The following is a 54,884-nucleotide window of genomic DNA, read 5'->3' on the forward strand; positions in this document are numbered from 1 at the left end:
GCGATGAATGCCGCGATGTTCGGCATGATCATGCCGCTGAGGAAGGTTCCGAAGCGCTGGACGGCGACTCGGGCTCCCCCGGGTCGCTTCGCCTCAGCTGACGTCGTCGTCATGATGCCTCCAGTGCTGGGTCACGGCACGGTCGTGCCGGTGGGGGTGGGTGCGGACTCGGCGGCCTGTTTCGCCGCCTGCTTCGCCTCGACCGCTCCCTCCGCGGCCAGGGCTGCCCGGGCGATGCGCTCGGCATCCTCCCGGGTGTACCGCGCGAGGGAGGCGCGGACGTCTGCGAGTGCCGACGGTGACATCGACAGGGTGGTGGCGCCGAGACCCACGAGCACCACGGCGAGGAGCGGGTCGGCCGCGGCCTCGCCGCAGATGCCCACCGGCTTGCCGAGGCGGCCGCCTGCGGCGCCGACCTCGGCGACCAGCCGCAGCACGGCCGGCGCCCACGGGTCCTGCAGGTTCGCGACCGTGCCGAGGAGCCGATCGGCGGCCATGGTGTACTGCGTCAGGTCGTTGGTGCCGATCGACGCGAAGTCGGCGACGCCGAGCACGCGATCGGCGATGAGCGCCGCGGACGGCGTCTCGACCATGACCCCGGCCGTCTTCAGGCCGAGTTCGCGGCAGAGGTCGGTGAAGTAGCGGGTCTCGTCGACGGTCGCGATCATCGGCGCCATGACCCAGAGGTCGGCGTCGGTCGCCGCATCCGCCGCGGCGAGGGCGGTCAGCTGCTCGCGCAGGATCACCTCGGCGTGCCGCAGGGCGCGGATGCCGCGGAGCCCGAGTGCCGGGTTCTCCTCCTCGGCGTCGTTGAGGAACGACAGCGGCTTGTCGGCTCCCGCGTCGAGCACGCGCACGACGACCTTCTTCCCGGGGAACGCCGACAGCATTCGCGTGTACTGGTCCTGCTGCTCGCGGACGCTCGGCGCGCGATCGGCGTCGAGGAAGAGGAACTCGGTGCGGAAGAGGCCCACGCCCTCGGCGCCGAGCTCGACCGCGTTCGCGGCGCCGTCGGCCGAGCCGAGGTTCGCCAGCAGTGGCACGGCCGTGCCGTCGGCGAGCGCGCCCGGCGTGATCGGCGCGGCGGCGCGCGCCGCGCGCTCGGCGATCCGCTCCTTGGCCGCCGCGACGGCGTCGGCGTCGGGCGACTGCACGACGACGTCGTTCTCGGCGTCGACGATCACGGTGTCGCCGTCGGCGAGGGCCGTGGCATCCGCCGTGCCGACCACCGCGACGATGGACTTCTCGCGGGCCAGGATCGCGGTGTGCGAGGTCGGGCCGCCGTCGATCGTGACGAGGCCGAGCACCTGCGTGAGGTCGAGCAGCGCCGTGTCGGCCGGCGCGAGGTCGCGGGCGACGAGCACGAACGGGTGTCCCGGGTTCGGCACGCCCGGCGCGGGCACCTTCAGCAGGTGCGCCACCACGCGCTGCGACACGTCGTCGAGGTCGGCGGCGCGTTCGCCCATGTAGCCGCCCATCGACGACAGCAGGTCGCGGAACGCGGCGAACGCCTCGAACACCGCGCGCTCGGCGGTCTTGCCGTCGGCGAGCCGCTTCACGACGTCGTCCATGAGGGTCGGGTCCTCGGCCATCATGGCCTGCGCCTCGAGCACGTCCTGCGCGGCGCCGCCGGCCTGGGCGCCCTTGCGCTGCAGGTCGTCCGCGACGACCGAGACCGACGCGCGGGCTCGCTCCTCCTCGCGGGCCGGGTCCAGGTGGCTCGGTCGATCCACCGGTTCCGGCAGTCGCTCGGACATCCGTACGACCGGTCCGACGGCCACGCCCTGGCCGATGCCGGTGCCTCTGAACTCCATCATTCGCCCTCCCGATTCGGTTCGATCGAGGACGGACGCTGCAGGCTACTCGTCGTGATCGGTGCTGAGCAGCTCGACGAGCTCGTCGAGCACGCGCTGCTCGTCGCCGCCGTCGACGGCCACGGTGACCTCGTCGCCGTGGTCGATGCCCTGCGCGATGACGGCGAGGATGCTCGCCGCATTGACCGGAGCGCCGCCCGCCTTCGCGATGGTGACACTCGATCCCGACCCTGCAGCGGCCTGCGTGAAGAGCTTGGCCGGCCTGGCGTGCAGTCCGTGGCTCGATCCGACTCGAACAGTGCGCTCCACCATGTCTCCGGCCTCCGTCGCTGGTGTCCGTTCCCGTCATCACCATAGACCCGTGCGGTCGCGCAGGGAACGGGGTTGCGCGGCGTGGGCGTGTTCATGCTCGGGCTCCGATGATCGCGATCGCGAGATCGAGGGCGGCGTCCCCGTCGAGCGCCCGGGTCTCGTCGGGCAGCACCGCGACCGGCACGGATGCCGCGATCGCGAGCTGCTCGAGCGAACCGAGTCGCGGCACGAGGTGCACGCCCACGAGCAGCGCGTCCGCGCCCTCGAGCGCGTCGGGGAGCGTCTGCTCGCCCGCCGCGCGGACGTCGGCCGCGATGCCCCGCGCCTCTGCCGCACGGCGGATGCGCAGCGCGGCGAACGTACTCGACGCTCCCGCTCCGCACACCACGACGATCCGCATCGTCGGCCTCCTCGCCGAGCCTGGCCCGGTCCTCTTCGATCGGTCACGGCGGATGCCGCGAACACCCCGAGTCTGCTCGCGCAGCGGCCCGGGCCGCCAACAGATCCGCTTCCGCACCCCCGGAAGATGCGTCGCAACCGCTCCCCCGTCCATCCGGCAGGTGGTTGACTGGGCTGCACCCGCCCGACGGACGTGCGCGTCGCGGTGGCGAGGATCGGAGCTGCCTGAGGTGTCGGAGAACTGGGAGCGTCTCGTCGAGGCCCTCGCGGACGACGACGCCGCGGTGACGGCCTCGCGCCTCGCCGACCGCCTCGGGGTCTCCGACCGGACGGTCCGCTCGTACGCCGCTCAGGCGAACCGCACGGGCGAGGTGGTGGTCGAGTCCGGCCCCGACGGCTACCGACTCGACCGGGCCGCGTGGGCGCGCGTGCTGCACGCGCGCTCCGTGGTCGCGGACGACGCCACTCCCGACGGACGGCGCGCCCGCCTCATCCGCGACCTCGTCGACGCCCGCGACGGGCTCGACGTGCACGAGGTGGCCTCGGGGGCGCACGTGAGCGAGTCCACGGTCGAGGCGGACCTCGGGCGGGTCCGCGCCCGCCTCCAGGGCACCGGCCTGGCACTCGAGCGGGAGGGCACCCTGGTGCGGCTCGTCGGCCCTGAGACCGCCATGCGTCGGCTCCTCGGGTCGCTCGTCCGCGAGGAGGGACGACGCGGCATCCGGGACCTGTCGTCGCTCCGCGCCGGCTTCCCGCCGATGGACGGCTTCCGCTCGTCGCTCGTCGCGGCGCTCCGGACGGCCGGGTACGCGCTCAACGAGTACGCGCTCGACGACGTGCTGCTGCACGTCGCGATCGCGCTCGATCGGGTGGGGCGCGATCGCGTGCTCGCCGCGACGGACGAGGCCGACCCATCCGCTCGGCCGTCCGGGCCCCCCTCCACCCCGTCGGTCGGAACGGCCGACGGACGGGGCGGCGATGCCACGCTCTCCGAGCTCGTCGACCGGCTCGTGCGCGCCGAGTTCGACGTGCACCTGCCGGACGCCGAACTCGACCACCTCGCGCGCCTCATCGGCACTCGCGTCGCGACGTCGCAGCACGGCCCGGCCCGCGAGGCCGTGGTGCGGGACATCGTGGGTCGCATCTCCCGGGAGTGGCTCGTCGAGCTCGGGGACGACCGCTTCATCGAGCGCCTGGCCCTGCACGTCGAGAACCTCGCTGCGCGTGCCGCCGAGCAGAGCTACTCGCGCAACCCCCTCACCTCCTCCATCAAGTCCTCGTATCCACTGATCTACGACCTCGCGGTCCACCTCGCGAGCGAACTCGCGCGCCTCGAGGGCATCTCGGCCAACGACGACGAGATCGCCTACCTCGCGATGCACATCGGCGCGCAGCTCGAGCGCACGCGGTCGCGGGGCGACGTGGTGCGCATCGTGGTCGACGTCCCCGAGTACCACGACGCCCGCACGCTGCTCGTCGACCGGTTGCGGGGCGCACTCGGCGACGAGGCGGATCTCGTCGAGGGCGACCCGGAGGAAGCGGACCTCGTGGTCGCCGTGCTCCCGCCCGAGTCTCCGCTGCCGGCGGTCGTCACGGTCGCACCGTTCCCCACCGCCGAGGACGTCGACCGCGTCCGTGCGGAGGTCGCCCGGCTGCGCCGGGGGCGCCGTCGTGCGCGGCTCGCGTCGACGCTGTCGCACTCGATCGGACCCGACCTGTTCGTGCGCGGCGTGGGCGGCCGGGATCGCGAATCGGTGATCCGGCTGCTCGGCGAGCGGCTCATCGAGGCAGGGGTCATCGACGACGCGTACGTCGAGGGCGCGCTCGAGCGCGAGCGCATGTCCTCGACGGCGTTCACCGACCTGCTCGCGGTACCGCACGCCATGACCATGACCGCGTCGCGCAGCGCGATCGCCATCGCGATCGACGAACGGGCGATCGAGTGGGGCGACGCCAACGTGCACGTCGTCGCGCTCATCGCGTTCGCCGAGGACGGCCGCGCCGAGTTCCAGTCCGTGTTCGACCAGTTCGTCGAGGCCTTCTCCGAGCCCGAGAACGTGCGCCGCCTCGTCCGCGGCGCGACGGACTACCCGGGCCTGCTCGCCGAGCTCTCGGGCCTCATGTCCTCGTGACGGGTGCCGTGCCGCGGGTGACGGATGCCGCGCCGCGCCGCATCACGCGATCGGCACGGGTCGCACGCCGAACGGTGCGAGTGACTCCGCACCGCCGTCCGGCGCGGTGAGGACCCAGATCCCGTCGGCGTGCACGGCCACGCTGTGCTCCACGTGGGCGCCGTCGCCACCGTCGGCGGTCGCGACGGTCCACCCGTCGTCGCGGACGAACGTCGCCGGGCCCCCCGAGGTGATCATCGGCTCGATCGCGACCACGAGGCCCGGACGCACGCGCGGGCCGCGGCCGCGCACCGAGTGGTTGTAGACCGACGGGTCCTCGTGCATCGACAAGCCGATGCCGTGGCCGCCGTAGCCCTCGAGGATCCCGAAGTCGCCCGACGCCTCGATCGAGGCCTCGATCGCCTCGCCCACCTCGTTCAGGTGCCGGGCCGAGGCGAGCGCGGCGATGCCCGCCCAGAGCGACCGGTCGGCCGCGGCGGCGAGCTGCTCGCGGGCGAGCACCAGGTCGGGGCGGGTGGGATCGGGAAGGACGACGGTGAACGCGGCGTCGCCGTTCCATCCGTCGATCTCGGCGCCGCCGTCGACCGACACGATATCGCCGGGACGGAACGGCCGGTCGCCCGGGATGCCGTGCACCACGTCGTCATCGACCGACACGCAGAGCGCGTGCCGGTAGCCGGGGACGAGGCGGAAGTTCGAGCGGCCGCCGTGCGCGAGGATGACCGCGTCGGCGGCGGCATCGAGGTCGAGCGGGGTCGCCCCGACCACGAGCCGCTCGCGGGCCGCAGCGAGCAGGGCCGCGGTCGCCTCGCCGGCGGGCACCATCGCGCGGAGCTCGGCCGGCGTCTTGAGCTTCAGTCGGCCGAACACCTCGCGGCCCGGCTACGCGACGCCGGCGCTGTGACGGGCCGCGCCGTCGCCGTCGGCCTGCAGGCCGCGCTCGGCGAGCGCCGCGAAGATCCGCGCCGTGACCTCGTCGAGCGTGCCGACGCCGTCGATGTGGACGACGAGGTCGTGCTCGCGGTACACGTCGAGGATCGGCGCCGTCTCGCGCTCGTAGATCGCGAGGCGGTTCGCGATGACCTCTTCGGTGTCATCCGTGCGCCCCTGGTCGATCGCACGCTGGCGGAGCCGGGTGATCGACTCCTCGCGCGGGACCACGAGTTCGATGACCGCGTCGAGCGACTCGCCGCGACCCGACAGGAACGCCTCGAGGTCGTCGACCTGGCCGCGGTTGCGCGGGTACCCGTCGAGGAGGAAGCCGCTCGCGGCATCCGGCTGCTCGAGGCGGTCGCGGACCAGTTCGCTCGTCAGCTCGTCGGGCACGAGGTCGCCGGCCTCGATGATGGCCTGGACGCGCTTGCCGAGCTCGGTGCCGCCCTTCACGTTCTCGCGGAAGATGTCGCCCGTGGCGACCTGCGGGACACCGAACGCCTCGGCGACGAGCACGCCCTGCGTGCCCTTGCCGGAGCCCTGCGGGCCGACGATGAGGAATCGGGCGGAGGCGGTCTGCGTCATCGGAGGAGTCCTTCGTAGTGGCGCTGCTGGAGCTGGGCGTCGATCTGCTTCACGGTCTCGAGGCCGACGCCGACGATGATGAGGATCGACGCGCCGCCGAACGGGAAGTTCTGGTTCGCACCGAACCATGAGAACGCGACGAGCGGCAGCAGAGCGATGAGGCCGAGGTAGATCGAGCCCGGGAGCGTGATGCGCGTGAGCACGTAGTCGAGGTACTCGGCGGTCGGGCGACCCGCGCGGATGCCGGGGATGAAGCCGCCGTACTTCTTCATGTTCTCCGCGACCTCGTCGGGGTTGAACGTGATCGCGACGTAGAAGTACGTGAACCCGACGATGAGCAGGAAGTACAGGAGCATGTAGAGCGGGTGGTCGCCCTGCGTCAGGTAGTTCGTGATCCACACGACCCACGCCTGCGGCTCCTCGCCGGCGGCAGGCTGGTTGAACTGCGCGATGAGCGCGGGGAGGTACAGCAGCGACGACGCGAAGATGACGGGCACGACGCCGGCCATGTTCACCTTGATCGGGATGTACGTGTTGTTGCCGCCGTAGGTGCGGCGTCCGACCATCCGCTTGGCGTACTGCACCGGCACGCGCCGCTGCGACTGCTCGACGAAGACGACCGCCACGACGACGAGGAGGCCGATTCCGAGCACGAGTGCGAACACGTCCCAGCCGCGCGCGACGCCGATCGCCCAGAGCGACGTCGGGAAGGTCGCGGCGATCGAGGTGAAGATGAGCAGCGACATGCCGTTGCCGACGCCGCGCTCGGTGACGAGCTCGCCCATCCACATGATGAGGCCGGTGCCGGCGGTCATCGTGACGACCATGAGCAGGATCGCGTACCAGGCGTCGTTCGTGATGAGCTGCGAGCACGCGGGGTCGGAGTTCGCCGGGAAGAGCGCGCCCGAGCGGGCGACCGTGATGAGCGTGGTCGACTGGAGGACGCCGAGCGCGATCGTGAGGTAGCGCGTGTACTGCGTGAGGCGGGCCTGGCCGGACTGCCCTTCCTTGTACAGGGTCTCGAAGTGGGGGATGACCACGCGCAGCAGCTGGACGATGATCGACGCCGTGATGTAGGGCATGATGCCCAGCGCGAAGATCGACAGCTGGAGGAGCGCGCCGCCGGAGAAGAGGTTGACGAGCTCGTAGAGGCCGGAGGCACCCTGGTTCGCCGCCAGGCACTGCTGGACGTTGCCGAAGTCCACGAACGGCGCCGGGATGAACGAGCCGAGGCGGAACAGGGCGATGATGCCCAGCGTGAAACCGATCTTCCGGCGAAGGTCGGGGGTGCGGAAGATCCGCCCGATGGCGTTGAACACTCGTCCTCCTGTTACTGACGCCGCAGTCAGTATGAATGCGGCTCGAGCCTGTCGAGACCCCCGTGAATCATACGCGAGGTCCCGACAGGCTCGAATTCCGTGTGTGGTGCAGCGGCCTTACTTGACCGAACCGCCGGCGGCGACGATCTTCTGCTCGGCGGAGCCGGAGACCTTGTCGACCTCGACGTTGAGCTTCACCTGGATGTCGCCGTTGCCGAGCACCTTGACGCGCTCGTTCTTGCGGACGGCACCCTTCGCCACCAGGTCGGCGACGGTGACGTCGCCGCCCTTCGGGTAGAGCTCGGCGAGCTTCTCGAGGTTGACCACCTGGTACTCGACGCGGAACGGGTTCTTGAAGCCGCGGAGCTTCGGCGCACGCATGTGGTACGGAAGCTGGCCGCCCTCGAAGCCGGGGCGCACGGTGTTGCGGGCCTTGGTGCCCTTCGTGCCGCGACCGGCGGTCTTGCCCTTCGAACCCTCACCGCGTCCGACGCGGGTCTTGTCCTTCTTGGCACCCGGAGCCGGGCGCAGGTGGTGCACCTTGAGGACCGGCTCGCGCACGACGTCCTCGGACTCCTTCTTGGCCGGGGCCTTCTTCGCCGGAGCCTTCTTCGCGGGAGCCTTCTCGGCCTTCGCGTCGTCCGACTTGGCGGCGGCGGCCTTGGCCGGGGCCTTCTTCTCGGCAGCCGGCTTGGCGGCGGCCTTCTTCGCGGGAGCCTTCTTCGGGGTCTCCTCGGCGGCGACGTCCTTCTTCTCGTCAGCCATTAGTCGATCTCCTCAACCTTCACGAGGTGAGCGACCGTGTTCACGTAGCCGCGCACCTGGGGGGTGTCCTCGCGAACGACGCTCTGGCCGATCTTCTTGAGACCGAGGCTGCGCAGCGTGTCGCGCTGGTTCTGCTTCTCGCTCACCTTGGACTTGATCTGGGTCACCTTGAGCTGCTTGGCCATCAGGCACCTGCCTTCGCTGCTGCGGCGGCCTCGGCCGCCTGGGCCTCGGCACGCAGCAGGCGGGCCGGCACGACCTCGTCGTAGTCGAGGCCACGACGTGCGGCGACGGCGCGCGGCTCCTCGAGCTGCTTCAGCGCCTCGACCGTGGCGTGCACGATGTTGATGGTGTTCGACGAGCCGAGCGACTTGCTCAGGACGTCGTGGATGCCGGCGCACTCGAGCACGGCGCGGACCGGACCACCGGCGATGACACCGGTACCGGGGCCGGCCGGGCGCAGGAGCACGACACCGGCGGCCGCCTCGCCCTGGACGGGGTGCGGGATCGACGAGCCGACGCGGGGGACGCGGAAGAAGTTCTTCTTCGCCTCCTCGACGCCCTTCGAGATCGCGGTCGGCACCTCGCGCGCCTTGCCGTAGCCGACGCCGACGAGACCGTTGCCGTCACCCACGACGACGAGCGCCGTGAAGCTGAAGCGACGGCCGCCCTTGACGACCTTCGACACGCGGTTGATGGTGACGACGCGCTCGAGGAACTGGCTCTTCTCGGCGTCGCGCTCGCGACGGTCGCGGCCCTGGCCGCGGTCGCGGCCGCCACGGCGGCCCTCGCGCTCGTTGCGCGGCGGCTCCGAGGAAGCTGCCGTCTCGACGGGTGCCTCTGCGGCCACGTCGGTCTCCTTCACAGTGTTCTCGCTCACAGGCTCAGTCCTGCCTCTCGCGCTCCGTCGGCGATCGCGGCGACGCGACCGGCGTACTTGTTGCCGCCGCGGTCGAACACAACCGCGTCGACGCCGGCCTGCTTCGCGCGCTCGGCGACGAGCTCGCCGACCTTCTTCGCCTTGGCGGTCTTGTCACCCTCGAACGCACGGAGGTCGGCCTCCATGGTCGAGGCGGATGCCACGGTGTGGCCCTTGCTGTCGTCGACGACCTGCACGAAGACGTGGCGGGCCGAACGCGTCACCACGAGACGGGGACGCAGCTCGGTGCCGACGATCTTCTTGCGAAGCCGGGTGTGGCGGCGCGAACGCGCAGCCGACTTGCTCTTGACGGCCATGATTACTTACCAGCCTTTCCGGCCTTGCGACGCACGACCTCGCCGGCGTAGCGGATGCCCTTGCCCTTGTAGGGCTCGGGCTTCTTGATCTTGCGGATGTTGGCGGCGGTCTCACCGACGGCCTGCTTCGAGATGCCCGAGACGGTGATCTTGTTGTTGCCCTCGACCGTCAGCGTGATGCCGGCGGGCGGCTCGACGGTCACCGGGTGCGAGAAGCCGAGCGCGAACTCGACCGAGCTGCCCTTCTGCGCGACGCGGTACCCGGTGCCGACGATCTCGAGGCCCTTGGAGTAGCCCTGGGTGACGCCGATGATGTCGTTGGCGATGAGGCTGCGGGTGAGGCCGTGCAGCGAGCGCGACTCGCGCTCGTCGTCGGGGCGGGTGACGAGGACCTGGTTGTCCTCGACCTTGACCTCGATGGGCTGAGCGACGGTGAGTGCGAGCTCGCCCTTCGGGCCCTTCACGGTGACGGCGCGGCCGTCGACCTTGACGTCGACACCGGCGGGGATGTCGATGGGAAGTCGTCCGATTCGTGACATGGAACTACCACACGTAGGCGAGGACTTCCCCACCCACGCCCTTCTTCTCGGCCTGGCGGTCCGTCAGCAGACCGCTGGAAGTGGACAGGATCGCGACGCCGAGGCCGCCGAGCACCTTGGGGATCTCGGTCGACTTCGCGTAGACGCGGAGGCCGGGCTTGGACACCCGCTTGATGCCCGCGATCGAACGCTCGCGGTTGGGGCCGAACTTGAGCTGCAGCGTGAGCGTCTTGCCCACGCGCGCGTCGGCGACCTCGAAGCCCGAGATGTAGCCCTCGGACTTGAGGATCTCGGCGATGTGCCCCTTGAGCTTGGAGTGCGGCATCGACACGGTGTCGTGGTGCGCGGAGTTGGCGTTGCGCAGGCGCGTCAGCATGTCAGCGACCGGGTCGGTCATCGTCATGACAATGGTTCCTTACGTTCACCAGGTTTCAGGACCCGTTACACGGGGACTGACCTGTGGTGGTGGCGGATCGCGGTTGCGAACCGCCGCATGCCGGTGCCGGCGGGGCCTCGGATGGCTCCGAGACCCGCCGGCGCTGGCACAAACTCGTAGAGTCTACTACGAACTACTGGGCGGACTCGTTCGACTTGAACGGGAAGCCGAGCGCCTTGAGCAGCGCGCGACCCTCGTCGTCGGTCTTGGCGGTGGTCACCACGGTGATGTCCATGCCGCGGACGCGGTCGATCTTGTCCTGGTCGATCTCGTGGAACACCGACTGCTCCGTGAGGCCGAACGTGTAGTTGCCGGTGCCGTCGAACTGCTGGTCCGAGAGGCCGCGGAAGTCGCGGATTCGGGGCAGTGCGAGCGAGAGCAGGCGGTCGAGGAACTCCCACATGCGGTCGCCGCGCAGCGTGACGTGCGCGCCGATCGGCTGGCCCTCGCGGAGCTTGAACTGCGCGATGGACTTGCGGGCCTTGGTGACCTGCGGCTTCTGGCCGGTGATCTTGGTGAGGTCGGCGATGGCGCCGTCGATGACCTTGCCATCGCGCGCGGCCTCGCCGACACCCATGTTGACGACGATCTTCGTCAGGCCCGGGACCTGGTGCGGGTTGGTGTACCCGTTCGCCTCGGTCAGGGCCGCGGTGATGTCGGCCTTGTACTTCTGCTTGAGGCGCGGCTGGATCTTGCCAGCCGGCGCGGCAGTCGCGGTGTCAGTCATTACAGGTCCTTACCTGACTTCTTGGCGTAGCGGACGCGGACCGTCTTCTCGACGCCGTCCTTGGTGACCGTCTCGGTGCGGAAGCCGACGCGGGTCGGCTTCTTGCTCTCCGGGTCGACGATCGCGACGTTCGACACGTGGATCGGGGCCTCGTGGGTCTCGATGCCGCCGGTCTTGGAGCCGCGCTGGGTCTGGCCGACGCGCACGTGCTTGGTGACGTAGTTCACGCCCTCGACCACGACGCGGTTCTGGTCGACCAGGACCTCGATGACGCGACCCTGCTTGCCGCGGTCGCCGCCGCGGGCCTGGCTGCGGCCCGAGATGACCTCGACGAGGTCGCCCTTCTTGATCTTGGCCATGGTTACAGCACCTCCGGCGCCAGCGAGATGATCTTCATGAAGCGCTTGTCGCGCAGCTCCCGGCCGACCGGCCCGAAGATGCGGGTGCCACGGGGGTCACCGTCGTTCTTGAGGATCACCGCGGCGTTCTCGTCGAACTTGATGTAGGAGCCGTCGGGACGACGGGTCTCCTTCACGGTGCGGACGACGACGGCCTTGACCACGTCGCCCTTCTTCACGTTGCCGCCCGGGATCGCGTCCTTGACGGTGGCGACGATGATGTCGCCCAGGCCCGCGTAGCGGCGGCTGGAACCGCCGAGCACGCGGATGGTGAGCAGCTCCTTGGCGCCCGTGTTGTCGGCGACCTTGAGCCGGGATTCCTGCTGAATCACTTCGTACTCCTTCTGGGAAGCAAGCCCGGGGGCTTACTTGGCCTTCTCGACGATCTCGACCAGGCGCCAGCGCTTGGTGGCGCTGAGCGGGCGGGTCTCGGAGATCACGACGAGGTCGCCGATGCCGGCGGTGTTCTGCTCGTCGTGCGCCTTGACCTTCGACGTACGGCGCATGACCTTGCCGTACAGCGGGTGCTTCACGCGGTCCTCGACCTCGACGACGATGGTCTTGTCCATCTTGTCGCTGACGACGTAGCCGCGACGGACCTTGCGGTAACCGCGGACGAGCTCGGCCGTCTCGGCGACCTCGGCCGCAGCCTTCTTGGTCTCAGCCATGATCAGGCCTCCTTCGTCTCGGCCTCGGCGTCGGCGGATGCCTCGGCCTTGGCCTTCTTCGTCTTCTTCGCGGGCGCTGCGGGCGCCTCGACCGGCGCGGGCGTGGCACGGATGCCGAGCTCGCGCTCACGGATGACCGTGTAGATGCGGGCGATGTCGCGCTTGACGGCCTTCAGGCGGCCGTGGCTCTCGAGCTGGCCGGTGGCCGACTGGAAGCGGAGGTTGAACAGCTCCTCCTTGGCCTTCTTCAGCTCGTCGACGAGACGCTCGTCCTCGAAGGTGTCGAGCTCGGTCACAGCGAGCTCCTTGGAACCGACGGCCATTATGCGTCGCCCTCCTCGCGCTTGATGATGCGTGCCTTGAGGGGCAGCTTGTGGATTGCACGGGTCATGGCCTCGCGAGCGAGTTCCTCGGAGACGCCCGAGACCTCGAAGAGGACTCGACCCGGCTTGACGTTGGCGACCCACCACTCGGGCGAACCCTTACCGGAACCCATGCGGGTCTCGGCGGGCTTCTTCGTGAGCGGACGGTCGGGGTAGATGTTGATCCACACCTTGCCGCCGCGCTTGATGTGACGCGTCATGGCGATACGAGCGGACTCGATCTGACGGTTCGTCACGTACGCGGGGCTCAGGGCCTGGATGCCGTACTCGCCGAAGGAGACCTTCGTGCCGCCGGTGGCCTGGCCCGAACGGCCGGGGTGGTGCTGCTTGCGGTACTTGACTCGACGGGGAATCAACATGGTTATGCCTCAACTCCTGCTGCGGCCGTCTCCTGGGCGCGGGGCGCGCGGCGACGGTCGTTACGGTCACGCGACGGCTTCTGGGCGGCCTGCTCGCGAGCGAGCTCCTTGTTGGTGATGTCGCCCTTGTAGATCCAGACCTTGACGCCGATGCGGCCGAACGTGGTCTTGGCCTCGTAGAAGCCGTAGTCGATGTTCGCGCGGAGCGTGTGCAGCGGCACCCGACCCTCGCGGTAGAACTCCGAGCGGCTCATCTCGGCGCCGCCGAGGCGGCCCGAGACCTGGATGCGGACGCCCTTGGCGCCGGCGCGCTGCGCGCCCTGCAGGCCCTTGCGCATCGCGCGGCGGAAGGCCACGCGGGCGGAGAGCTGCTCGGCGATGCCCTGCGCGACGAGCTGGGCGTCGGCCTCGGGGTTCTTCACCTCGAGGATGTTGAGCTGGATCTGCTTGCCGGTGAGCTTCTCGAGGTCGGCGCGGATGCGCTCGGCCTCGGCGCCGCGGCGGCCGATCACGATACCCGGGCGGGCGGTGTGGATGTCCACACGGACCCGGTCGCGGGTGCGCTCGATCTCGATGCGGCTCACGCCGGCACGGTCGAGCGACGTCTGGAGCAGGCGACGGATCTTGACGTCCTCGGCGAGGTAGTCGGCGTAGCGCTGTCCGGGCTTCGTCGAGTCGGAGAACCACCGCGACACGTGGTCGGTGGTGATGCCCAGACGGAAGCCGTACGGGTTGACCTTCTGACCCATTACTTCGTACCCTCCTCGGGCGTGCCGAGCACGATGGTGATGTGGCTCGTGCGCTTGTTGATGCGGAAGGCACGACCCTGCGCGCGCGGCTGGAAACGCTTGAGGGTGGTGCCCTCGTCGACGTACGCCGTCTTCACGTAGAGGTCCTGCTCGTCCAGGTAGGTGTTCGTGGCATCGGCCTTGACGCGAGCGTTCGCGATGGCCGAGGCGACGAGCTTGTAGACCGGCTCGCTCGCACCCTGCGGGGCGAACTTCAGGATGGCCAGGGCCTCCTGTGCCTGCTTGCCGCGGATCAGGTTGACGACGCGGCGGGCCTTCATGGGGGTCACGCGGATGTGACGCACGCGGGCGATCGACTCCACCATTTCTCTCCTCCTTCACGCCACCGCGTCAGCGGCGGCGGCCCTTCTTGTCGTCCTTCACGTGTCCACGGAAGGTGCGGGTGGGCGCGAACTCGCCGAGCTTGTGGCCCACCATGGTCTCGGTGACGAACACCGGGATATGCTTGCGGCCGTCGTGCACGGCGATCGTGTGGCCGAGCATGGCCGGGACGATCATCGAGCGACGCGACCACGTCTTGATGACGTTCTTGGAACCCGCTTCGTTCTGCGAGGCGACCTTGCGAAGCAGGTGCTCGTCGACGAAGGGGCCCTTCTTGAGGCTGCGAGGCATCTTCTCTTACTCCTACTTGCGCTTCTTGCCGACGGTGCGACGACGGACGATGAGCTTGTCGCTCTCCTTGTTGGGGCGACGGGTGCGTCCCTCGGGCTGACCCCACGGGCTCACCGGGTGGCGACCACCGGAGGTCTTGCCCTCGCCACCACCGTGCGGGTGGTCGATCGGGTTCATCGCGACACCGCGGACGGTCGGGCGCACGCCCTTCCAGCGCTTGCGGCCGGCCTTGCCCCAGTTGATGTTCGACTGCTCGGCGTTGCCGACCTCGCCGACGGTCGCGCGGCAGCGCGCGTCGACGTTGCGGATCTCGCCCGACGGCAGGCGGAGCTGCGCGTAGGGGCCGTCCTTCGCGACCAGGCGCACCGAGGCGCCGGCCGAACGGGCCATCTTCGCGCCGCCGCCGGGGCGGAGCTCGATGGCGTGGATGACCGTACCGGTCGGGATGTTGCGCAGCGGCAGGTTGTTGCCGGGCTTGATGTCGGCGGCCGGGCCCGACTCCACGAGGTCACCCTGCGACAGCTTGGCCGGGGCCAGGATGTAGCGCTTGGTGCCGTCGGCGAAGTGCAGCAGCGCGATGCGCGCGGTGCGGTTCGGGTCGTACTCGATGTGCGCGACCTTGGCGGGCACGCCGTCCTTGTCGTTGCGACGGAAGTCGATGACGCGGTACTGGCGCTTGTGGCCACCACCGATGTGACGCGTCGTGATCCGGCCCTGGTTGTTGCGGCCACCGGTCTTCGAGAGCGGCTTGAGCAGCGACTTCTCGGGCGTCGAGCGCGTGATCTCGGCGAAGTCGGCGACCGACGAACCGCGACGACCCGGGGTCGTGGGCTTGTACTTGCGAATAGCCATAGTGAGGTTCCTCTGCTCCTTAGCCGACGTTCGTGAAGATGTCGATCGAGCCGGACTTGAGGGTGACGATCGCGCGCTTGGTGTCCTTGCGCTTGCCCATGCCGAAGCGGGTGCGACGCGTCTTGCCCTGACGGTTGAGGGTGTTGATCGAGGCGACCTGGACGTTGAAGATCTTCTCGATGGCGAGCTTGATCTCGGTCTTGTTCGAGCGGGGGTCCACGATGAACGTGTACTTGCCCTCGTCGATCAGGTTGTAGCTCTTCTCCGAGACCACCGGCGCGATGATGATGTCGCGGGGGTCCTTGTTGTGCGCGGCGCTCATGCGGAGACCTCTTCCTTCTTCGCCTGCTTCGCGGCGACGAACGCCTCGAGCGCGGCCTTGCTGAAGACGATGTCGTCGGAGACGAGCACGTCGTAGGCGTTCAGCTGGTCGACCGGCAGGACGTGCACGGTCGGGATGTTGCGGACCGCACGCTCCGAGAGCTCCTCGTCGCGGGTGAGCACGACGAGCTGGTGCTTCGACGGCGCGACCGAGGCGAGGAGCGCGACGGCGTCCTTCGTCTTCGGGGCCTCGCCGTTGGCGAGCGACTCGACCGCGTGGATGCGGCCGCCGCGAGCGCGGTCGGAGAGCGCGCCGAGCAGGGCTGCGGCGATCATCTTCTTGGGGGTGCGCTGCGAGTAGTCACGCGGCTGCGGGCCGTGGACGACGCCACCGCCGGTCATGTGCGGCGCGCGGATCGAGCCCTGGCGGGCGCGGCCCGTGCCCTTCTGCTTGAAGGGCTTGCGGCCGGCGCCGGAGACCTCGCCGCGGGTCTTGGTCTTGTGCGTGCCCTGGCGCGCGGCGGCGAGCTGGGCGACGACGACCTGGTGGATCAGCGGGACGTTGGTCTGCACGTCGAAGAGCTCGGCGGGCAGCTCGATCGAGCCGGACTTCTTGCCGGTGACGTCGAGGACGTCGATGGTGTTGGCGGTAGCCATGGACTACGCCCCCTTCACAGCGTTGCGGACGAACACGAGACGACCGCGAGCACCGGGAACCGCGCCCTTGACGAGCAGCAGGCCCTTCTCGGCGTCGACGGCGTGCACGCGGAGGTTCAGGACGGTGACGCGCTCGCCACCCATGCGGCCGGCCATGCGCATGCCCTTGAAGACACGGCTCGGGGTCGACGAGGCGCCGATCGAACCGGGCTTGCGGTGGTTGCGGTGGGCACCGTGCGACGCGGAGACGCCCGCGAAGTTGTGGCGCTTCATGACACCGGCGAAGCCCTTGCCCTTCGACGTGCCGACGACGTCGACCAGCTGGCCGGCCTCGAAGGTGCCGTCGACGGTGAGCTCCTGGCCGAGCGCGTAGTCCGCGGCGTCGGCGGTGCGCACCTCGGTCACGTGGCGGCGCGGCGTGACGCCGGCGGCCTCGAAGTGACCGGTGAGGGGCTTGGTGACCTTGCGGGGGTCGACGGCGCCTGCGGCGATCTGGACGGCCGCGTAGCCGTCGCGCTCCTGCGTGCGGAGCTGGGTGACCACGTTGGGGGCGATCTCGATGACGGTGACCGGGATGAGCTTGTTGTTCTCGTCCCACACCTGGGTCATGCCGAGCTTCGTGCCGAGCAGGCCCTTCACGTTCTTTGCAGTGGTGGACATGTCGTACCTCAGAGCTTGATCTCGATGTTGACGTCGGCCGGAAGGTCGAGACGCATGAGCGAGTCGACGGCCTTGGGCGTCGGGTCCACGATGTCGATCAGGCGCTTGTGGGTGCGCATCTCGAAGTGCTCGCGGCTGTCCTTGTACTTGTGGGGCGAGCGGATGACGCACACCACGTTCTTCTCGGTCGGAAGCGGCACGGGGCCGACGACCGTGGCGCCCGCGCGGGTCACCGTGTCGACGATCTTGCGCGCCGAGGTGTCGATGACCTCGTGGTCATACGACTTCAGTCGAATGCGGATCTTCTGTCCCGCCATTGCTGACTCTCTCTCTGTCAAGGCGTCTTACCCCTTCCGAGGGCATCGGACGCCGCGTAGCCACTTCGTGCGAAGCACCACTGTTCTTCTGTCAAAGGCCGCTGATCGAGCCTGTCGAAACCACCCCGTATCGCGGTGGCCTCGACACGCTCGACCTTCGAGCCCCAACCGACCCCCGCGCTCGGGCGTGTCGCACTCGCGAAAACGGGCATGGGGCATCGCCCATGCTCGTAGGGTGGTGGTCGCTTGTGTCGTTCTGCTGCCCGCGGCCTAGCCTGACCCGTGGCGCTCCGAGGAGCTTCCGGTGGCTATGCACTGCCTGGCAGTGATTCGGACGGAGCGCAGCAAGGCACGCCGTTCGAAATGTTGAACTCAAAGAGTCTGCCATACGGGGCAGCATCCGTGCAACCCGGGCGTGTCGCGGGAGCGGGGCTCACCGGATCCTCCCAGTCAAGCGGATGCCGCAGCATCCGTCGGCATGGTGGAATCGGGGGCACGGCAAGCCGAGGGAGGACTCGATGACGGAGCACGCGCACGCGGTCGGCGAGCGGATCGCACGGGGCAGCGTCTCGGTGACGCGGACCGGCCGGCGGACCTACGAGGGCCTGAACGAACGCGGGTCCACCGTGCTGATCGGGCCCGTCGAGGCCCCGGGGCACTTCACCCCGGGCGAGCTCCTCAAGCTGGCCCTGGCCGGATGCGCCGGGATGAGCGCGGACTCGGTCGCGGCTCGCCGGCTCGGCGATGACGTCGCGATCACGGTCTGGGCGCACGGCACCTCGAAGGACGACAACCGCTACCGGGAGATCGACGAGGAGATCGTCGTCGACCTGTCGGGCCTCGAGCCGGAGGAGCGCGAGCAGCTCGCCGCGATCATGGCCCGTGCGATCGCGAGGGCGTGCACGGTGGCGCGCAGCGTCGAGGGATCCATCGACCTCCGGACCACGGTCGACGGCATCGAGATCTGAGCCGGTCCGCACCCGAGCGGCCGCGCTCACTCCCCCGTGTGCGCGGGGCGTTCGCACGCCTCCGCGCCGGCGGCGCTCGGACCGACGATCCCAGCCGCGACGACGAGCGCCGCGAGCGTCGCAACCGAGCCGAGCAGCAGCGCCGACCGCGGCCGCCGCGCCCCGGCGACGCCGAACCGCGCGGGATCCTCGATCCAGCGCTTCGATCCCGCGGCGACCGCGAACGCCGCGACCACGAGCAGCGTCATGAGCCACGGCGGGCTCGGCACCCCGGTGATGAACGGCAGGAACATGAAGATCGGCCAGTGCCAGAGGTACAGCGAGTACGAGATGTCGCCCGTCCACTGCACGGGCGCGAGCCCGGTCGCGCGCGCGGGCGACCACGCCGTGTCCGGCATCCCGGCCCAGATCACGGCGAGCGCGCCCGCGACGGGGACGAGGACGACGAGGCCCGGGAACCCTTCGGGCGTGCGGAAGGTGAGGATCGGCACCGCGATGAGCGCGATGCCGAGCCATCCGGCGGCCGCCCTCAGCCGTTCGCGGCCCGGGGCGACCACGGGGACGAGGATCGCCAAGATCCCGCCGACCCCGAACTCCCACACGCGCGTGAACGTCGAGAAGTACGCGAGGTTGTGGTCCTGCACGGTGAGGACGACATTCCAGGCGAACGAGGCGACGGTCGCGGCACCGAGGACGACGAGCAGGGCGCGTCGCGGGTCCCGCGCCCGACGGGCGGCGAACCCGATGGCGACGATGATCAGCAGCGGCCAGGCCAGGTAGAACTGCTCCTCGACCGAGAGCGACCAGAAGTGCTGCACCGGCGTCGACGCGAGGTCGCCGCGCGCCGGGTCCTGGGAATCGGAGGCCAGCAGCCAGTTCTCGAAGTAGAGCGCGCTCGCGATCACCTCGCGGAAGTACGAGCGCCACTCGACCCGCGGCACGACGAGGTAGGTGAGCACCGTGACGGCGACGAGCACCGCCATGGCGGCCGGGAGGATGCGCCGAGCCCGACGGAGGTAGAAGTCCTTCAGCGAGATGCGGCCCGTTCGGGCGTGCTCGCGGAGCAGCAGCGCCGTGATGAGGAAGCCCGACACGACGAAGAAGACGTCCACCCCCATGTAGCCGGCGGGCGCGACGGCGGGCCAGCCGTGGTGCAGCACGACGGCGCACACCGCGATCGCACGGAGCGCCTGGATCTCGGGCCGCACGGCGGCACGCGTTCGGGTCGACGGGGGAACCATCCCGTCAAGGCTAACCCGAGGTCTCCTCGACGAGCGATGCCCTGACCGGATCTGGACGGCCGTGCAGTGCTGTGGTACGGGATGACGAAAGGGGCCGGGCCCGAAGGCCCGACCCCTTTCAGGTCGCGATCGCGAAGATTACTTGAGGATCTTCGTGACGGTACCGGCGCCGACCGTGCGGCCACCCTCGCGGATGGCGAAGCCGAGGCCCTCCTCCATGGCGATCGGCTGGATGAGCTCGACCGTCATGTCGGTGGTGTCGCCGGGCATGACCATCTCGGTGCCCTCGGGCAGCGTGATGACGCCGGTGACGTCGGTGGTGCGGAAGTAGAACTGCGGGCGGTAGTTCGCGTAGAACGGGTTGTGACGGCCGCCCTCGTCCTTCGAGAGGATGTACGCGGTGCCCTCGAAGTTCGTGTGCGGGGTCACCGAGCCCGGGGCCACGACGACCTGGCCGCGCTCGACGTCCTCGCGCTTGGTGCCGCGGAGCAGGAGACCGCAGTTCTCGCCGGCCCATGCCTCGTCGAGCTGCTTGTGGAACATCTCGATGCCCGTGACCGTGGTCTTCTGCGTCGGGCGGATGCCGACGATCTCGACCTCGGAGTTGATCTTCAGCGTGCCGCGCTCGGCGCGACCCGTGACGACCGTGCCGCGACCGGTGATGGTGAAGACGTCCTCGATCGGCATGAGGAACGGCTTGTCCTTGTCACGCACGGGGTCGGGGATCGAGTCGTCGACGGCCTCCATGAGCTCGAGGACCGAGTTGACCCACTTCTCGTCGCCCTCGAGGGCCTTGAGGCCCGAGACGCGGACGACCGGGGCGTCGTCGCCGGGGAAGCCCTGCGACGAGAGCAGCTCGCGGACCTCGAGCTCGACGAGCTCCAGGATCTCCTCGTCGTCGACCATGTCGGCCTTGTTCAGCGCGACGAGCAGGTAGGGCACGCCGACCTGCTTGGCGAGCAGCACGTGCTCGCGCGTCTGGGCCATCGGGCCGTCGGTCGCCGCGACCACCAGGATCGCGCCGTCCATCTGGGCGGCACCGGTGATCATGTTCTTGATGTAGTCGGCGTGACCCGGGGCGTCGACGTGCGCGTAGTGGCGCTTCGGCGTCTCGTACTCGACGTGCGAGATGTTGATCGTGATGCCGCGCTGGCGCTCCTCGGGAGCGGAGTCGATCGACGCGAAGTCGCGCTGCACGTTGGTGGCCGACGGGTACTTGTCGGCGAGCACCTTGGAGATCGCTGCGGTGAGCGTGGTCTTGCCGTGGTCGACGTGACCGATCGTTCCGATGTTGACGTGCGGCTTGGTCCGCTCGAACTTGGCCTTAGCCACTGTGGGTCCTCCTCAGGATCCGTGTAGCAGCACCGGGCGCCGGATTGCGACCGGTGTGCTACTGGGGTTGTGTTGTTATGTTACGCGAACCTGTCGGTCCGTGCGTTCGGGCGCTACTCGCCCTTGTTCTTCTGGACGATCTCCTCGGCCACGGCCTTCGGGACCTCCGCGTAGCTCTCGAACTCCATCGAGTACACCGCGCGGCCCGAGGTCTTGGACCGCAGGTCGCCGATGTAGCCGAACATCTCCGAGAGCGGGACGTGCGCACGCACGACCTTCACGCCTGCGGCGTCCTCCATGGACTGGATCTGGCCGCGGCGCGAGTTCAGGTCGCCGATGACGTCGCCCATGTACTCCTCGGGAGTACGGACCTCGACGGCCATCAGCGGCTCGAGCAGGACGGGGTTCGCCTTCCGAGCGGCCTCCTTGAAGCCCATCGAACCGGCGATCTTGAACGCCATCTCCGAGGAGTCGACGTCGTGCGCGGCGCCGTCGAGGAGCGTCGCCTTGACGCCCACCATCGGGTAGCCGGCGAGGATGCCGACCTGCATGGCGTCCTGGAAGCCCGCGTCGACCGACGGGATGTACTCGCGCGGGACGCGGCCACCCGTGACGGCGTTCTCGAACTCGTAGGTCTTGTCGCCCTCGACCTCGAGCGGCTCGAGCTTGAACTGGATCTTCGCGAACTGGCCCGACCCACCCGTCTGCTTCTTGTGGGTGTAGTCGTGCTTCTCCACCGTGCGGCGGAGCGTCTCGCGGTACGCGACCTGCGGCTTGCCGACGTTCGCCTCGACCTTGAACTCGCGCTTCATGCGGTCCACGAGGATGTCGAGGTGCAGCTCGCCCATGCCCTTGATGACGGTCTGGCCGGTCTCCTGGTTGAGCTCGGTGCGGAAGGTCGGGTCCTCCTCGGCGAGCTTCTGGATCGCGGTGCCGAGCTTCTCCTGGTCGGCCTTGGTCTTCGGCTCGATGGCGACCTCGATGACGGGCTCGGGGAAGGTCATCGACTCGAGGACGACCTGGTTGTCCGGGTCGCACAGGGTGTCGCCGGTCGTGGTGTCCTTCAGGCCGATCACGGCGTAGATGTTGCCCGCGGTGACCGAGTCGACCGGGTTCTCCTTGTTGGCGTGCATCTGGAAGATCTTCCCGATGCGCTCCTTCTTGCCCTTGGTCGAGTTGATGACCTGGGCGCCGGAGTCGAGGCGACCCGAGTAGACGCGGACGTAGGTGAGGCGACCGAAGAACGGGTGCACCGCGACCTTGAACGCGAGCGCCGAGAACGGCTCGGTCGCGTCGGCGTGGCGCTCGATGATCTTCTCCTCGTCGCGCACGTCGTGGCCCTGGACGGCGGGCACGTCGAGCGGCGACGGCAGGAAGTCGATGACCGCGTCGAGCATGGGCTGCACGCCGCGGTTCTTGAACGCCGAGCCGCACAGCACGGGGTAGATCTCGGAGTTGACGGTGAGCTTGCGGATCGCGCCCTTGATCTCGGCGACCGTGAGCTCCTCGCCGCCGAAGAACTTCTCGAGCAGCTCGTCGCTGGTCTCGGCGACGGTCTCGAGCAGCTGCTGGCGGTACTCGTCGGCCCTGTCCTTCAGGTCGGCCGGGATCTCCTGGACCTCGTACTTGGCGCCCATGGTCACGTCGCCCTTGGCGTCGCCGGGCCACACGAGGGCGCGCATCTCGATGAGGTCGATGACTCCGATGAAGTCGTTCTCGGCGCCGATCGGGAGCTGGAGCACGAGCGGCTTGGCGCCGAGGCGCTTGATGATCGTGTCGACGGTGAAGTAGAAGTCCGCGCCGAGCTTGTCCATCTTGTTGACGAAGCAGATGCGGGGGACGTTGTACTTGTCGGCCTGGCGCCAGACGGTCTCGGACTGGGGCTCGACGCCCTCCTTGCCGTCGAAGACGGCGACCGCGCCGTCGAGGACGCGCAGCGAGCGCTCCACCTCGACGGTGAAGTCGACGTGGCCGGGGGTGTCGATGATGTTGATCTGGTTCTTGTTCCAGAAGCAGGTGACCGCGGCGGACGTGATCGTAATGCCGCGCTCCTTCTCCTGCTCCATCCAGTCGGTGGTCGACGCGCCGTCGTGCGTCTCGCCGATCTTGTGGTTGACGCCCGTGTAGAACAGGATGCGCTCGGTCGTGGTGGTCTTGCCGGCATCGATGTGCGCCATGATGCCGATGTTGCGGACCTTGTTCAGGTCGGTGAGCACGTCAAGTGCCACGGGGTTCCTCCGGATGTTCAGGAACGGAAGGGTGGGGGGTGAGCGGATGCCGCCTGGCCGCCGCGAGCACGGGGCCCGCGGCATCCGCTCGGCCCGCTACCAGCGGTAGTGGGCGAAGGCGCGGTTCGACTCGGCCATCTTGTGGGTGTCCTCGCGGCGCTTGACCGCGGCACCCAGGCCGTTCGAGGCGTCGAGGATCTCGTTGGTGAGACGCTCGGTCATGGTCTTCTCGCGGCGGGCCTTGGCGTAGCTGGTGAGCCAGCGCAGCGCCAGGGTGTTCGCACGGTGCGGCTTGACCTCGACGGGGACCTGGTAGGTCGAGCCGCCGACGCGGCGCGACCGGACCTCGAGGGTCGGGCGCACGTTGTCGAGGGCCTTCTTCAGGACCGCGACGGCGTCCTGGCCGGACTTGTTCGCGACGTTCTCGAGCGCCTCGTAGACGATGCGCTGCGCGAGGTCCTTCTTGCCGTCGATGAGGATCTTGTTGACGAGCTGGCTGACGACCGGCGAACCGTAGACCGGGTCGGCGACGACGGGGCGCTTCGGAGCGGGACCCTTGCGAGGCATTACTTCTTCTCCATCTTCGCGCCGTAGCGGCTACGAGCCTGCTTGCGGTTCTTCACGGCCTGCGTGTCGAGCGCGCCGCGGATGATCTTGTAGCGGACACCCGGGAGGTCCTTCACACGACCGCCGCGCACGAGCACCATCGAGTGCTCCTGCAGGTTGTGGCCCTCACCGGGGATGTAGGCGGTGACCTCGGTGCCGTTCGAGAGCTTCACACGGGCGACCTTGCGGAGCGCCGAGTTCGGCTTCTTCGGGGTGGTGGTGTACACACGCGTGCACACGCCGCGCTGCTGGGGGTTGGCCTTCAGGGCGGGAGCCTTGGTCTTGGTGACCTTCGGCGAGCGACCCTTGCGGACCAACTGCTGAATGGTTGGCACTGCTTCTCCTTGTTGTGCTGCACGGTGACAGCGTTGATGGATTTCACATCACGACCCACCGGCACCGCCGAGCGGCGCTGCCTTTTCAGTGGTGGGTATGCCGTGGGGGCTTCCGGCCGTTCGACCGCCGCCCTGGTGTGCGCACTGTGAGAACCCGCGCCGTCTCCGTGGACACAGGGTCCGCGGGCACAGCACGAGCGCGCGGCAACGCGCACACCCGATCAATGGTAATCCGGCGTCACGATGCGGTCAAATGGCGCCCGCTCGCCCTCGGCGAACGCCGGTCGGCGTCGAGGTCGCTCAGCCGGTCCACCCCGGCGCGTCGAGCTCGCGATCGAGGTCGGCGAGGAGCTCCGCCACCTGCGGCTCGACGAGCCGCTCGACCGCGTTGGCGATCCGCTGGCGGTGCCTGGCGAGTTCCGCGCAGATGCGCCGCCCGAGCTGCTTCGCGAAGTCGTCCGCGAGCCTGACCTCCTCGCGGAGCGCCTCCTTCTCCTGCGGGGTGAACGGGCGCGGCGCGGGCTCGGCGGCCTCGGCCGCGGCATCCGCCTCGAGTCCCTGCAGGGTGAAGAGGAACGGCTCGCCGGGCGTCGGGTCGGGATCGAGGTCGAGGCCGAGGAACTCCGGGTCGAGCCCCTCCCCCGCACGATAGGGCCGTCGGGCCTTCCGCTCCTCGGCGAGGCGGATCTCCCGATGCAGCATCGGGAGGTTGCGCGCGGTGTAGTCGTCGACCGCGACGTCGATGATGCCCTTCATGCGCATCGAGAACGCGTGCTGCACCGGGTGCGGCACGTCGACGTCGAGCCCGGCCGCGGCGAGGATGGGCGAGCCGAAGCAGCGCGTGCAGAGGCGCACGCGACCGCGGTGCGTGCCCGGTCGCCACCGCGGCAGCCACGCCAGCCAGCGGTCGACCTCGTGGCTCACCCGGGCCTCGACCGATCCCTCCACGCGGTTCACCCTACTGCGGGCGGCGCGGTGCGCCCGCGAAGCGGTGAACGGATGTCCCACCGCCGGCGCGCGCGTCACTCGTCGTCGTCGCGCTCCCAGGGCCACCTGGGCCGTGCCACCCCGCCCTCCTCGGCGCGGGCCGTCACGGCGGCGAGCAGCGCGACGAGCGCGCTCGCGACCGGGATGATGAGCCCGAAGCCGACCGACATGAACGAGAGGGCGAACAGGAACGCGGCGAGGATCGTGCCGGTGGACGCCGCGTACGCGATCGTCGCCGCGACGACGCCCGTCGACCAGGTGACGAGGAACGCGAGGCCCGCGATCGACCAGGCGCGGACCCCGCGCGTCAGGCCCGACCCGAGCAGCAGCAGCAGTGCGGCGACGGCGGCGCCGATCGTGATCGGTCCGACGAGCCGGCCGGCCGCGGGGTCGGCGATCGGCTCGAGGTCGGCGAGCAGGCTCGTGAACCCGAACGCCGCGACGATCAACGCGACGTCGAGTGCGGCCGCGAAACCGGCGACCGCCCACGCAGAGGTCGGGTTCGACGCCATGCTCCGAGCCTACGCCGCGTCCGCGGCCGCCACGGCGGTCCGCGTCGAGCGCTCGGGTCGACCGGTCAACGAACGCGGGCGAGCGCCGGGACGAGCGGCCGGCGATCAGGCACGCGCATCGCGCGCGCCGCACGCGCGATCGGGTCGTCGATGAGGAGCAGGCCCGGCTCGTGCGGCGCCGCCGACGGGTCGAGCAGGCCGCGTCGGGCGAGCACCGCGTAGGCGTCGACGACCTCGCTCCGCGCCCGCTCGACGGCATCGGGGTCGGCCTCCGCCAGTGCCGAGGCGACCTGTTCGCCGCACGCGCGCCGGATCCGGGCGACCTCCTCGCCGAACTCCTCGCGCACCTCCGCCGCGCGCGCCGCCTCCCGCTCTCTGGCCGATCGCGGGATGCGGAGCCGACGGGTCGACGCGATCACCGCCATGGCCACCAGGGCGACGCCGCTCGCCGCGGCGATCGCGACGGGCAGCACGAGGTCGCCGCCCGCGCGCCCGGCCTGGACGACCGTGGCGATCGCGGCCGCCGCGCCGACGCCGGCGACGATCCACGACATCGTCGCGTCGCCCGTCGTGACCGGACGTCGTCGCGACCACGGGACGACGAGCGCCATCAGCCCGGCACCGACGGCGAGCGCGATGGCGGCCGCAACGACCTCGAACGCGAGTCCGAGGTTCCCCCGACTGAAGAACAGCGCGTACGCGACCGCGACCGAGAGCGACGCGGCGAGATACCCGGCGGTCACGGCGCGATGCGGCCGGACGGCCGACGCGACACCGGGTTCCTCGGCGACGAGTCGCGCGAGCCGGCGTTCGCGCCACTGCTCGAGCTCGCGCGCCGCCCGGACGCCGAGCGCCGCGAGCGCGTCGCGCGTCTCGGGGAGACCGGCGAGCGCGCGACGGTCGATCTCGTCCCGGCGGACGGCGAGCGCGGTCGCATCGGCGCGCTCCGCCCACTCGGCGGCCGTGGCCCCGCTCATCCGACGAGCCTCAGCGACCCGACGATCGCGTCGGCGTGCGACTGCATCAGCCCGATCACGTCGATGTGCGCCTCCTCGGCGAGCACGTAGCCCGTCCGGTCGTCGAGCGGCAGCCCGTACACGAGCCCCGCGAGCGGCGCGCCGTCGGCGGCGTCTCGATCGCTGACGTAGGCGACCCGGTGCCCTCTCGGCACCAGTTCGGTCTCGAACGTCGCGACGGCGGGCTCGATGCGCGGGGTCGTCCCCGGCGGCAGCCAGGCCAGGGGGCCCTCGCGCTCGTCGACCCGGCGCTCCACGAACCCGACGTGGAGCACGCCCGTGGCAGGCACCGAGTCGGGGCGGAAGAAGAGCGAGGTGACCCCGCCCGTGCGCCGACGCCCGAGCGCCTCGCGCGCGGCGCCCTCGAACGCCTCGACGTGGGCGCCGAAGGGCCCGTCGGCGAAGCGCATCCGCTGCTCGGCGAGCCAGAGGCCGTCGGCCGCGGCATCCGGTTCGGGCATGACCGCCCAGACGCGCTCGTCGTACGAGAGCTCGAATCGCATCAGGCACCGCTCCAGCGGAAGGTGGACAGGATCGCATCGGCGAGCAGGCCGAACTCCTCGGCCGCCTCGTCGTCGAGCCGCTCGCCGCCCGCCGCGAGCGGCACCACGGCCGTGAACACGAGCGCCTCGCGGCGCCCGGTGCCGGGGATCGCGACGAGGTAGTCGAACGAGCGCGTGCGAAGCGTGCCGCCGTCGATCCGATGCGACGAGTCCGACGTCCAGCGCATGACGACGCGGGCGTCGTCGAGGGGTGCCGCCCCGTGGGTCCGCACGAGCCCGGCGACCTGCGCGTCGAGCGTGGCGCCGGCGGGAGCGGCGACGCGCGCGGCCGTGATCGCGAGCGGGAGCATCCGCTCGGCGGGCACCGACCGCTGGTAGACGAGCCGGACCGGGTCGCGACGGAGGAACTCGTCGGACGCTCGTCGGACGAGCGTGCGGAACCGGGCGTCGAGGTCGGGACGGTGCTCGGCGCGCATCCGTTCCGAGACCGATCCGAGCAGCTCGTCGAATGCGGCGCGGGTCGGCTCGACCGAGACCCACCCGGGCGGGAGCAGGAGCACGAACAGCGGGACCGGCGTGCGCGTGGACCCGGTCAGTTCGTCGCGGAGGCTCATCGCCACGAGTCCACGAGCCGCTCCTCGGCCGACTCGGCGATCTCACCGGTGATGAAGTCGGTGATCTGGAGGCCCTGTGCCCACGGCTGCTTCGAGCCGGCGACGAGGTCGGCGATTCCCGCGGCGCCGGAGTCGAACGACTCGGCGACGGAGTCGCCGACGCCCCACAGCCGGCCGAGGAAGATGTCGGAGCTGTTCGAGAGCTGCGTCGTCTCCAGGGCGTACCGCCAGCCCGCGGAGGTCTCGCGCACCATCTGGCTGACGACGGAGGTCTGCACCCACGGGACGAGGTTGTCGCCGGCGTTCCAGGCGTCCGCGGCGTTCCGGCTGATGGTGCCCAGGTGCGTGCGCAGTGCGCCGACGTCGTCGAACCCGAGGAAGAGCCCGATCGGCTTCCCGATCCGCGCCAGGGCGCTGCCTTCGCCGGCGGCCGCGAAGACGCGGCCCAGCTTGCCGAACGGGATGACCCCCACGATCGCGAGGCCGAGGTCCATTCCGTTCTTGCGGCCCTTCGCGTACAGCACGATGGTCGCGGCGAGCGTGATGAGCGCGGCGGCCGTGGCGAGGATCGCGACGAGCGGCCCGCCGACGATCAACGCGGCCACGAACAGCACGATCCCGACGACCTCGAGCACCTCGACGATGAACTCGAGCGCGGGGAGCGCGTCGTCCCAGAATCCGTCCTCGACCCCGTCCTCGTTCGCGCCCTCGAGGCCGGTCAGCGCCGCATCGTACGCGGCATCCCACGTGTCGTAGAAGCCGTCGAACCGGGCTGCGGCCTCGCGCCACTCCGCCTCGGCGGCCTCGAGCGCGCCCCCGGCCGCGGCCTGCGCCTCGTCACGCGCGGACGTCGAGCCGTCCGGGTCCTCCGGGGTGTCGACGGCGTCGTCCACGGCGGCGGTACGGTTCCGCACGGTCTCCCACAGCTCCTCGCACCGGCGGACGGCCGAGTTCAGCGAGACCTGGACCTCGCCGACCGCCTCGCCGTAGGTGCGCAGCGCGGTGCCGCTCGGCGAGTAGCGCAGTCCCGCCGTCCGGAGGTCGGCGTGCACCTCCTCGGCCTGCTCGCGCACCGCGTCGAGCGACTCGCCGCGGCCGACCTGGCCGTCGGCGAGCAGGCGGAGCGTGTTCGCCGCCTGCTGCATCCGCAGCCCCAGGTCCTCGATCGCGGTGCCGCGCTCGACGATGACCGAGGCCTCGCCCTCGAGGCGCTCGATGTCGCGACCCTTCGGCGAGTCGGGCATGAACCGGTGGAAGTACGCGCTGTTCCCCATCGTCGGTCCGTCACTTCGCCTCGAGCTGGGCGGCGAGGTCGCGGTCGAGCGACGCCCACCCGTCCCTCACAGCCTCGACCCGCTGCTGGAGTTCGATGAGATGCCCCTTGAGCGTCTCGCGCTTGTCGTCCCACGCGCCCTCGAACTCGTCGGCCGCGTCGCGGAGGCCCGATCGACCCATCGGCCGACGGATGGCCTCGACGAGGCGGCCGGTGCGCCCACCGGCCTCGTCGAACTCGACGACGATGTCCTTCAGGGCCTGGTCCAGCTCCTGCATCGAGGACAGGGGAACCTCGACTCCGTCTCCCATGGGGTGCTCCTCACCGGGGGTCGCGCGCTTCGGGTGGAACGTCCGCTCGGCGGCCGGCGTCGGGCCGGCCGCCGCACGGCGGAGGGTCAGCGACCGGCGAGCTGCTGGTCGAGGTCCTGGATCGCCTGCATCATGCCGCGGAGGGCCTCGCCCATCTCGCCGATGCCGTCGACGGCGTTCTTCAGGCCTGTGGTGAGCTCCTCGTAGCCCTGGCCGAACTTCCCGGACGCGTGCTGGGTCTTGAAGTCGTTGCCGAGCAGGTTGTCGACGGAGCCCTTCAGCTGGTCGAGCTGCGACTGGATGTCGTCGCGCGCGTCGGACAGCTTGCTCGCCATCGCCTCCATCTCGCCGTACGAGGCGCCGAAGTCTGCAGCCATGGTGGAACCTTCCTTCGTTCGGGATCTGCCCGCGACCGCGAGCCGGTGTCAACAGACTACGGACGCCCCGGGTGCGCGCCCATGGGGAGCACTCCCCACCCGAGCGACCCGATCCGGCTCATCCGACGAGTGGCATCTGGACGGTGGTGACACGCCCGTTCTGGACGAAGATGCCTCGCCCCTCCGGGAAGTCGGAGCGCTTGACCTTCGGGAACGGCGTCTTGAACACCGAGTCGCCGTCGTAGGCGTCGGGCTTCAGCGCGACGCCGCGCCGGCCCGCCTTGAAGTCGCCCACGAAGCCGAAGCCGCTCGACAGGTTCGCCACGTCGGCGTCGCCGACGAGGAAGTGGTCGCTGCGGTTGACGGCCTGGAAGAGCTCCTTGAGCGGACGCTCGGCGTCGGAGTCGGCGAACTGGGTGACGTTCTCGACCGCGATCAGGTAGCGGCCCGGCACGGTCGGGTCGCCGATGACGTCCAGCAGCTCGCGGGCGAGCGCCTTCACCTCGTCGACGCTCGTCGCACTCCGCATCCAGTCCGCGTGCCCGGTGAGCGCCGCACGACGCCCGGCCATGTGGAAGAGGCGCACGTCGGGGTCGTGACGGCGGACCGCGTCGATGACGGCCCGCATCGCGGTCGTCTTGCCGCTCTGCGGCGGACCGGTGATCGCGAACGTGCCGACGGGTTCGAAGCCGATCGGCGCGAGCGTGTCGTCCGAGAGGCCGAGCGCGGGATCTCCCCCGACCTCGCTCGGCAGGTCGGCCGCCTCGAACGATGCCGGAAGCGAGCGGATGACGGGGGCGTCGGCGGCGCCGGCCGCACGGAGCCGGTCGGCGAGCGCCTCGAGCGCCCTGGTCTGCTCGGCGACGTTCGCGGTGCCGCCGAGCACGGCGACCTGCGTCTCGAGGCCGTCGACGATCGCACGGCCGGGGGCCGAACGGTCGTCGAGCACGTCCTTCGGCACCCCGAGCACCTGGTAGCCGGCCTCGTCCGAGAGCCGGAGCACGATGCGCCTGGTGACGTTGGCGCTCACGGCCGTCGGGACGGCGCCCGAGCGGTCCGCCGTGGCGACGACGTGCACGCCGAGCGGGCGGCCCTCGGCGAGCAGCCGCATGGCCATGTTGTAGAAGGGCATGCGCACGGTCGTCGAGTCCCAGTCGGCCTTGAACTGCGCGAAGCCGTCGATGACGAGCAGCACGCGCGGTTCCCGGATGCCGGTGAGCTCGCGGTACTCGGTGAGGCTCGCCGCGTTGGCGGCGCTGAAGGCGCGCCCGCGTCGGTCGAGGAGGTCGTCGAGCGTGCGGAGCAGCCGCTGGATGCGCTCGGGGTCGTCGCCCGCGATCACCGAGCCCACGTGCGGCAGCGCCTCCAGCGAGCGGAGCGCGCCGGCGCCGAAGTCGAGCCCGTAGACCTCGGCGCCGCCGAGGTCGGGGCGCAGGCCGATCGAGACGGCGAGGGTGCGCAGGAGCGTGGACTTCCCCGCACCGCTCGTGCCGTAGACGAGCATGGCGCCGTCGCGGTCGGGCACGAACGCCAACGGCGACTGCAGCTGCCGCTCGGGCACGTCCGCGAGGCCGAACACGACCTCGCCGTCGCCGCGCATCGGCAGGTCCTCGACCGCGACCACGGTCGCGAGGTCGTCGAGCCAGGGCCGCCGGGGGGCCGGGATGCCGGCGGCGGTCGCCGCACGGATGAACGCGTCGACCATGCGCTTCTGGTCGTTCGGGCCCGGGTCGCCGGCGTGCACGTCGTCGTCGCCGACCGCGTCGCGCTCCCACACGACGGTGGATCCGAAGCGCAGCTCCGCCACGCGCGCGTCGGCGACCTCGGGCTCGTCGCTCGTCCAGCCGCCCGCGTAGGCCGACTGGAACGGCACGAGTCGTCCCGGCCCGGTCTTGGCGATGCCCCTCCCGGGGATGCCGGGATCGAAGCCGGCGGCGACCGCGTCGCCCACGACGTCGCGGGAGTCGGACTCGTCGGCCATGCGGAGCGCCACGCGGAGGTTGGTGTTGGCGCGCAGGTTGTCCTTGATGACGCCCGCGGGCCGCTGCGTGGCCATGATCAGGTGGATGCCGAGCGAGCGCCCGCGCTGGGCGATGTCGACGACGCCGTCGACGAACTCGGGCACGTCGCCCGCGAGTGCGGCGAACTCGTCGATCACGATGACGAGCGCGGGCGGGGTGTCGGGATCCTGCCGCTTCTCGAGCTCGAGGAGGTCCTTCGCCCTCTTGCGATTGAACAGGTGCTCGCGGTGGTGCAGCTCGGCGCGGAGGCTCGTGAGCGCCCGGCGGACGAGGTGCGGGCTCAGGTCGGTCACGAGTCCCACGCAGTGCGGCAGTTCCACGCAGTCGGCGAACGCCGACCCGCCCTTGTAGTCGACGAACAGGAAGCTCACGCGGTCGGGGCTGTACTCGGCCGCCATCCCGAGCACCCACGCCTGCAGGAACTCGGACTTGCCGGCGCCGGTCGTCCCCCCGACGAGGGCGTGCGGACCCTGCGTCCGCAGGTCGAGGGTCATGGCGTCCGGGCTGCCCTGCCCGACGAACGCCTTGAGCGTCCCCGCGCGCTTCAGGCGCGGCAGCTTCGCGCCCGAGCGGTCGATGACCGATGCGTTCTGGCGCCAGCGCTCGACGACGCTGTCGGCGTCGTGCGCCATCTCGCCGCCGATGAGCGAGAGCATCGACACGCTCCGCGGGAGGTCGCTCGAATCCTCGACGACGGTGCTCGCGTCGACGACCGGCGCGAGCCGGCGTGCGAAGACCTCGGCGTACCGGAGCGAGACGCCCTCGACGGCGACGTCGGCGTACTCGAGGCCCGAGCGCACGACGCCGATCCGTGCCCGGTCGAGCCCGGCGCTCACGTCGACGAACGTCCGGCACGCGGCGGGCAGGGCCTCGACCGTCGGCGCGACGAAGACGGCGTGGATGCCGACCTCGGCGCCGCGCTCGATGAGCTGCACGAGGCGCGGCCGGTCGACGGGCGCGTCGGCCGAGACGACCAGGATGAGCGCCGAGTCGGGCCGGGCCTCCTCGCGAGCGCCGCCTGGGGTGCCGATGCGCGAGCCCCGTGCCATCGAGCCGTCCTCGTCCGCGAGCGGTCCGCGGCGGACGGGCGCAGCCGAGAGCCGTTGCAGGATGAGCTCCTCGAGCGAGTTGAGCAGCACCGCGCCGGCCGAGGCGCTGTCGGCCAATGCTGCGCCCGCGACCGGGTTGCGCTCCCCCGACGTGTGCGGCAGCCACTTCAGCCAGTCGAGCTCGCGGCTCCAGCCCGGACCGACGATCGCGGCGGCGACGACGTCGTTCGGCGCGTGAAGCCCGAACAGCTGCACGGCGATGCCGCGCAGTGCGTCCGCCGCGAGGCCGGCGGGGCCGGCGATGCCGAGCGCACCCGAGCTGGGGAGCAGTTCCATCACCGGTACGTCGTCGATGTCTCGATAGCGGTCGCGGAGCACCTGGACCTGCTTCGCGAACGCCGGGATGCCGTCGCTCGCACCCTCCGAGTCGCGGATCGAGTTCCGGCTGCGGGCACGCCCGACGCCGAGGCGCAGTGCGAGGAAGTTCCAGTGCTCGGGCCGGCGCGTCCAGAGCATCGGGCCGAGTCGCATCGCCTGCTCGTACACCGTCGCGACGGGAGGCGTCTCGTCGTGTCGGCGCTCGCGTTCCACGTGCCGCTCGCGCTCGAGCGTCTCCTCGAGCTCCTCGAGCCCGACCTCGAACGTCTCGACCTCGCGCTGCAGCTTCCTCCCGCTGCCCATGCGCTGTCCGAGGAAGTTGGCGAGCAGCATGACCGGAGTGAGGACGACGATCAGGAGCGAGGCGGGTCGCTGCGTGATCGCGAAGATGCCGAGGCCCATGAGGATCGGCGAGGCGATCATCGGCCACGGGAAGAGGCGCGGCGTCTCCTCGCTCGGCACGCGCGGCTCGGGGTGCGCGGTTCCCGGGTACCGGGCCTCGACGCGCGGCGACCGGTTGAACATGAGCGCGCCGCCGCGCTCGAGCACCGGGTCGGCCGCGGCATCCGTTCCCGCCATCGGGCTGAACGAGACGACCGTGTCGCCGATCGTCACGCGGACGCCGGGGAGGGCGCGCACGCGCGCGACCTGGCCGCCGTCGACGAGGAGGCCGTTGGCCGAATTCAGGTCGACGAGTTCGACGACCTGCTCGACCTCGACGCGGGCGTGCCGCTTCGAGACGAGCGGGTCGGCGAGCACGACGTCGGCGTCGGCCGCGCGGCCGATCACCCCGTGCCCGCGGCGGAGCGGGAACTCGCGCCCCGCGTCGGGCCCGGAGTGCACGTGCATGATCGCCGCGGGCGCGTCCGCGCCGGCGGGCTGGGCTGCGGGCGAGACGACGGCCGCGTTGAAGCCCGAACCGATCGGCGCGTCGGCCGCGAGCGTGCCCGGGTGGAGCACCACCGGCTCCGACGAGGTCGGCGGGGCCACCGCGAGCGTCAGCGGCCCGGGATGGGCGGGCAGGTGCGCCGCGGCGGGGTCGGTGTCGGCGACCGCGCGCGCGACGTCGCCGACGGTCGCGGTGGCGTCGGCGGTGACGACGATGTCGACGCCCGCGCCCGACTGCCTGCGGAGTCCGAGCTTCAGCCTCATGCGCCGACCGCCTCGACGCGGAACTCGAGCCCGCCGAGCCGGACGGCCGAGTCGGGCGGCACGGGATGCGGCACGCCCGGCTCGAGGTCGCGCTCGACGCCGGCCGCATCGACGAGGGACGTGCCGTTGCTCGACCAGCGGTCCGTGACGCGGATGCCGCGGTCATCGACCTCGACCGCGGCGTGGGTCCTCGACAGCCCCATGCTCGGATCCACGAGGGGGACCAGCACGACCTCGGCCGGGTCAGCGGCGGCCCGTGCGGGACCGCGCCCGAGCAGGGTGGTGCCGGATGCCGCGATCCTTGCGCCGTCGGAGAAGACGAGCATGACGGCGGGCAGCGGCGCCGGCGCCGATGCGGGGGCGGATGCCCGGCCGGCCGACGGCGTCCCGAGCGGCGGCGGGGTCCACCCGCCCGGCCCGGCCTGCGAGACGCCGTCGAGGGCGGCCGGCGCGGCGACCACGCCCGAGCTCGAGCGCGCGGCCGGGATGAACGTGCGCTCGTCGACGCCCCGCGCCGAGGCGAGCGAGGGCAGGCTCGCCCGCCCGGCGAGCGGCACGGACTCGACCTGCCGCCGAGCGTGACGCAGGGCCCTGGCATCGAACGGGTCGAGGCCGTGGCGGGCGTCGACGACCCAGCAGCGGCCGATGCGGTCGAGCCAGCTGCGACCGCGCCCCTCCTGATCCCACCGGCCGGACGCGAAGCAGATCGCCGGGCCGACGAGCGGCAGCACGACCTGCGCGGCCCAGAGCACGAGTGCGCGGAGCACGACGCGCCAGAACCCCGGCCGCTCGAAGGTCGCGACGTCCACCGAGCGCAGGCCGCACGACGCCTTGCCGATCGTGACGCCGCGGCGGCCGTGCAGCGTGAGCTGGACGATTCCGAGCACGCCGACGAGGAGCTGCCCCACGCCGACGAGGACGAGCGGGCCGACGAGCGCTGGGGCATCCGTCGCCGTCGGAACCGCGCCGGCCCCACTCGCGGAGACCGCGGCGACCAGTTGCACCGATCCGACGACGGCGGGCACGGCGACGAGCACCCACACCACGGCATCGATCGTGAACGCCGCGGCGCGTCGCCCGGCCGGCGCTGCGACGAGCCCGAGCGCCGCCGCGTACGCCGGGTCGGGCCGCCCGTCGGGCGCGGTGCCGGGGATCGGGTCGGCGGCCTGCATGGTGATGCTCAACAGCGCTCCTCGGGTGTGCAGGGTCAGGGAGCCACCCAAGCAGTCCGGGTGCGCCACGTCGATGGGGAGCGCTCACCATGCGCGCACCCCAGACGAGGGTACCCGGACGATCGCCTCCGCTAGCGCGAGGTCGTCACCGGCTGCGGTCCCGCCGCGATCTGCCGGTCGTACTCCTCACGAGCCCGGACGTTCCGCTCGCTCACCGTGCGTCCGTGCGCGGCGATCCACCCGCCGAACCAGATGGGCAGCTCTCGGGCGACGATGAACGCGATGATCGCGAACGGGTCGACCCAGCGCTCGGCGACGAAGTCCGCGGCCTGCTGCGGCGTGAACTGCCACGCGGCGACCGTGAGCAGCGCTCCGCCGATGTAGGAGAAGTAGACGATGATCCCGACCGCGAGGCCGAAGACCGCCCAGGTCCACCACGCGGCCCGGTTGAGGATCACCGCCAGCAGCGCGAATGCGAGGAAGAAGAAGATCACCGGGATCCAGAACACCGGCTGCGCGAGGAACTCGGTGTACACGCGGATGCCGTCGCCGCGCCCCGCCCCGTACCACGTGATGACGAGGTAGGAGATGCCCGCGTAGAGCAGCGCGAACGCGACCGTCGCGATCAGGCCGACGAGCACGCCGAAGCCGCGGTTGCCCTTCTGCTTCGGCGGGGTGGGCGCCTGGACGTAGATCGTCTGAGGCAGCGGTGCCGCCGGGGTCTCCGGCGCGGCCGTCGCGGCACCGACGCCAGCGGCGGCGCCGACGCCCGCGGCGCCCACCGTCTCCGGGACCCCGGTCTCACGGCGGACCGCCTCGGCGCGGACCGGCTCCGGGTGCTCCTCGATCGACGCGGTCTCGTCGGCGGCGGGCGGATGCTCGGTGCGTGCCCGCTCGACGGCGGCGTCGAGTTCGGACCGCTCTGCCGGCGGCTCGGCATCCGCCGACGAGACCGGCACGGTCTCCCCCGCGTCCGCGCGGTCGACGGACTCGGCCGCCCCCTCCGTGCCGGTGAAGTCGTGCTCGTCGGCGGACGAGGTCGGGACCGGTGCGGCGGCCGGCTGCTCGACGCGATCGACGTGCTCCGCAGCGGGGGCCGTCGGGTCGACCTGCGCCTGCTCGGCCGCGACATCGCCGGTCGCGGCATCCGTCGTCGACGGACCGGTCACGTCGGCGGCCGTCGGCGCGTCCTCGGCGGCCGGCCGATCGGCCGTGCCGTCACGGTCGAGGTCGCCGCGGCCGGGCTCGGATCCGGGGGTCGTGCTGCTCATCGTCCGCTCCTTCCGGGCAGCGGCGGGCCGCCCGTGGTGCGGCTCACTCTAGCAACGCGCCGCCGCGCGACCGGGAAGCGGGCGCGGGACGTCGCCCGCGCGTCGCGGCAGCGGCTGCGGCCCTGCCTCAGGCGAAGAGCTGCGCGACGATGTCGAGCGTGTAGCCGCTCACGGCCGGTCCGTCCCAACGGGTCGCGATCCACAGACCCTCGCGGATGAAGTGCGACTCGCCGGCCGAACCCGCGACGCCCTCGAATTCGAGGATGCAGCGCGTGCCGCCCTGCTCCTCGTAGCACTCCTGCCCGGCCGCCTGGAACGCGGCGATCGCGGCCGCCGTCTGCGCCTCGTCGACGCTCGCGACGTTCGTCACGAGGCCGACGCGTCCGTCGCCGCCCTCAGGGGGGAGCCACCCGCAGGTGAGCTGCGACGTCTCCTGCAGCACCGGCAGCGCGCCCGCGTCGTCCGTGCCGAACAGCGCCGGTGCGCCCTCGGCGGTCGACCACTCCGGGTTCAGCACGTATCCGGGCGCGAAGGTGCTCGACCAGTCGAACGTGTAGATCGCCGTGCAATCGGTCGGGATGCGCTCGTCCCGCACCGGTTCCGGGGTCGGGACCGCGACCGGAGCCGGTTCCGCCTCGGCGGACGGCGCGGGCCGGGCCTGCGCGGCCGGCTCGGCGGACTCGCTGCCCGGTGCGGGCAGCGCGAGCACCACGACGAGCGCGACGACCGCGACGACCAGCGCGGATGCGGCGACGATGAGCAGCGTCCTCGATCGGCGGGATGCGGGGGCAGCGTCTGGCATGTGGGCTCCGGGTCGGATTCGGATGGGGGCGACCGCCCGAGATACTAGCCCGCGCACCTGAGTGCCGTCATCAGGTGCGGGCGATCGGACGACGACGGGCCCCGGATCGCTCCGGGGCCCGTCGTGGGATGCGGGCGGCGGCGAGGCCGCCGCCCGCGGGGATCAGCTGTAGTTGCCGGGGGTGAAGTCGTCGCTCGAGAACGAGTCGAAGTCGACGAAGCTGAGGTCGCCCTCGGTGAACGACGCGTCGTCGGCGAAGATGCGGTTCGGGTACCGCTCCGCCTTCGCCTCCTCGGTCGCCTCGACGGTCACGTTCCGGTACTTGGCGAGGCCCGTACCGGCCGGGATCAGCTTGCCGATGATCACGTTCTCCTTGAGGCCGACGAGCGGGTCGGACTTGCCCTCCATGGCGGCCTGCGTGAGCACGCGGGTCGTCTCCTGGAAGGACGCGGCCGACAGCCACGACTCGGTCGCGAGCGAGGCCTTGGTGATGCCCATGACCTCCTGGCGCGCCGACGCCGTCTTCCTGCCCTCGGTGAGCGCGGCCCGGTTGATCTCGTTGTACCGCGAACGGTCGACGAGCTCGCCCGGCAGCAGGTCCGTGTCGCCGTGGTCGACCACGGTGACCTTGCGGAGCATCTGCCGGACGATGACCTCGATGTGCTTGTCGTGGATCGGCACGCCCTGCGACCGGTACACGTCCTGCACGCCGTTCACCAGGTGCTTCTGCACCTCGCGCACGCCCTTGACCCGGAGGACCTCCTTCGGGTCGACGGTGCCGACGATCAGCTGCTGGCCGAGCTCGACGTGCTGGCCGTCCTCGACGAGCAGCGTCGAGCGCTTGAGCACGTTGTACGCGATCGGCTCGTCGCCGTTGTCGGGCGTGAGGATGACCTTGCGCTGCTTCTCGGTCTCGTCGATCGTGATGCGACCGGGGGCCTCGACGATGGGCGACGCACCCTTGGGGGTGCGGGCCTCGAAGAGCTCCTGCACGCGGGGAAGACCCTGCGTGATGTCGTCGGCCGAGGCCGAACCACCGGTGTGGAAGGTGCGCATCGTGAGCTGGGTGCCCGGCTCGCCGATCGACTGGGCGGCGATGATGCCCACCGCCTCGCCGATGTCGACGAGCTTGCCCGTCGCGAGCGAACGGCCGTAGCACTTCGCGCAGACGCCGACCGCCGACTCGCAGGTGAGCACCGAGCGGACCTTGATCGACTCGACGCCCGCCGCGACGAGCTTGTCGATCAGCACGTCGCCGACGTCGTCGCCTGCGGCGGCCACGACCTCGCCCTTCGCGTTCACCGCGTCGGTCGCGAGCGACCGGGCGAACACCGAGTTCTCGACGTTCGGGTCGCGCACGAGCGCACCCGTGGAGTCGACCGCGGCGATCGGGAGCTCGAGGCCCTTCGACGTGCCGCAGTCGTCCTCGCGGATGATGACGTCCTGCGAGACGTCGACCAGACGACGCGTGAGGTAGCCCGAGTCGGCCGTGCGGAGCGCCGTGTCGGCCAGGCCCTTGCGGGCACCGTGCGTGGCGATGAAGTACTCCGCCACCGACAGCCCCTCGCGGTACGAGGAGATGATCGGGCGCGGGATGATCTCACCCTTCGGGTTGTTCACGAGGCCTCGCATGCCGGCGATGTTGCGCACCTGCAGCCAGTTACCACGAGCACCCGAGGTCACCATGCGGTTGATGGTGTTGCCCTGGTTCGCGGCGAACTCCTCCTGCATGGCCTTCGCGACCTCGTCGGTCGCCTTGGTCCAGATCTGGATGAGCTCCTGACGACGCTCGAGGTCGGTCGTGAGACCCTTCTCGAACTGCGACTGGACCTTGGCGGCCTGCTTCTCGTACTTCGAGACGATCTCCCGCTTCTGCGGCAGCTCGACGATGTCGGAGAGCGCGACGGTCACACCCGAGCGGGTCGCCCAGCGGAAGCCGGCGTCCTTGATGCGGTCGAGCGTCGCCGCCACCTCGGTCTTCGGGTAGCGCTCGGCGAGGTCGTTGACGATCTGCGAGATCTGCGACTTGCCGGCCTGCGCGTTGAAGAACGGGTAGTCCGCGGGCAGCGCCTCGTTGAAGAGGGCGCGACCGAGGGTCGTCTCCATCAGGAACGGCTCGCCCGCGACGAAGCCCTCCGGCTCCTGGCCCTCGGCGAAGTGCAGCCCCTCGAGGCGGATCTTCACCGTGGCGCCGAGGTCGAGCACGAGCTCGCCGGGACGGTTCTGGTCGAACGCGAGGATCGCCTCGGCGATCGACGAGAACGCACGGCCCTCACCGGCCGCACCCTCGATGACCGTCGTCAGGTGGTGCAGGCCGATGATCATGTCCTGCGAGGGCAGGGTCACCGGACGGCCGTCCGACGGCTTCAGGATGTTGTTCGACGCCAGCATGAGGATGCGGGCCTCGGCCTGCGCCTCGACCGACAGCGGCAGGTGCACGGCCATCTGGTCGCCGTCGAAGTCCGCGTTGAACGCGGCGCAGACGAGCGGGTGGAGCTGGATGGCCTTGCCCTCGACGAGCTGCGGCTCGAAGGCCTGGATGCCGAGGCGGTGCAGCGTCGGCGCACGGTTCAGCAGCACGGGGCGCTCGCGGATGATCTCCTCGAGGACGTCCCACACCTGCGGGCGCGAACGCTCCACCATGCGCTTGGCGGCCTTGATGTTCTGCGCGTGGCTGAGGTCGATCAGGCGCTTGATGACGAACGGCTTGAACAGCTCCAGCGCCATCTGCTTCGGCAGGCCGCACTGGTGCAGCTTGAGCTGCGGACCGACGACGATGACCGAACGGCCCGAGTAGTCCACGCGCTTGCCGAGCAGGTTCTGGCGGAAGCGACCCTGCTTGCCCTTGAGCATGTCGCTCAGGGACTTGAGGGCGCGGTTGCCGGTGCCGGTGACGGGACGACCACGACGGCCGTTGTCGAACAGCGCGTCGACGGCCTCCTGGAGCATCCGCTTCTCGTTGTTCACGATGATCTCGGGCGCGCCGAGGTCGAGCAGGCGACGGAGGCGGTTGTTGCGGTTGATCACGCGACGGTAGAGGTCGTTCAGGTCGGACGTCGCGAAGCGACCGCCGTCGAGCTGGACCATCGGGCGCAGCTCCGGCGGGATCACCGGGACGACGTCGAGGACCATCGCGGCCGGCGAGTTGCCGGTCTGCAGGAACGAGTTGACGACCTTGAGCCGCTTGATGGCGCGGATCTTCTTCTGGCCCTTGCCCTCGGCGATCTGCAGGTGCAGGTCCTCCGCCTCGGCGGCGAGGTCGAACGCCTCGAGGCGCTTCTTGATCGCCTCGGCGCCCATGTAGGCCTCGAAGTACATGCCGAAGCGGTCCTGGAGCTCCTGGAAGACCGAGTCCTCGGGCTTCAGGTCGCCGACCTTCAGCGTGCGGAAGTCCTCCCACACGCGCTCGAGGTGCGCGATCTGCTCGTCGCCCGACTTGCGGACGCCGGCCATCTCCTTGTCGGCCGCGGCCTCGGCGCGCTTGCGCTGGTCGGACTTGGCGCCCTCGGCCTCGAGTGCCGCGAGCTCCTCCTCCTTGCGCTGCATGAGCTCGGCGATGCGAGCGTCACGGGCGTCGCCGATGGCCTTGATCTCGAGCCGGAGCTCGTTCTCGAGGCCGGGCATGTCGGCGTGACGACCCTCGTCGTCGACGTCGATCACCATGTAGGCGGCGAAGTAGATGACCTTCTCGAGGTCCTTCGGCGCCATGTCGAGCAGGTACCCGAGGCGCGAGGGCACGCCCTTGAAGTACCAGATGTGCGTCACGGGCGCGGCCAGCTCGATGTGGCCCATCCGCTCGCGGCGGACCGAGGACTTGGTGACCTCGACACCGCATCGCTCGCAGACGATGCCCTTGAAGCGGACGCGCTTGTACTTGCCGCAGGCGCACTCCCAGTCGCGGCTGGGTCCGAAGATCTGCTCGCCGAAGAGCCCGTCCTTCTCGGGCTTCAGCGTGCGGTAGTTGATGGTCTCGGGCTTCTTGACCTCGCCGTAGGACCACTTGCGGATGTCCTCGGCGGTCGCCAGGCCGATACGGAGCTCATCGAACGTCGTTGCGTCGAGCAATTTCTCTCCTAGATTCCTGAAGTCGTTCTCGTATGCCTGGCGGATCAGATCTCGTCGATGTTCGACGACTCGAAGCGCGCGGAGATGTTGATGCCGAGCTCCTCCGCTGCGCGGAAGGCCTCGTCATCGGTGTCGCGGAGGCTCACCGCGGTGCCGTCGGCCGAGAGGACCTCGACGTTCAGGCACAGCGACTGCATCTCCTTCATGAGCACCTTGAAGGACTCGGGGATGCCGGGCTCCTGGATGTTCTCGCCCTTGACGATCGCCTCGTAGACCTTGACGCGGCCGAGGATGTCGTCGGACTTGATCGTGAGGAGCTCCTGCAGCGCGTAGGCGGCGCCATAGGCCTCGAGGGCCCACACCTCCATCTCGCCGAAGCGCTGGCCGCCGAACTGCGCCTTCCCACCGAGCGGCTGCTGGGTGATCATCGAGTACGGGCCGGTCGAACGCGCGTGGATCTTGTCGTCGACGAGGTGGTGGAGCTTCAGGATGTACATGTAGCCCACGGACACCGGGTACGGGAACGGCTCGCCCGAACGGCCGTCGAACAGCTGCGTCTTGCCGCTGGAGTCGATGAGCCGCTCGCCGTCGCGGTTCGGGAGGGTGGAGTCGAGCAGACCCGCGATCTCCTCCTCGAGCGCGCCGTCGAACACGGGCGTGGCGACCTTGGTGCCGGGTGCGGCCTCCCGGGCCCCCTCGGGCAGGCGCTTGGCCCACTCCGGGTTGCCCTCGACCTTCCAGCCCTGCTTGGCGACCCAGCCGAGGTGGGTCTCGAGCACCTGGCCGAAGTTCATGCGACCGGGGATGCCGAGCGGGTTCAGGATGACGTCGACCGGCGTGCCGTCGGCGAGGAACGGCATGTCCTCGACCGGCAGGATCTTCGAGATGACGCCCTTGTTGCCGTGGCGGCCGGCGAGCTTGTCGCCCTCGGTGATCTTGCGCTTCTGGGCGATGTAGACGATCACGCGCTGGTTGACGCCCGAGCCGAGCTCGTCGTCGCCGTCCTGCGCGTCGAACACCTTGACGCCGATGATCGTGCCCTGCTCGCCGTGGGGGACCTTCAGCGACGTGTCGCGGACCTCGCGGCTCTTCTCGTTGAAGATCGCGCGGAGCAGGCGCTCCTCGGCCGAGAGCTCGGTCTCGCCCTTCGGCGTGACCTTGCCGACGAGGATGTCGCCGGGGCGGACCTCGGCGCCGATGCGGATGATGCCGCGCTCGTCGAGGTCGGCCAGCAGGTCGGGGCTCACGTTCGGGAGGTCGCGGGTGATCTCCTCCTTGCCGAGCTTGGTGTCACGGGCGTCGACCTCGTACTCCTCGATGTGGATCGAGGAGAGGACGTCGTCCTTCACCAGGTTCTGGCTGAGGATGATCGCGTCCTCGAAGTTGTGGCCCTCCCACGGCATGAACGCCACGAGGAGGTTCTTGCCGAGCGCGAGCTCGCCGTCGTCGGTCGCGGGACCGTCGGCGATGACCTCGCCGACCTCGACGCGCTCGCCGGCGGAGACGACGACGCGGTTGTTGTACGACGTGCCCTGGTTCGAGCGGTCGAACTTGCGCAGGTAGTAGGTCTGCGTGCCGCCCTCGTCGAGCTGGAGCGTGACGGCGTCGGCCGAGACCTCGGCGACGACGCCCGCACGGTCGGCGGTGATCACGTCACCGGCGTCGATCGCGGCGTAGCCCTCCATGCCCGTGCCGACGAACGGCGAGTCGCTGCGCAGCAGCGGCACCGCCTGGCGCTGCATGTTCGCGCCCATGAGGGCGCGGTTCGCGTCGTCGTGCTCGAGGAACGGGATGAGCGACGTGCCGACCGACACCATCTGGCGCGGCGAGACGTCCATGTAGCCGATCTCCTCGGCCGGGAACAGGTCGACCTCGCCGCCCTTGCGACGGGCGAGGACGCGCTCCTCGACGAAGTGGCCCTTGCCGTCGAGCGGCGCGTTGGCCTGGGCGACGATGTAGTCGTCCTCCTCCATCGCGGTGAGGTAGTCGATCCGGTCGGTGACCTTGCCGTCCTCGACCCGACGGTACGGCGTCTCGATGAAGCCGAACGAGTTGATGCGCGCGAACGAGGCGAGCGAGCCGATGAGGCCGATGTTCGGGCCTTCCGGGGTCTCGATCGGGCACATGCGGCCGTAGTGCGACGGGTGGACGTCGCGGACCTCGACGCCCGCGCGGTCGCGCGAGAGGCCGCCGGGGCCGAGCGCCGAGAGGCGACGCTTGTGCGTGAGGCCGGCCAGCGGGTTGTTCTGGTCCATGAACTGCGAGAGCTGCGAGGTTCCGAAGAACTCCTTGATCGCGGCCACGACGGGGCGGACGTTGATCAGGGTCTGCGGCGTGATCGCCTCGATGTCCTGCGTGGTCATACGCTCGCGGACGACGCGCTCCATGCGGGAGAGGCCCGTGCGGACCTGGTTCTGGATCAGCTCGCCGACCGCGCGGATGCGACGGTTGCCGAAGTTGTCGATGTCGTCGACGTCGAGGCGGATGTCGACCGCCTTGCCGCCGCGGCGACCGGGCAGGGTCGGGCGGTCCTCGTGCAGGGCGACGAGGTACTTGATCGTGGCGACGATGTCCTGGACGGTCAGGACCGAGTCGGTGAGCGGCGCCTCGAGGCCCAGCTTGTTGTTGATCTTGTACCGGCCGACCTTGGCGAGGTCGTAGCGCTTCGGGTTGAAGTAGAAGTTGTCGAGGAGCGCGCGCGCGGCCTCGGCGGCGACCTGCTCGCCCGGACGGAGCTTGCGGTAGATGTCCTTGAGCGCCTCCTCCTTGGTGAGGATGTTGTCCTTCTCGAGGGTGAGCGCGATCGACTCGTAGCCGGCGAACTCCTCGAGGATCTCCTCGGAGGTGAGGCCCAGGGCCTTCAGGAAGACGGTGACCGACTGCTTGCGCTTGCGGTCGATGCGGACGCCGACCTGGTCGCGCTTGTCGACCTCGAACTCGAGCCAGGCGCCACGGCTCGGGATGACGCGCGCCGAGTAGATGTCCTTGTCGGAGGTCTTGTCGGGGGTGCGCTCGAAGTAGACGCCGGGCGAACGGACGAGCTGCGAGACGACGACGCGCTCGGTGCCGTTGATGACGAACGTGCCCTTCGGGGTCATGAGCGGGAAGTCGCCCATGAAGACCGTCTGGGTCTTGATCTCACCGGTGAGGTGGTTCATGAACTCCGCGTTGACGTACAGCGGAGCGGAGTAGGTCTTGCCCTTCTCCTTGCACTCGTCGATGGTGTACTTCGGCGGCTCGAGCTCGGGGTTCGAGAACGAGAGCTGCATGGTCTCGCCGAGGTCCTCGATGGGCGAGATCTCCTCGAAGATCTCCTCGAGGCCGGTGGCCTCGGGAAGGTCCTGACGGCCGGACTCGATGGCCTCCTCGACGCGGGCCCGCCACGCCTCGTTGCCGACGAGCCAGTCGAAGCTCTCGGTCTGGAGGGCGAGCAGATCGGGTACGGTGAGGGTGTCGGTGACCTTCGCGAACGAGAGGCGGCTTGCACCGCGTCCGTTCTTGGGGGTGGGCGTGGATGCGTTGCGCGCAGCAGCCAAGGAAATGACCTCCATGGCCCCGTCGGGGGCCGGTTCACTGTCGGTGGTGGTGGAGTTGACCCCTCAGACGTGGTGCGGATGCCGGGAGACCCGACACGCAGAAGCCGACCGCAATATGAAGGCATAGTGGGTCTGGGAGCGCAAAGGTCAAGCATAGACCGGATGACGCGCCATGTCCAGTCGGATTCTTGATTTGTCTGCGCTTCTCCGGTATAACCCGCGCGAACCGCTCGGATGACCGCGCGGATCCGCCCGTCGGGTCCGGAGATCGCGACGACGGATGCCGCGCGGGATCGCCCCGCGCGGCATCCGTCGTCCATCGCCCGGTCGATCGCCGGTTCAGGCTCCGAGCTCGAGCCGGACCGTGTCGGGACGCCCCGGCACGAGGCTCACGTCGACGATCGAGCCCGGAGTCACGCGGGCGAGCTGGATGGGAGCGAGCGGCTGCGTCCGGGACGCCGGCAGCGGGATGCCACCGGGCAGCTGAGCGACGAGCTCGAGCTCGACGACGGCCTCCATGCCGATCATCATCGGCAGCTGCCGGGCCGACACGACCGTGGCGGTCGTGCGGACCCGAGCGGCGTCGGACACGGGGTCGTTCGCGGCGACGCTGGCGGCCATCACCCGGTTGGCCTGCTCGAGCGACTGCTGCGCGGCCGCGAGCGTCGCGCCGACGTCCATCCGGTCGCGGACGGCGGTCGCCTGGGCGTTCAGCGTGCGGAGGTCTGCGAGGAAGCCCATGTCACACCGCCGCGTAGATCTCGTTGAAGGCGCGGCCGACACCGCGGTCGGCCTGGATCCGTGCGCCCCATCCGGCCTGGGCCTGCGCCCAGGCCTCGGGGTCGATGCCGAACATGCGGGCCACGACGGGCAGCTTCGTCTCGTCGTAGCCGTACGCGGCGATGCCCTTGACGATACGGGCGTACCGGTCGAGGTCGACCCCGGCGATGGGCTCGAGCGCGCCGGCCGCGGGCTCGGCTCGCATGGCCTGGACGGCCATCGCGTCCATCTGCTGCCGGTAGGACTCGCTCTGCGCGGCGAGCGTGTTCGCCTGGTCGATGAGGCCGGGTGCGGCCTTCACCATCTTCGCCATGTCGCCGAACTGGCCGAACATCTTCATGGGTGCTGCTCCTTCTGGTGTGGTGTGGTGTCGATGTGATCGGGTGGTGGGGTCATGAGGTGCGGCCGGGCCGGCCCTCGAACGACGTCGGCCGCGGCCGAGGTCGCGTCGAGGACGGCCCGCCGAGGAGCGGTTCGGGAAGCTGGATCGGGGTTCGCATCGGATCTCCTCGTCTCAGGTCGCGCACTCGCTGCCTGCGCGGGGCGGAGGTCGGCCGCCGAGGAAGAGCATCGGTCCCGGGCGGGCCGGACGGATGGGCACGGGGTGCTCAATCGCGCCGGCGCATTGCTCAGGCGACGAGCGCGATTGCTCATGCCCGGGCTCGGCATGCCCGGGTGTCGCTCGCGGCCCCCCTCACGGAGGGCCTGCCGATCCGCCCGGCGGGCGGCGTCGTCCTGCCCCTCGTTCGGGGCACCCCGTCACCCGTGCCCCCGCCGCGGACCACGCCGTACAGTGAGACCACCGGCCTCGCCGGAGACCTGAAGGGCCGAGATGGTGGCGTTGGATGCCGGGGGGACGACCGACGGGCCCCTCGCGCTCGACGGGAGCTGGCCGCTCGTCGGGCGCGATGCGCTCGTCGAGCGCGCCGTGGCCGGGCTGCGGGGATCCGCACGCGCCGCCTTCGCGTACGGCGCCTCGGGGATCGGCAAGAGCCGCGTGGTCCGGGCCGTCGCCGACCGGCTCGCCGCGGACGGCTGGCTCGTGCTCTCGGCGAGCGGCAACGCGACGCTGAGCGCGGTGCCGCTCTCGACGCTCGCGCCGGTGCTCGCCCGCGAACCCGGCTCCCTCGTGGGCGCGGCCGACGACCAGGTCGCGCTGTTCTCCTCCGCCGATGCCGCCGTCCGTCGGCTCGCCGGTGAGCGTCCCGCGCTCCTTGCCGTCGACGACGTCTCGGTCGCGGACCCGGTCTCCATCGCACTCGTCGCGCAACTCGTCGAGGCGGGCGCCATCCGCCTCGCCGCGACCGTGCGCGAGTCGGACCCGGTCCCGGAGGGCCTCCTTCCCGTCGCCGGCTCCGCCGACGCCCTCCGGCTCGACGTCGAACCGCTCACCGTCGACGAGGTCGCGGAGCTCCTGACGCGCGTCCTCGGCGGTGCGGTCGCCCACCGCGACGTGGTCGAGCTGCATCGGGCCGCCCACGGGAACCCGCTGTTCCTGCGCGAACTCGTGATCGGCGCGGCCGCGGCCGGCTCGCTCGTCTCGCGCGACGGCCTGTGGCAGCTCACCGGCGACCCTGTGGGCACCCCGGCGCTGCGGGACCTCATCCGCTCCCGGCTGAGCGGGCTCGACGAGGCCGAGCGCGACGCGATCGAGCGGCTCGCCCTCTGCGAGCCGCTCGCACTCGACGAGTTCCCCCGTCCCGGGGCCGACGAGGCACTCGCGAGGCTCGAGCTGCGCGGCCTCATCCGCGTCGACGAGTCGACCTCGCGCGTGCGCGTCGCCCTGACGCACCCCCACTACGCCGCCGCCGTCCGCGACTCGATCCCGAGGATCCGCGCCATCTCGCTCCTCTCGGGCCAGGCGGACCTGGTCGCGGCGCGCACCATGGACGCCGGCGACGAGCTGCGGGTGGCCGTCTGGCGACTCGACGCCGGCCGGCCGGCCGATCCCGAGCTGCTCGCGCGATCCGCGGCGCTCGCCCGCTCGGCCCACGACCATCGCACCGCCGCCCGCCTCGCCGGCGCGGCGGTCGAGTCGGGCGCCGACGATGCGCCGACGCTGCTGATGTACGGCGAGGTGCTCTGGTCGCTCGGCCGTGCGGCCGAGGCGCTCGGGGCCCTCGAACGCGCCGAGCGGCGTGCGGTCGACGAGGGCGCCGACGACGCCCTGCTCGCGGCGATCGGGCGGGCGCAGGCCGACGTCCATGGCGGCGACCCGCTCGGCACGCGACGAGGACTCGAACTCCTCGAATCGCTCGAGGCCGAGCTGCCGGGACAGGCCGCCGCGATCGGGCTCAGCAAGGCGGCCATGCATGTCCACCTCGAGTACGGCGCGGCGGCGCTCGAGAGCGTCCGCACGGCGGCGGCGGCCCTCGGCGACGGCGAGCCGACCCGCGCGATGCTGGACCTCGCCCTGGCGATGCCGCTCTCACTGGTCGGCCGCACCGACGACGCCGTGGCCGCAGCGGAGCGCGCCGTCGCCGTCGCCCGCCGTCCGGACGCGCCGGTCGCGCTGCGGCACGCCGAGGTCGGACTCGCGCACGTCCTCATCGCGGCCGATCGCCTGGAGGAGGCGCGGGGCACGGTCGTCGACTCGCTGCACGCCGCCATCCGCGAGAACGACGAGCTCACGGCACGGCTCGACGAGTTCATGATGGGGCGCATCTTCTGGCAGGTCGGGCGCCTCGACACCGCGGCCCGATGGTTCCGCGACACCGTCGGCGGTGCCGAGCTGCACGGTCCGAAGTCGCTCCGCGAACACGCCCGCTGCTTCCTCGCACTGGTCGCCGCCGAGCAGGGCGACCCCGCGGCCGCGCGGGATCACCGCGAGCGCGTGGTCGCCGGGCTGGAACGCGACAGCTCGGTCACGGCGCTCGCGGACGCGTGGATCGATGCCGCCGAGGGGGCCGTCGACCGGGCGGCCGCGCGGGTCTTCGCCAGGGTCGACGTGGTGACGCTCCGGGGCGCCGCGAACGTCGCCGCGGCGCTCCTGCACCACGTCGTCCGCTTCGGCTCGCGCGAGCACGCCGACGAGGCCGCGACGCGGCTGGAACGACTCCGCTCGACCGTCGGCGACGCCCCCGACCTCGTCCGCCGCGCGACGCACGCGCGTGCCGAGGCCGACGGCGACCCGGCGGCGCTGCGCGACGCGGCCCGCGAGTGGGAGAGGGTCGGAGCCGTGCTCTACGCGGCCGAGGCCCACGCGTCGGCCGGACAGGCGGCCCGGGCCGGCGGCCGCGGCCGCGAGGCGACGGCCGACCTGCAGCGCGCGGCGACGCTCGCCGCCGCGTGCGAGGGGGCGCGGACCCCGCTGCTGCGGTTCGCCGAGGGGACCGAGCCGCTCACGCCGCGGGAGCGCGAGGTCGCCTCCCTCGCCGCGCAGGGACTCAGCTCGAACGAGATCGCCTCGCGGCTGTTCCTGTCGCCCAGGACCGTGAACAACCACCTGCAGTCGACGTACGCCAAGCTCGGCATCCGCGGACGCCGCGAACTGCGGGTCTGACCGCCGGGTCGGGTCGGTTAGGCCGACACCACCTCGCCGCGCAGGCGCTCCAGTCGCTCGCCGACGGCCGCGACGGCCTCGTGGCGGACGCCCAGGTCGGCGAGGCTGGTCATCAGCGTCTCGACGATCCGGTCGAATGCGGCGTCGGTGATGGCGAGCCCGGCGTGCGCCTCGGCGAGGCCGCGCCCGCCGAACACGTGCGGGCCGCCGAAGGCGGCGGCGAGGAAGGCGCGCTGGTGGGACCGGAGTCGATCGAGGTCGACGTCCCGGAACCAGGGCGCGAGCTCGTCGTCGACGACCACGCGACGGTAGAGCACCGCGACCGCCGTCCGCACGCCGTCCGGACCGCCGACCTCGTCGTAGAGCTCGGGCATCCCGCCTCCCTCGTCTCCTGCGATCCTAGACTCGCGCCGCCGCCGGGCGTGAGCATCGATTGCTCATTCCGGCCGTGGTCCACCCCGGGCTGTGGGACGATGCCCGCATGGCGCCCCGCATCGAGTTCGAGCGCGACGTGTTCTCGTCGACGGGCTGGACCCTGCTCGTCGACGGCGCGGCGCAGTCGCACGTCGATGCCGAGCAGCCGGCGCGGCTGTTCTTCGAGTACGTGCGCCGCATCGGCAACGTGATCGACGCCGTCGCGGACCCCGGGGCACCGATCGCGGTGCTCCACCTCGGCGGCGGTGCGATGAGCCTGGCGCGGTACGTCGCGGCGACCCGGCCCGACTCGAGCCAGGTCGTGGTCGATGCCGACGCCCGGGTCGTGTCGCTCGTCACCGAACGCCTGCCGCTCCCCGGGGGCGAGCGCATCTCGATCATGGTCGCCGACGCGCGCGACGCGCTCGCGCGCCTCGATGCGGGCCTGCGCTTCGACCTCGTCATCGTCGACCTCTACGCCCGGCTCGAGGCGCCCGCGTTCGTCGACGAGCCCGGGTTCCTGGGTGCGTGCCTGGGCCGGCTGGGGCCGGGCGGAGCGCTGGTCGTGAACGTGGCGGATGCCGCGGGCGGCCCGCGCCTCGCCGCGCAGGCCCGCGGCGTCGCCCGGGCCGACCCGGCGGCCGACCTCGTCGTCGCCGGTCCGCCTGCGGTGCTCGCGGGCGCCGAGGAGGGCAACGTCGTGATCGTGGCCGGCCGGGAGCTGCCACGGCGGATGCTCGAGCGCCTGCGCGAGGCCGGCCCGTTCCCCGTCGAGGTGCTGCAGGGAGCGCGGCTGGACGCCGTGCTGTGGGGCGCGTGCTGAGCCGGCGCCGGTAGCGTGGTTTCCGTGCCGGAACTCGAACGTCGCCTCTCCGTGAGCGGTCACCTCGCCCGACTCGAGGAGTCGCGCACGCGACCCGGATCATGGACCCTCACGGTCGACGGCACCCCCCAGTCGCACGTCGACCTCGAGCAGCCCGAGTGGCTCGGCTTCGAGTACGTGCGCCGCATCGGCCACGCGGTCGACCTCGTGCGCGAGGCCGGGCGGCCGATCACGGCACTGCACCTCGGCGGCGGCGCGTTCACGCTCCCCCGGTACGTGATCGCGACGAGGCCGGGGTCGCGCCAGCAGGTCGTCGAACTCGAGTCCGACCTCGTCGACCTGGTGCGCGCGAACCTGCCGTTCCCTCGCGGCGCGCAGGTTCGCGTGCGGCACGGCGACGCCCGCGAGGTGCTCGCGAAGCTCCCCGCGGGGCTCGACGGTGCGGTCGACCTCGCGGTCATCGACATCTTCTCGGGCGCGCGCACGCCCGCCCACGTGACGAGCGCCGAGTTCCACGGGCTCGTCTCGCCCCGGCTCGCGCCGGGCGGCATCGTCGCGGTGAACGTCGCCGACGGCGCCGGGCTCGCGTTCGCCCGCTCCCAGGCGGCGACCCTCTCGCACGTGTACGGGCACGTCGCACTCGCCGCCGACACCGGCATGCTGAAGGGCCGTCGGTTCGGCAACGTCGTGATGTACGCGTCGCACCACCCCCTGCCCTTCGACGGCATGCCGCGGCGGCTCGCGAGCGACCCGGCTCCGGCGAAGCTGGTCGAGGGCGACGAGCTCGTTCGCTTCATCGCGGGTGCGCCGATCGTGACGGATGCCACGGCCGTGCCGTCGCCGCCGCCGGCACGGTCGGTGTTCCTGGCCAGGCCGTAGGGCGACGCCCCGGCCGTCAGGCGTGCCGGAAGCGGACCTCCTGCCCGGGACGCACCTGCGCCAGCAGGTCGAGGGAGCCGGGATCGACGATCGCGACGACCGGGTACCCGCCGGTCACGGGACGGTCGGCGAGCAGCACGGTCGGCACGCCCGCACCCGTGACCTGGATCGCCCCGGCGACGGTCGGCTCGCTCACGAGCTCGCCCGGCACCCGCCGCTCGAGTACGGGACCCTCGAGACGCGCCCCGACCCGGTCGGCCGAGGCGGAGACGCGCCAGCGCGCCTCGTGCAGCACGGCGAGCGCCGCATCCGTCACCCAGTCGGCCCGCGGGCCGGGCAGCAGGCCGAGCGCGACCGTCCCGACCGGGGGCGGGTAGGCGGCGTCGTCGTCGAGCAGGGGCACGGATGCCGCGGGCTCGCGCCCCACCGCGAGCACGCGTCCGGCCGTGACGGGCTCGGGTCCGATCCCGGCGAGCGTGTCGCGGCTCCGGGACCCCAGCACCGCCGGCTCGTCGATCCCGCCGCGCACCGCGACGAGGTAGCGGAGGCCGCGATCCGCGGCGCCGATCTCGACGACGTCGGCGGCCCGCGCCCGCGCCGCACGGTAGGGCCCGACCTCGCGGCCCGCGACGCGCACCGATCCCCAGGCGCCGGTCACCGCGAACCACAGGTCCCGATCGGGCGCGAACCGGAGCCCGCCGAGCACCACCTCGAGCCCGGCGAGCCCGTCGGGATTGCCGACGAGGCGGTTCGCGAGCGCGAGCGCGCCCCGGTCGAGCGCACCGGACGGCGCGACGCCGAGGTGCGCGCGGCCCGGTCGGCCGAGGTCCTGCACCAGCACGAGTCCGCCGGTGGCGTCGATGTGCAGCATGGTCATGCGCGCGCCTCCCGGAAGCGGACGCCGCGGCCGGGCACGAGGAGCGCGGGCGGGTCCGCGACGGGGTCCCACAGTGCGGCGGCGGTGCTCCCGATGAGGCGCCATCCGCCCGGGCTCTCGCGCGGGTACGCGCCGGAGAAGGCGCCCGCGAGTCCGACCGCGCCCGGCGGGACGCGCGTGCGCGCCACGTCCAGGCGCGGCACGTCGAAGGGCCAGTCGTCGGCCACGAGGTAGCCGAATCCCGGCGCGAAGCCGATGAACGCGACACGCCACCTCGTGGCGATGTGCCGTGCGACGAGGTGCTCCGGGCTCACTCCGAGGTGGTCGGCGAGTCCGACGAGGTCGTCGCCGCGGTAGTCGACCTCGATGACGAGGTCGTCGGGCGAGGCGTCGCCGGACGCGTCCGCGAGGCCGTCCCGGGTCGCGCGCCCGTCGGCCGGGTGTCCGGCGCGAATCGAGCGTCGCACCCAGCTCGCCGCCGACTCGAGCGGGAGGACGTCCGGGTCGACGGCGACGAGGAGCGTCCGTGCCGCGGGGACGAGTTCGACCACGCCGTCCGGCGGGTCGGCGGCGAGCGCGTCGTGCAGCGCGAGCACGTCGTCGAGCCCGCCGCACTCGACGAGGATCGCCGAGCGGCCCGACGGCAGCAGCCGCGGCTCCGTGCCGCTCATGCGAACGGCCGCACGTCGTGGCCCGCGGTCGCGAGGGCCGCCCGGACGGCCCGGGCGATGCCGACCGATCCGGGAGTGTCGCCGTGCAGGCAGAGCGAGTCCGGGTCCAGGTCGACGCGGACCCCGTCGGCCGAGGCGATGCCGCCGGTCTCGACGAGTTCCAGCGCGCGGTCGGCGGCCCGGACCGGGTCGCGCACGAGCGCGTCGGGGTGCTCGCGCGGCACGAGGCGTCCGTCGGCGAGGTAGCCGCGGTCGATGAAGGCCTCGCGGGCGTAGCGGATGCCGGCCCCCGCCGCCGCACGTTCGAGTTCGCTCTCCGGCGGTCCGAGCACGACCACGCCGGGCACGGCCGCGGCGAGCGCGTCGGCGACCGCCGATGCGGCGGCGATGTCGGCTCCGAGCCGGTGGTAGAGCGCGCCGTGCGCCTTCACGTAGGCCACCGTCGCGCCGACCGTGCGGGCGACGCCGTCGAGGGCGCCCAGCTGGTAGACGACCTCGGCCGCGAGCTCGTCGGCGGAGACGTCCATGGCGCGGCGGCCGAAGCCCGCGCGGTCGCGATACCCGGGGTGCGCCCCGAGGACCACACCGTGCCGCACGGCGAGGCGCGCACTGCGGAGCATCGTGAGCGGGTCGCCGGCGTGGAACCCGCACGCGACGTTCGCGCTCGAGACGACCTCGAACATCGCCTCGTCGTCGCCCATGCTCCAGGCGCCGTACGACTCGCCGAGGTCGGCGTTCAGGTCGATGACGCGCTGCATGCTCCCATTCTCCCGCGCCGTCGCGCAGACTGGGTCGGAGGAGAACGACGGATCCGGCCGGGGAGGTCGTGCATGGGCGGACGGAGACGGCCGGCCCCCGCCGGGGTCGCGATGCTCGCTGCGGTCACCACGATGCTGGTCGGCTCGGGCGCCCTGCTCGCCGGCTGCGCGCCGGACACCGGCTCCGGGCCGGTCGTGAACGCCCCCTCGAACGCCCCGATCACGACGCCAGCCGTCTCGGCCCCTCCGGCCGTGCGTCCGGTGGGCGAGCCGGAGACGCTCGCGACCGGCCTCGAGGCGCCCTGGTCGATCCTGCGCCTCCCCGACGGCGGCGTGCTCGTCAGCGAGCGCGATCGCGGCCGGATCGTCGAGGTCCTCGAGGACGGCGGCGTCCGCGAGGCCGCCGTGCTCCCCGACGTGGTCGCGGGCGGGGAGGGCGGGCTGCTCGGCCTGGCGTTCCTCGCCGGCGACGGAGCCGACGGGGCATCCGTCTTCGCGTACTTCTCGACGGATGCCGACAACCGCATCGTCCGGATGCCGCTCACCGGTGAACCGGGCGACCTCGGCCTCGGCGAGCCGGAGGTCGTGCTCGACGGCATCCCCCGAGGCGGGAGCCACAACGGCGGGCGCCTCGCCATCGGCCCCGACGACTTCCTGTATGCGACGACCGGCGATGCGGGCGACGGCGACCTGTCGCAGGATCCGGACTCGCTCGGCGGCAAGATCCTGCGCATGACGCCCGACGGCGAGCCGGCGCCAGGCAATCCGGCGGGCACCCTCGTCTGGAGCCTCGGGCACCGCAACCCGCAGGGCCTGGCCTGGGATGCCGCCGGCGGCATGTGGGCGGCGGAGTTCGGCCAGAACACGTGGGACGAGCTCAATCGCATCGAGCCCGGCGGGAACTACGGGTGGCCGATCGTCGAAGGGCGGGCCGGCGACGACCGGTTCCGCGATCCGGCCGTGCAGTGGCCGACGTCGGAGGCGAGCCCGAGCGGCCTCGCGATCGTCGGCGACACGATCGTCCTCGCCGCGCTCCGCGGCGAGCGGCTCTGGTTCGCGTCGCCCGCGCTCACCTCGCCCACCGAGGTCGACGACGCGTTCGCGGGCGAGTTCGGACGGCTGCGCGACGTCGTCCCCGGGCCCGACGGCGAACTGTGGGCGCTCACCAACAACACCGACGGACGAGGGTCCCCGCGGG

58 protein-coding genes (2 of these 58 cut by a window edge) are annotated in these 54,884 nt (G+C 71.3%); 6 read left to right on the forward strand and 52 right to left on the reverse strand.

Annotated elements, in window-relative coordinates:
- The 4 genes from ABME02_RS14565 to ABME02_RS14580 all read right to left on the reverse strand — a co-directional run.
- Positions 1-113, reverse strand: partial view of a PTS mannitol transporter subunit IIBC gene (locus ABME02_RS14565; RefSeq protein ID WP_353816067.1) — the 5' end (the start) only. The gene continues 1,420 nt to the left of window position 1, outside the view; 113 of the gene's 1,533 nt are visible here — the first part of the coding sequence; its start codon is at positions 111-113; its stop codon lies off the left edge, out of view.
- Between the two features lie 18 nt (positions 114-131).
- Entirely contained in the window at positions 132-1,817 is a 1,686-nt protein-coding gene (ptsP, locus tag ABME02_RS14570; RefSeq protein WP_353816068.1) for a phosphoenolpyruvate--protein phosphotransferase, read from the reverse strand.
- Positions 1,818-1,859: 42 nt separating this feature from the next.
- A complete protein-coding gene (locus tag ABME02_RS14575; protein ID WP_353816069.1) occupies positions 1,860-2,126 on the reverse strand; it encodes an HPr family phosphocarrier protein in 267 nt (88 codons plus the stop codon).
- Positions 2,127-2,217: 91 nt separating this feature from the next.
- Complete coding sequence (locus ABME02_RS14580) at positions 2,218-2,526, reverse strand: PTS sugar transporter subunit IIB (protein ID WP_353816070.1); 309 nt, start codon at positions 2,524-2,526, stop codon at positions 2,218-2,220.
- Between the two features lie 229 nt (positions 2,527-2,755).
- Here ABME02_RS14580 and ABME02_RS14585 point away from each other — a divergent pair, with 229 nt between their 5' ends.
- The gene (locus ABME02_RS14585; RefSeq protein ID WP_353816071.1) at positions 2,756-4,657 is read left to right on the forward strand and encodes a BglG family transcription antiterminator; all 1,902 of its coding nucleotides are present in this window, start codon (positions 2,756-2,758) and stop codon (positions 4,655-4,657) included.
- Positions 4,658-4,699: 42 nt separating this feature from the next.
- On the opposite strand, the gene map is transcribed toward ABME02_RS14585, so the two are convergent.
- From map to rpsJ, 23 genes are all read right to left on the reverse strand, one after another.
- The gene (gene map / locus ABME02_RS14590) at positions 4,700-5,527 is read right to left on the reverse strand and encodes a type I methionyl aminopeptidase (RefSeq protein WP_353816072.1); all 828 of its coding nucleotides are present in this window, start codon (positions 5,525-5,527) and stop codon (positions 4,700-4,702) included.
- Between the two features lie 12 nt (positions 5,528-5,539).
- A complete protein-coding gene (locus tag ABME02_RS14595; protein ID WP_353816073.1) occupies positions 5,540-6,175 on the reverse strand; it encodes an adenylate kinase in 636 nt (211 codons plus the stop codon).
- Complete coding sequence (secY, locus tag ABME02_RS14600) at positions 6,172-7,494, reverse strand: preprotein translocase subunit SecY (protein WP_353816074.1); 1,323 nt, start codon at positions 7,492-7,494, stop codon at positions 6,172-6,174. Before secY ends, ABME02_RS14595 begins: the two co-directional genes overlap by 4 nt.
- Positions 7,495-7,611: 117 nt before the next feature.
- Positions 7,612-8,259, reverse strand: coding sequence for a 50S ribosomal protein L15 (gene rplO, locus ABME02_RS14605; protein WP_353816075.1), 648 nt, complete (start codon positions 8,257-8,259; stop codon positions 7,612-7,614).
- On the reverse strand, positions 8,259-8,444 hold the full coding sequence (gene rpmD, locus ABME02_RS14610; RefSeq protein ID WP_155842500.1) for a 50S ribosomal protein L30: 186 nt from the start codon (positions 8,442-8,444) through the stop codon (positions 8,259-8,261). Before rpmD ends, rplO begins: the two co-directional genes overlap by 1 nt.
- Positions 8,444-9,139: a 30S ribosomal protein S5 gene (gene rpsE / locus ABME02_RS14615; RefSeq protein ID WP_353816076.1), complete on the reverse strand. Its 696-nt coding sequence runs from the start codon at positions 9,137-9,139 to the stop codon at positions 8,444-8,446. Before rpsE ends, rpmD begins: the two co-directional genes overlap by 1 nt.
- The gene (gene rplR, locus ABME02_RS14620) at positions 9,136-9,495 is read right to left on the reverse strand and encodes a 50S ribosomal protein L18 (protein WP_154346537.1); all 360 of its coding nucleotides are present in this window, start codon (positions 9,493-9,495) and stop codon (positions 9,136-9,138) included. The genes rpsE and rplR overlap by 4 nt, the downstream gene beginning before the upstream one ends.
- Before the next feature lie 2 nt (positions 9,496-9,497).
- A complete protein-coding gene (gene rplF / locus ABME02_RS14625; RefSeq protein WP_353816077.1) occupies positions 9,498-10,034 on the reverse strand; it encodes a 50S ribosomal protein L6 in 537 nt (178 codons plus the stop codon).
- A 4-nt stretch (positions 10,035-10,038) separates the two neighbouring features.
- The gene (gene rpsH / locus ABME02_RS14630; protein WP_129233342.1) at positions 10,039-10,437 is read right to left on the reverse strand and encodes a 30S ribosomal protein S8; all 399 of its coding nucleotides are present in this window, start codon (positions 10,435-10,437) and stop codon (positions 10,039-10,041) included.
- A gap of 166 nt (positions 10,438-10,603) precedes the next feature.
- Positions 10,604-11,197, reverse strand: coding sequence for a 50S ribosomal protein L5 (rplE, locus tag ABME02_RS14635; protein WP_353816078.1), 594 nt, complete (start codon positions 11,195-11,197; stop codon positions 10,604-10,606).
- On the reverse strand, positions 11,197-11,556 hold the full coding sequence (gene rplX / locus ABME02_RS14640) for a 50S ribosomal protein L24 (protein WP_353816079.1): 360 nt from the start codon (positions 11,554-11,556) through the stop codon (positions 11,197-11,199). The genes rplE and rplX overlap by 1 nt, the downstream gene beginning before the upstream one ends.
- 2 nt (positions 11,557-11,558) lie before the next feature.
- Positions 11,559-11,927: a 50S ribosomal protein L14 gene (rplN, locus tag ABME02_RS14645; protein WP_353816080.1), complete on the reverse strand. Its 369-nt coding sequence runs from the start codon at positions 11,925-11,927 to the stop codon at positions 11,559-11,561.
- Between the two features lie 33 nt (positions 11,928-11,960).
- Positions 11,961-12,263: a 30S ribosomal protein S17 gene (gene rpsQ / locus ABME02_RS14650; protein ID WP_129233338.1), complete on the reverse strand. Its 303-nt coding sequence runs from the start codon at positions 12,261-12,263 to the stop codon at positions 11,961-11,963.
- A gap of 2 nt (positions 12,264-12,265) precedes the next feature.
- A complete protein-coding gene (rpmC, locus tag ABME02_RS14655) occupies positions 12,266-12,586 on the reverse strand; it encodes a 50S ribosomal protein L29 (protein WP_353816081.1) in 321 nt (106 codons plus the stop codon).
- A complete protein-coding gene (rplP, locus tag ABME02_RS14660; RefSeq protein WP_129233336.1) occupies positions 12,586-13,005 on the reverse strand; it encodes a 50S ribosomal protein L16 in 420 nt (139 codons plus the stop codon). Before rplP ends, rpmC begins: the two co-directional genes overlap by 1 nt.
- 2 nt (positions 13,006-13,007) lie before the next feature.
- Positions 13,008-13,754 carry a 30S ribosomal protein S3 gene (rpsC, locus tag ABME02_RS14665; RefSeq protein WP_353816082.1) on the reverse strand — a complete coding sequence of 249 codons (747 nt, stop codon included), beginning with the start codon at positions 13,752-13,754 and terminating at the stop codon, positions 13,008-13,010.
- The gene (gene rplV / locus ABME02_RS14670; RefSeq protein ID WP_154346541.1) at positions 13,754-14,119 is read right to left on the reverse strand and encodes a 50S ribosomal protein L22; all 366 of its coding nucleotides are present in this window, start codon (positions 14,117-14,119) and stop codon (positions 13,754-13,756) included. Before rplV ends, rpsC begins: the two co-directional genes overlap by 1 nt.
- Positions 14,120-14,144: 25 nt before the next feature.
- Positions 14,145-14,426 (reverse strand): 30S ribosomal protein S19, encoded by a 282-nt coding sequence (rpsS, locus tag ABME02_RS14675; protein WP_155052793.1) that lies wholly within the window; start codon positions 14,424-14,426, stop codon positions 14,145-14,147.
- 12 nt (positions 14,427-14,438) lie between these two features.
- Entirely contained in the window at positions 14,439-15,278 is an 840-nt protein-coding gene (rplB, locus tag ABME02_RS14680) for a 50S ribosomal protein L2 (protein WP_155052792.1), read from the reverse strand.
- Positions 15,279-15,297: 19 nt separating this feature from the next.
- Positions 15,298-15,600, reverse strand: coding sequence for a 50S ribosomal protein L23 (gene rplW, locus ABME02_RS14685; protein WP_155052791.1), 303 nt, complete (start codon positions 15,598-15,600; stop codon positions 15,298-15,300).
- Positions 15,597-16,256 (reverse strand): 50S ribosomal protein L4, encoded by a 660-nt coding sequence (rplD, locus tag ABME02_RS14690; protein WP_353816083.1) that lies wholly within the window; start codon positions 16,254-16,256, stop codon positions 15,597-15,599. Before rplD ends, rplW begins: the two co-directional genes overlap by 4 nt.
- Positions 16,257-16,259: 3 nt before the next feature.
- Positions 16,260-16,916, reverse strand: a complete 657-nt coding sequence (rplC, locus tag ABME02_RS14695) for a 50S ribosomal protein L3 (RefSeq protein ID WP_353816084.1) — start codon at positions 16,914-16,916, stop codon at positions 16,260-16,262.
- Between the two features lie 8 nt (positions 16,917-16,924).
- Positions 16,925-17,233 carry a 30S ribosomal protein S10 gene (gene rpsJ / locus ABME02_RS14700; RefSeq protein WP_017201594.1) on the reverse strand — a complete coding sequence of 103 codons (309 nt, stop codon included), beginning with the start codon at positions 17,231-17,233 and terminating at the stop codon, positions 16,925-16,927.
- A gap of 518 nt (positions 17,234-17,751) precedes the next feature.
- On the opposite strand from rpsJ, the gene ABME02_RS14705 reads away from it, so the two are divergent.
- Entirely contained in the window at positions 17,752-18,201 is a 450-nt protein-coding gene (locus ABME02_RS14705; RefSeq protein ID WP_353816085.1) for an OsmC family protein, read from the forward strand.
- A 26-nt stretch (positions 18,202-18,227) separates the two neighbouring features.
- Here ABME02_RS14705 and ABME02_RS14710 read toward each other — a convergent pair whose 3' ends face one another.
- The 21 genes from ABME02_RS14710 to ABME02_RS14810 form a co-directional block, all read right to left on the reverse strand.
- Positions 18,228-19,442, reverse strand: coding sequence for an acyltransferase family protein (locus tag ABME02_RS14710; RefSeq protein WP_353816086.1), 1,215 nt, complete (start codon positions 19,440-19,442; stop codon positions 18,228-18,230).
- Positions 19,443-19,580: 138 nt separating this feature from the next.
- Positions 19,581-20,774 carry an elongation factor Tu gene (gene tuf / locus ABME02_RS14715; RefSeq protein ID WP_353816087.1) on the reverse strand — a complete coding sequence of 398 codons (1,194 nt, stop codon included), beginning with the start codon at positions 20,772-20,774 and terminating at the stop codon, positions 19,581-19,583.
- Between the two features lie 113 nt (positions 20,775-20,887).
- On the reverse strand, positions 20,888-23,002 hold the full coding sequence (gene fusA / locus ABME02_RS14720) for an elongation factor G (RefSeq protein WP_353816088.1): 2,115 nt from the start codon (positions 23,000-23,002) through the stop codon (positions 20,888-20,890).
- A gap of 96 nt (positions 23,003-23,098) precedes the next feature.
- Complete coding sequence (gene rpsG, locus ABME02_RS14725) at positions 23,099-23,569, reverse strand: 30S ribosomal protein S7 (RefSeq protein WP_121477586.1); 471 nt, start codon at positions 23,567-23,569, stop codon at positions 23,099-23,101.
- On the reverse strand, positions 23,569-23,943 hold the full coding sequence (gene rpsL / locus ABME02_RS14730; RefSeq protein WP_022889720.1) for a 30S ribosomal protein S12: 375 nt from the start codon (positions 23,941-23,943) through the stop codon (positions 23,569-23,571). The genes rpsG and rpsL overlap by 1 nt, the downstream gene beginning before the upstream one ends.
- Before the next feature lie 300 nt (positions 23,944-24,243).
- The gene (locus tag ABME02_RS14735) at positions 24,244-24,891 is read right to left on the reverse strand and encodes a spermidine/putrescine ABC transporter substrate-binding protein (RefSeq protein WP_129234363.1); all 648 of its coding nucleotides are present in this window, start codon (positions 24,889-24,891) and stop codon (positions 24,244-24,246) included.
- Positions 24,892-24,965: 74 nt separating this feature from the next.
- Entirely contained in the window at positions 24,966-25,442 is a 477-nt protein-coding gene (locus ABME02_RS14740) for a DUF6121 family protein (RefSeq protein WP_353816089.1), read from the reverse strand.
- 65 nt (positions 25,443-25,507) lie between these two features.
- Positions 25,508-26,419: a hypothetical protein gene (locus ABME02_RS14745; protein WP_353816090.1), complete on the reverse strand. Its 912-nt coding sequence runs from the start codon at positions 26,417-26,419 to the stop codon at positions 25,508-25,510.
- Positions 26,416-26,961: a hypothetical protein gene (locus ABME02_RS14750; RefSeq protein WP_353816091.1), complete on the reverse strand. Its 546-nt coding sequence runs from the start codon at positions 26,959-26,961 to the stop codon at positions 26,416-26,418. Before ABME02_RS14750 ends, ABME02_RS14745 begins: the two co-directional genes overlap by 4 nt.
- On the reverse strand, positions 26,961-27,575 hold the full coding sequence (locus tag ABME02_RS14755; protein ID WP_353816092.1) for a hypothetical protein: 615 nt from the start codon (positions 27,573-27,575) through the stop codon (positions 26,961-26,963). Before ABME02_RS14755 ends, ABME02_RS14750 begins: the two co-directional genes overlap by 1 nt.
- Positions 27,572-28,849 carry a hypothetical protein gene (locus ABME02_RS14760; RefSeq protein ID WP_353816093.1) on the reverse strand — a complete coding sequence of 426 codons (1,278 nt, stop codon included), beginning with the start codon at positions 28,847-28,849 and terminating at the stop codon, positions 27,572-27,574. Before ABME02_RS14760 ends, ABME02_RS14755 begins: the two co-directional genes overlap by 4 nt.
- A 10-nt stretch (positions 28,850-28,859) precedes the next feature.
- Positions 28,860-29,159 carry a hypothetical protein gene (locus ABME02_RS14765; protein WP_353816094.1) on the reverse strand — a complete coding sequence of 100 codons (300 nt, stop codon included), beginning with the start codon at positions 29,157-29,159 and terminating at the stop codon, positions 28,860-28,862.
- Positions 29,160-29,245: 86 nt separating this feature from the next.
- The gene (locus ABME02_RS14770) at positions 29,246-29,536 is read right to left on the reverse strand and encodes a WXG100 family type VII secretion target (RefSeq protein ID WP_353816095.1); all 291 of its coding nucleotides are present in this window, start codon (positions 29,534-29,536) and stop codon (positions 29,246-29,248) included.
- Between the two features lie 118 nt (positions 29,537-29,654).
- Positions 29,655-34,136 (reverse strand): type VII secretion EssC family protein, encoded by a 4,482-nt coding sequence (locus ABME02_RS14775; RefSeq protein ID WP_353816096.1) that lies wholly within the window; start codon positions 34,134-34,136, stop codon positions 29,655-29,657.
- Entirely contained in the window at positions 34,133-35,320 is a 1,188-nt protein-coding gene (locus ABME02_RS14780) for an RDD family protein (protein ID WP_353816097.1), read from the reverse strand. The genes ABME02_RS14775 and ABME02_RS14780 overlap by 4 nt, the downstream gene beginning before the upstream one ends.
- A gap of 119 nt (positions 35,321-35,439) precedes the next feature.
- Positions 35,440-36,579: a hypothetical protein gene (locus tag ABME02_RS14785; protein ID WP_353816098.1), complete on the reverse strand. Its 1,140-nt coding sequence runs from the start codon at positions 36,577-36,579 to the stop codon at positions 35,440-35,442.
- 127 nt (positions 36,580-36,706) lie between these two features.
- Positions 36,707-37,381 carry a hypothetical protein gene (locus tag ABME02_RS14790; RefSeq protein ID WP_353816099.1) on the reverse strand — a complete coding sequence of 225 codons (675 nt, stop codon included), beginning with the start codon at positions 37,379-37,381 and terminating at the stop codon, positions 36,707-36,709.
- Between the two features lie 162 nt (positions 37,382-37,543).
- Entirely contained in the window at positions 37,544-41,446 is a 3,903-nt protein-coding gene (rpoC, locus tag ABME02_RS14795) for a DNA-directed RNA polymerase subunit beta' (RefSeq protein ID WP_353816100.1), read from the reverse strand.
- A gap of 44 nt (positions 41,447-41,490) precedes the next feature.
- The gene (gene rpoB, locus ABME02_RS14800) at positions 41,491-44,982 is read right to left on the reverse strand and encodes a DNA-directed RNA polymerase subunit beta (protein ID WP_353816101.1); all 3,492 of its coding nucleotides are present in this window, start codon (positions 44,980-44,982) and stop codon (positions 41,491-41,493) included.
- Positions 44,983-45,321: 339 nt separating this feature from the next.
- Positions 45,322-45,723 (reverse strand): hypothetical protein, encoded by a 402-nt coding sequence (locus ABME02_RS14805; protein ID WP_353816102.1) that lies wholly within the window; start codon positions 45,721-45,723, stop codon positions 45,322-45,324.
- Between the two features lies 1 nt (position 45,724).
- Positions 45,725-46,102 (reverse strand): DUF6620 family protein, encoded by a 378-nt coding sequence (locus ABME02_RS14810; protein WP_353816103.1) that lies wholly within the window; start codon positions 46,100-46,102, stop codon positions 45,725-45,727.
- Between the two features lie 492 nt (positions 46,103-46,594).
- Between ABME02_RS14810 and ABME02_RS14815 the strand changes: the two genes are divergently transcribed.
- Positions 46,595-49,264 (forward strand): LuxR C-terminal-related transcriptional regulator, encoded by a 2,670-nt coding sequence (locus ABME02_RS14815; RefSeq protein WP_353816104.1) that lies wholly within the window; start codon positions 46,595-46,597, stop codon positions 49,262-49,264.
- 17 nt (positions 49,265-49,281) lie between these two features.
- Here the strand turns inward: ABME02_RS14815 and ABME02_RS14820 are convergent, their stop codons facing one another.
- Positions 49,282-49,638, reverse strand: coding sequence for a group I truncated hemoglobin (locus ABME02_RS14820; RefSeq protein ID WP_353816105.1), 357 nt, complete (start codon positions 49,636-49,638; stop codon positions 49,282-49,284).
- 107 nt (positions 49,639-49,745) lie between these two features.
- Between ABME02_RS14820 and ABME02_RS14825 the strand changes: the two genes are divergently transcribed.
- On the forward strand, positions 49,746-50,501 hold the full coding sequence (locus ABME02_RS14825) for a spermidine synthase (protein ID WP_353816106.1): 756 nt from the start codon (positions 49,746-49,748) through the stop codon (positions 50,499-50,501).
- A gap of 24 nt (positions 50,502-50,525) precedes the next feature.
- Entirely contained in the window at positions 50,526-51,380 is an 855-nt protein-coding gene (locus ABME02_RS14830) for a spermidine synthase (RefSeq protein ID WP_353816107.1), read from the forward strand.
- Positions 51,381-51,396: 16 nt separating this feature from the next.
- On the opposite strand, the gene ABME02_RS14835 is transcribed toward ABME02_RS14830, so the two are convergent.
- The 3 genes from ABME02_RS14835 to ABME02_RS14845 are packed head-to-tail and all read right to left on the reverse strand — an operon-like array spanning position 51,397 to position 53,686.
- A complete protein-coding gene (locus ABME02_RS14835; RefSeq protein ID WP_353816108.1) occupies positions 51,397-52,257 on the reverse strand; it encodes a 5-oxoprolinase subunit C family protein in 861 nt (286 codons plus the stop codon).
- Complete coding sequence (locus tag ABME02_RS14840) at positions 52,254-52,928, reverse strand: 5-oxoprolinase subunit B family protein (protein WP_353816109.1); 675 nt, start codon at positions 52,926-52,928, stop codon at positions 52,254-52,256. The genes ABME02_RS14835 and ABME02_RS14840 overlap by 4 nt, the downstream gene beginning before the upstream one ends.
- On the reverse strand, positions 52,925-53,686 hold the full coding sequence (locus ABME02_RS14845) for a LamB/YcsF family protein (RefSeq protein WP_353816110.1): 762 nt from the start codon (positions 53,684-53,686) through the stop codon (positions 52,925-52,927). The genes ABME02_RS14840 and ABME02_RS14845 overlap by 4 nt, the downstream gene beginning before the upstream one ends.
- A gap of 72 nt (positions 53,687-53,758) precedes the next feature.
- On the opposite strand from ABME02_RS14845, the gene ABME02_RS14850 reads away from it, so the two are divergent.
- Positions 53,759-54,884: the 5' portion of a PQQ-dependent sugar dehydrogenase gene (locus ABME02_RS14850; RefSeq protein ID WP_353816111.1), read on the forward strand. It continues 47 nt past the right edge of the window; 1,126 of the gene's 1,173 nt are visible here — the first part of the coding sequence; its start codon is at positions 53,759-53,761; the stop codon falls past the right edge of the window.

The organism is Agromyces zhanjiangensis (assembly GCF_040496055.1).
In the GTDB taxonomy this organism is placed as follows: Bacteria; Actinomycetota; Actinomycetes; order Actinomycetales; family Microbacteriaceae; genus Agromyces; species Agromyces zhanjiangensis.

Excerpts from the sequence above, each read along its gene's own strand:
- ptsP (WP_353816068.1), bottom strand. The coding sequence starts at position 1,817 with ATGATGGAGTTCAGAGGCACCGGCATCGGCCAGGGCGTGGCCGTCGGA.
- ABME02_RS14575 (WP_353816069.1), bottom strand. The coding sequence starts at position 2,126 with ATGGTGGAGCGCACTGTTCGAGTCGGATCGAGCCACGGACTGCACGCC.
- ABME02_RS14580 (WP_353816070.1), bottom strand. The coding sequence starts at position 2,526 with ATGCGGATCGTCGTGGTGTGCGGAGCGGGAGCGTCGAGTACGTTCGCC.
- ABME02_RS14595 (WP_353816073.1), bottom strand. The coding sequence starts at position 6,175 with ATGACGCAGACCGCCTCCGCCCGATTCCTCATCGTCGGCCCGCAGGGC.
- rplO (WP_353816075.1), bottom strand. The coding sequence starts at position 8,259 with ATGGCTGACGAGAAGAAGGACGTCGCCGCCGAGGAGACCCCGAAGAAG.
- rpmD (WP_155842500.1), bottom strand. The coding sequence starts at position 8,444 with ATGGCCAAGCAGCTCAAGGTGACCCAGATCAAGTCCAAGGTGAGCGAG.
- rplR (WP_154346537.1), bottom strand. The coding sequence starts at position 9,495 with ATGGCCGTCAAGAGCAAGTCGGCTGCGCGTTCGCGCCGCCACACCCGG.
- rplF (WP_353816077.1), bottom strand. The coding sequence starts at position 10,034 with ATGTCACGAATCGGACGACTTCCCATCGACATCCCCGCCGGTGTCGAC.
- rpsH (WP_129233342.1), bottom strand. The coding sequence starts at position 10,437 with ATGACGATGACCGACCCGGTCGCTGACATGCTGACGCGCCTGCGCAAC.
- rplE (WP_353816078.1), bottom strand. The coding sequence starts at position 11,197 with ATGACTGACACCGCGACTGCCGCGCCGGCTGGCAAGATCCAGCCGCGC.
- rplX (WP_353816079.1), bottom strand. The coding sequence starts at position 11,556 with ATGGCCAAGATCAAGAAGGGCGACCTCGTCGAGGTCATCTCGGGCCGC.
- rpsQ (WP_129233338.1), bottom strand. The coding sequence starts at position 12,263 with ATGGCTGAGACCAAGAAGGCTGCGGCCGAGGTCGCCGAGACGGCCGAG.
- rpmC (WP_353816081.1), bottom strand. The coding sequence starts at position 12,586 with ATGGCCGTCGGTTCCAAGGAGCTCGCTGTGACCGAGCTCGACACCTTC.
- rplP (WP_129233336.1), bottom strand. The coding sequence starts at position 13,005 with ATGTTGATTCCCCGTCGAGTCAAGTACCGCAAGCAGCACCACCCCGGC.
- rpsC (WP_353816082.1), bottom strand. The coding sequence starts at position 13,754 with ATGGGTCAGAAGGTCAACCCGTACGGCTTCCGTCTGGGCATCACCACC.
- rplV (WP_154346541.1), bottom strand. The coding sequence starts at position 14,119 with ATGGTGGAGTCGATCGCCCGCGTGCGTCACATCCGCGTGACCCCCATG.
- rpsS (WP_155052793.1), bottom strand. The coding sequence starts at position 14,426 with ATGCCTCGCAGCCTCAAGAAGGGCCCCTTCGTCGACGAGCACCTGCTT.
- rplB (WP_155052792.1), bottom strand. The coding sequence starts at position 15,278 with ATGGCTATTCGCAAGTACAAGCCCACGACCCCGGGTCGTCGCGGTTCG.
- rplW (WP_155052791.1), bottom strand. The coding sequence starts at position 15,600 with ATGAGCGCCGCGCACAACAAGGACCCCCGCGACATCATCATCGCGCCG.
- rplD (WP_353816083.1), bottom strand. The coding sequence starts at position 16,256 with ATGGCTACCGCCAACACCATCGACGTCCTCGACGTCACCGGCAAGAAG.
- rplC (WP_353816084.1), bottom strand. The coding sequence starts at position 16,916 with ATGTCCACCACTGCAAAGAACGTGAAGGGCCTGCTCGGCACGAAGCTC.
- rpsJ (WP_017201594.1), bottom strand. The coding sequence starts at position 17,233 with ATGGCGGGACAGAAGATCCGCATTCGACTGAAGTCGTATGACCACGAG.
- ABME02_RS14705 (WP_353816085.1), top strand. The coding sequence starts at position 17,752 with ATGACGGAGCACGCGCACGCGGTCGGCGAGCGGATCGCACGGGGCAGC.
- ABME02_RS14710 (WP_353816086.1), bottom strand. The coding sequence starts at position 19,442 with ATGGTTCCCCCGTCGACCCGAACGCGTGCCGCCGTGCGGCCCGAGATC.
- rpsG (WP_121477586.1), bottom strand. The coding sequence starts at position 23,569 with ATGCCTCGCAAGGGTCCCGCTCCGAAGCGCCCCGTCGTCGCCGACCCG.
- ABME02_RS14740 (WP_353816089.1), bottom strand. The coding sequence starts at position 25,442 with ATGGCGTCGAACCCGACCTCTGCGTGGGCGGTCGCCGGTTTCGCGGCC.
- ABME02_RS14745 (WP_353816090.1), bottom strand. The coding sequence starts at position 26,419 with ATGAGCGGGGCCACGGCCGCCGAGTGGGCGGAGCGCGCCGATGCGACC.
- ABME02_RS14750 (WP_353816091.1), bottom strand. The coding sequence starts at position 26,961 with ATGCGATTCGAGCTCTCGTACGACGAGCGCGTCTGGGCGGTCATGCCC.
- ABME02_RS14755 (WP_353816092.1), bottom strand. The coding sequence starts at position 27,575 with ATGAGCCTCCGCGACGAACTGACCGGGTCCACGCGCACGCCGGTCCCG.
- ABME02_RS14760 (WP_353816093.1), bottom strand. The coding sequence starts at position 28,849 with ATGGGGAACAGCGCGTACTTCCACCGGTTCATGCCCGACTCGCCGAAG.
- ABME02_RS14765 (WP_353816094.1), bottom strand. The coding sequence starts at position 29,159 with ATGGGAGACGGAGTCGAGGTTCCCCTGTCCTCGATGCAGGAGCTGGAC.
- ABME02_RS14770 (WP_353816095.1), bottom strand. The coding sequence starts at position 29,536 with ATGGCTGCAGACTTCGGCGCCTCGTACGGCGAGATGGAGGCGATGGCG.
- ABME02_RS14775 (WP_353816096.1), bottom strand. The coding sequence starts at position 34,136 with ATGAGGCTGAAGCTCGGACTCCGCAGGCAGTCGGGCGCGGGCGTCGAC.
- ABME02_RS14785 (WP_353816098.1), bottom strand. The coding sequence starts at position 36,579 with ATGAGCAGCACGACCCCCGGATCCGAGCCCGGCCGCGGCGACCTCGAC.
- ABME02_RS14790 (WP_353816099.1), bottom strand. The coding sequence starts at position 37,381 with ATGCCAGACGCTGCCCCCGCATCCCGCCGATCGAGGACGCTGCTCATC.
- ABME02_RS14805 (WP_353816102.1), bottom strand. The coding sequence starts at position 45,723 with ATGGGCTTCCTCGCAGACCTCCGCACGCTGAACGCCCAGGCGACCGCC.
- ABME02_RS14810 (WP_353816103.1), bottom strand. The coding sequence starts at position 46,102 with ATGAAGATGTTCGGCCAGTTCGGCGACATGGCGAAGATGGTGAAGGCC.
- ABME02_RS14815 (WP_353816104.1), top strand. The coding sequence starts at position 46,595 with ATGGTGGCGTTGGATGCCGGGGGGACGACCGACGGGCCCCTCGCGCTC.
- ABME02_RS14820 (WP_353816105.1), bottom strand. The coding sequence starts at position 49,638 with ATGCCCGAGCTCTACGACGAGGTCGGCGGTCCGGACGGCGTGCGGACG.
- ABME02_RS14825 (WP_353816106.1), top strand. The coding sequence starts at position 49,746 with ATGGCGCCCCGCATCGAGTTCGAGCGCGACGTGTTCTCGTCGACGGGC.
- ABME02_RS14835 (WP_353816108.1), bottom strand. The coding sequence starts at position 52,257 with ATGACCATGCTGCACATCGACGCCACCGGCGGACTCGTGCTGGTGCAG.
- ABME02_RS14840 (WP_353816109.1), bottom strand. The coding sequence starts at position 52,928 with ATGAGCGGCACGGAGCCGCGGCTGCTGCCGTCGGGCCGCTCGGCGATC.
- ABME02_RS14845 (WP_353816110.1), bottom strand. The coding sequence starts at position 53,686 with ATGCAGCGCGTCATCGACCTGAACGCCGACCTCGGCGAGTCGTACGGC.